This window comes from Agromyces sp. PvR057 (assembly GCF_040547485.1).
GTDB lineage: Bacteria > Actinomycetota > Actinomycetes > Actinomycetales > Microbacteriaceae > Agromyces.
The window spans coordinates 171,019-225,183 of sequence record NZ_JBEPPT010000005.1 but is presented as its reverse complement, the minus strand read 5'-3'; the positions used below and the strand labels follow the sequence as shown (position 1 = coordinate 225,183).

The following is a 54,165-nucleotide window of genomic DNA, read 5'->3' as shown; positions in this document are numbered from 1 at the left end:
CCGAGGCGGAACGCGCCGGAGAGCTCCATGCTCACGAACCCGTTGGCCCAGGCGGTGAAGGTTCGCGCGGCATCGAGGCCGTGCTCCTCGCCTGCGAGATCGGTCGCGGCGCTCACGACGGCGACGCTCGACGCGCGCAACGCGTCTGGGTCGAGGTGCAGGTCGGAGGTCGGCGCGAAGACGAGGCGGAACCCGACGGGACGATGGTGCGCGAAGGCCCGAAGCGCGTGGGCGAGCGCCCGCAGCCGGTCTCGAGGGTCGCCGCCCGCGTCGGCGACGGCGACGTCGGCGGCACCCCCGAGGTCGCGCAACGTCGCGTCGACCACGAGGGCGACGAGCGCATCGCGATTGCTCACGCGCTTGTAGAGCGACGGCGCGCGCACGCCGACCCTCGTGGCCACCGCCTGCATGGTCAGGCCGTCGAGCCCCGCGAGTTCGAGCAGGTCGCGGCCGGCGTCGACGATCTCGGCGAGCGACGTGCGGTCTGGGGTCGGCATTTTGGCTCCTCCGGGTGCGACGCGACCGGTATCCGATCGCAATGGCTATTGACGTTAGCCATCATAGCTATGTATCGTAGCCATCGCCAGCCCGAACCACGAACACGAACATCGGAGCATCCCATGCGACTCGCGTCCTCGCTGCACCGCATCGGCAACGACATCGTCGCCGTCTACCTGGTCGACGCACCTGATGGCGTCACGATCATCGACGCCGGGCTCGCCGGGCAGTACACCGAACTGCTCGCCGAGCTCGACGCCATGGGTCGAACGATCGACGACGTGCGCGGCGTCGTGCTCACCCACGGCGACAGCGACCACATCGGGTTCGCCGAACGCCTGCGCCGCGACCACGGCGTACCCGTCTTCGTGCACGAGGCGGATGCCGCGCGGGCTCGTGGCGAGGTATCCACCAAGCCCGAGTGGGGGCACATGAAGCTCGGCGCGACCGCGAGGTTCCTCTGGTACGCGCTGCGCAAGAACGGGCTGCGCACCACCCCGCTCACCGAGGTCGTCGCCGTTCACGACGGCGACGTGCTCGACCTGCCGGGCGCGCCGGTCATCATCGGCCTGCCGGGTCACTCCCCCGGCAGCGTCGCGATCCACGTGCCGTCGGTCGACGCCGTGTTCGTCGGCGACGGGCTCACCACCCGCCATGTGCTCACCGGCACGACGGGTCCGCAGCCCGCACCGTTCACCGACGACCCGGCCGAGGCGCTCGCGTCGCTGCACCGCATCGCCGGTCTCGGCGCGACCTGGGTGCTGCCCGGGCACGGTTCGCCCTGGCGGGGCGGCGTGGAGCAGGCGGTCGGCGAGGTCGAGCGCGCGGCCGCGGCATCCGGAGCCTGAATCGCCCCGAGGGTGACGCGACCGCGATGGCGATCGCCCGGTCGCCCGACTCAGAAGCTGGCGATGCCCTTTCCGAGCATCGAGACGCCGATCACGAGCAGCAGCACGGCCATGATGATCGCGTTCTCGTGGGCGAGCCACACGCGCAGCGCATCGAGCGGGCCGCGCAGCTTCGCCGACGCGATGAGGTAGGCGATCACCGGGATCGCCACGGTCGACGCGGCGATCAGCACGTAGATCGCGATGACGAGCACGATCTCGCCGGTCGCGAGCCCGGCGGAGCCGATCTCGGTGCCGGCGCCCGCCGCCATGATGAGGTTCTTCGGGTTCAGCGCCGAGAGCAGGAACCCCAGCCCGAGGGCGCCGGAGAATGTGATCTTGTCGATCGCCTGCATCCACTTGGGCAGCACCGGCTCCTCGCCCGCCTTCGGGCGCTTGCGCCACTGCCCGAGCGCGAGCAGGAGCAGGCCCGCGCCGAGCAACAGCTGGATCACGCCCTGGATGGGCTTCGACGCATCGGGATCGTTCTCGGGGAGGACCGTCGCGAGCAGCGTGAACACGGTGATCGCCACGATGATGCCGACCAGCCATCCCAGCAGGAACCCGACGCTCGTGACGCGTGCCTTCGGCGAGAGCAGCATGAGGATCGCCGCGATGATGGGGATCGGGCTGATGGCCACGCCGAGTGCGAGTGGGAGGATGCCGCCGATGGCGCCGTTCATGAGCTGCTCTTCTCTGTCGGGGTGCCTGGGTCCATGGTGTTCGCGGCGACGGGCCCGGCGGAGAGCGCCGTGATCGCGGCCCGGTTGGTGTCGAAGATGCGCTCGTCGCCGAGCAGTCCGAGCTGCACGAGTCGCCGGCGTGCGGGATTCCGCATGCGGCTGAACGACAGCGTCACGTGGTTGTCGGCGAGCCAGACCTTGAGCGCCTCGAACTCCTCGCCGCCGGTCACGTCGATGTCGGTGACGGCCTCCATGTCGATGACGACGTCGTGCACCGGCTCGCCCTCGACGGAGGTCACCGCCCGCTTGACCGCGGCGGTGAAGACGCTGCCGTTCGCGAAGAACAACGGGGCTGCGAGCCGGATGACGACGACGCCAGGCACCGTGGTCGTGCCGACGGGGGTGTCCTCGAGCAGCGACTCGCTCGGATCGCCCGACGTGCCGAGCACGTCGATCGCCGGGTTCGAGGCCCGCCTGGCGAGGTTGATGAGGGCGAGCGTGAACGCGACGACGATGCCCGCGATCGCGCCGACGAACAGCGTCACCACGAAGCAGACCGCGCCGATGACGAACTCGAAGCGGTCCTTGCGCCAGAGGTCCGCGAACTCGCGGATGCCGAGGAGCGGGATGATCGCCACGCCGACCACCGCACCGATGGCCGGCGAGGGGATGTCGGCGAGCAGCGCGGTGCCGAACAGCAGGAGCAGCAACGTGCCGAGCGCGAGCACGAGCGACGGCAGCTGCGTGCGCGAGCGCGCCTGGTCCATCGCCGCCGTGCGCGAGGTCGAGGAGCCCATCGAGAAGCTGCCCTGCGCTCCGGCCGCGATGTTCGAGAGGCCGAACGCCATCAGGTCGCGGTTGGCGTGGAACGGATACCGGTGCTTCTCGGAGTACGACCGCGAGACGAGCAGGCCCTCGGCGGTCGTCACGAGCGTGAGGGCGATGGCCGACGGGATGAGCGCGAGCCAGGTGGTCCAGTCGAGCACGGGCCAGGTGAGGGTCGGCGGCCCGGCCGGCACGGCGCCGAGCACATCGACGCCCGCGTCGTCGAGGCCCGCGAGCACCACGAGCACCGTCGAGAGCACGAGCACCACGAGCGCCCACGGCACGGCACCCAGGAACCGCTTGCCGAGCAGGAGCACGGCGACCGACACGACCGAGATGGCCAGCGACCAGGGGTTCGTCGTGCCGAGCCCGCCCAGCAGTCCGGCGACCTTGTCGACGAACTCGCCGCCGGAGTCGATCTTCACGCCGAGCATCTTCGCGATCTGGCTGACCATGATGTCGAGCGCCAGGCCGCCGACGAATCCGATGAGGATCGGCTTCGAGAGGAAGTTCGCGAGGAACCCGAGCTTGAACACCGAGAGCAGCACGAACATGACGCCGCAGATGATCGCCTGCGCGAGCGCCATGGTGGCGTAGTCATCGCTGCCCGCCGCCGCCAATCCGCCGATCGACGAGGCCACGAGCGCCGCGGCCGCGGCATCCGGCGACGCGATCAGCTGGCGCGACGACACGACGAGGGCGTACACGATCGTCGGCACGATGAGTGCGTAGAGACCGGCGGTGGCCGGCAGCCCGGCGATCTGCGCGTAGCCGATGTTCAGCGGGATCGCGATCGCGATCAGGGTCACCCCGGCCGTCAACTCGGTCGCGAGGTTCTTCCCCGTCAGCCCGGCCAATGGTCGCTGCATACCGCCCCCGATTTCCCCGTGCGCGCGCACATGCACGCACGGGATCACTCTGTCATGGCGGCGTCGCCCGATGGCGGATGCGCACCCGTCACATGCGGAAGAGCCCGAACGCGGGCTCGGGCAGCGGCGTGCGGCTCGCGAGCTCGAGCGCCATGGCGAGCACCGTTCGCGTGTCGGCCGGGTCGATGATGCCGTCGTCCCAGAGCCGCGCGGTCGAGTGGTACGGGCTGCCCTGCTGCTCGTACTGCTCGCGGATCGGGGCCTTGAACGCCTCGGCCGCGGCATCCGACCACTCCTCGCCCCGCACGGCGAGCTGGTCGCCCTTGACCGTCGAGAGCACGGAGGCCGCCTGCTCGCCGCCCATGACCGAGATGCGCGCGTTCGGCCACATCCAGAGGAACCGCGGCGAGTACGCCCGGCCGCACATGGAGTAGTTGCCGGCGCCGAACGAGCCGCCGATGACGACCGTGAGCTTCGGCACGCGGGTCGTGGCGACCGCGGTGACCATCTTCGCGCCGTGCTTGGCGATGCCGCCGGCCTCCGCGTCGCGGCCCACCATGAAGCCCGAGATGTTCTGCAGGAAGACGAGCGGGATGCCGCGCTGGTCGCAGAGCTCGATGAAGTGCGCGCCCTTCATGGCCGACTCGCTGAAGAGCACGCCGTTGTTCGCGACGATGCCGACGGGGTGACCGTCGAGGTGCGCGAAGCCGGTGACGAGCGTGTCGCCGTACTCGGGCTTGAACTCGCTGAACTCGCTCGCGTCGACGAGCCTGGCGATGACCTCGCGCACGTCGTACGGCTGCTGGACGTCGACCGGGACGGCCGCGGTCAGGCCGGCGGGGTCGACGGCCGGCGGCCTCGGCTCGCGCACGGCCCAGGCCCTGGGCGCCTGCGCGGGCAGCGTCGCCACCATGTCGCGCACGAGCTCGAGCGCGTGCTCGTCGTCGTCGGCCAGGTGGTCGGTGACGCCGGAGACCCGTGAATGCAGGTCTCCGCCGCCGAGCTCCTCTGGCGTCACGACCTCGCCGATCGCGGCCTTCACGAGAGGGGGGCCGCCGAGGAAGATCGTGCCCTGGTCGCGCACGATGACCGATTCGTCGCTCATCGCCGGCACGTAGGCCCCGCCGGCCGTGCACGATCCGAGCACCGCCGCGAGCTGCGGGATGCGCATCGACGAGAGCTGCGCCTGGTTGAAGAAGATGCGTCCGAAGTGCTCGCGGTCGGGGAAGACGTCCTCCTGCATCGGCAGGAACGCCCCGCCGGAGTCGACGAGGTAGATGCACGGCAGCCGGTGCTCGCGCGCGACCTCCTGCGCCCTGAGGTGCTTCTTCACGGTCATCGGGTAGTACGTGCCGCCCTTGACCGTCGCGTCGTTGCAGACGACCACGACGGGCCGGCCGTGCACGAGCCCGACGCCCGTGATGATGCCGGCGCCGGGCGAATCGCCGCCGTAGAGGCCGTCGGCCGCGAGCGGCGAGAGCTCGAGGAACGGGCTGCCCTCGTCGAGCAGCCGATCGACGCGGTCGCGCGGCAGCAGCTTGCCTCGGGCGACATGGCGGTCGCGGGATGCCTCGGGGCCGCCGAGCGCGGCGACCGCGAGCCGTTCGCGCAGCTCGGCGACGAGCCCGGCGTGGGCGTCGGCGTTGCGCCGTGCGCCGCCGCCGCTCCGGTTGATCGCCGTGGTGAGTGTCGTCATCGGCCCCTCCGCGTCGTCGCGTCGCCACTTGTGCGACATCGCGATTTTCGGTTAGTGTTCACTAACTCGATTCCCGAGGTTAGCGAGCACCCATCGAAATGGCAAGCACACCCGCCCAGGCCCAGACCGCGCTGCAGCCGCCGCTCACCGAGCGCGGCCGGCAGAAGGCGGACCGGCGCGAGGCGATCCTCACGGCCGCCGCGCGTCTCTTCGCCGAGCGCGGCTACGCCGGAGTGACCATCGAGGACCTCGGCACCGCGGTCGGCGTCAGCGGCCCCGCCGTCTACCGCCACTTCACCGGCAAGTCCGCCGTGCTCGCCGCGATCCTCGAGGGCGCCAGCCGCTCGCTCCTCGACGGCGCCGAGCGCGTGCTCGCCGAGGCGCCCGACGCGGCAGCCGCCCTGCGCTCGCTCATCCGGTTCCACGTGGACTTCGCCCTCGGCGAGGCCGACGTCATCGCCGTGCAGGATCGCGAACTCGAACAACTCGACCCCGGCGTGCGCCACGAGGTGCGCTCGCTGCAACGACGGTACGTCGAACGCTGGGTCGACACCCTCGCAGAGCTCAGGCCCGACCGGGCCGAGGTGGAGCTGCGGTTCCGGGCACACGCCGCCTTCGGACTGCTCAACTCCACACCCCACAGCGCCCGCACCCCTGGGCGCAGACCCGCCGACGGCACCATCCGCGGCATCCTCGAGGAGATGGCATGGGCGAGCCTCATGTCGTGAGCCTGCGCGCGACCCGCGACACGGATCTCGACACCCTGAACCAGATCACCCGGGGCACCGACGCCCCGTTCGGCACCGACGCCGACCACCGCACGATCCGCGCCGACGGCGAGATCGTGGGCGACCTCGCGCGCTGGCTCGACCGCGGCGACGCGTTCGTCGCCTGCCGCATCGACGGCGCACGCCGTGACGACGGCATCGCCGGGCGAGCCCTGCGACTGTTCCTCGAGGTGCTCGACGAACGGCCCGTGCGGGCCCGCGTCGCGGTCGACGACGACCGCTGCATCCGCGTGCTCGAGCGCCTCGGCTTCGAGCCCGAAGCCGATCGACCGGGTGCCGCGACGGCGGCCGGCTCCTCGATCGGCGAGCAGGTCTACCTGCTCGCCTGACGCACCGACGACGCGTCAGTCGCGCGGCCTCGCGCCCTGCGCGTCGGCCAGCGCCTGGATGCGGCCGGCGAGCTCGAGGTCGCGCGCGGTCACGCCGCCGGCATCGTGCGAGCTCAGCTCGAACGCGATGGCGCCCCAGCCGACGCGCACGTCGGGGTGGTGGTCGAGTTCGTCGGCCACGGTCGCCACGGCGTCGAGCAGTCGCACGGCGCTCGCGAAGTCCGCGGTGCGGTAGGCGCCCTCCAGTCGATCGCCGGCGTGGGCGAACGCGGTGCCGGAGAGGGCGTCGGCGGCCTCGGCCGGGGTGAGGATGCGCTGCGGGTCCATGCCGCCATCATCCTCCCCGGCCGACGCCGCCGACAGGGGTTGCACCTAGCCGAGCTCGGTCACACCATCGTCAGCGCGCGGGCCGGGTCGCGCAGCAGCGCGCCGACATCCGTCAGGAACGAGGCGGCCTGCTGCCCGTCGACCAGGCGGTGGTCGAACGAGAGGCTGAGCGTCATGACCTCGCGGAGCGCGATCTCGCCGCGGTGCTCCCACGGCTGACGGCGCACGGCGCCCATCGCGAGGATGACCGCCTCGCCCGGGTTCAGGATCGGCGTGCCCGCGTCGACGCCGAACACGCCGACGTTCGTGATCGACAGGGTGCCGCCCGTGAGGTCCGCAGGCCGGGTGCGACCCTCGCGTGCCGTGACCGCGAGTTCGCCGATCGCGTCGGCCAGCTCGATGAGCGTCAGCCGCTCGGCCCCCTTCACGTTCGGCACGACGAGCCCGCGTTCGGTCGCCGCGGCGATGCCGAGGTTCACCGAGGCGAGCTGCACGATCTCCTGCGACGCCTCCTCCCAGCGCGCGTTCACGTCGGGGGTCCGCCGGGCGGCGAGGCACACGGCCTTCGCAACGACCGCGAGGGGGGTGACGCGGTGCCCGGCGAACGAGGGGTCTTCGCGAAGACTGCGGACGAGGTCCATGGCGGCGGTGACGTCGACCGTGAGGAACTCGGTCACGTGCGGCGCCGTGAAGGCACTCTGCACCATCGCGGCCGCCGTGTGCTTGCGCACGCCGCGGATCGGGATGCGCACGTCGGCGGCATCCTCCCGTCGGGGTGCCGACGTCCCAAGAGCGTCGACCGGATCCGGCTCCGGCTCCGGCTCCGGCTTCGAGCGAGCGGATGCCGCGGCCTCGACGTCGGCGCGCGTGATGAGTCCGCGCTCCCCCGTGCCGTGCAGGGCTGCGAGGTCGATGCCCAGGTCGTGCGCGAGCTTGCGCACGGGCGGCGTCGAACGCGGACGCTCGGACGGCGACGTCGCGAGCGTCGACCCTCTGCTCGTGGCCGGCCCGGTCGTGGCGGGTGCCTCCTCGACTCCCGCGCTCGGCTCGGCCCCGGCGGGCGGCGCGGGCACGAGGTCGGCCGCGAGCGCGTTGCGCCGGGCTCGGCGCTTCGGGCCCGACTCGGCACCGGCGCCGTAGCCGACGAGGTTCGGGCCCGGCGCGTCATCCGTCGCCTGTCCAGCGGGCGGCGCGGGCACGGCCGAAGCGGCGGATTCGGCCGCCACGCCCTCGCCCGTGTCGCACGAGAACAGCGGCGCACCGACGTTGACGGTCTCGCCCTCGCCCGCGTGCAGCGCGGTGACGACACCCGCGAACGGCGACGGGAGCTCGACGACCGCCTTGGCGGTCTCGACGTCGGCGATGATCTGGTTGAGCTCGACGCGATCGCCGACGGCGACGCGCCACGCGACGATCTCGGACTCGGTCAGGCCCTCGCCGAGGTCGGGCAGCGGGAAGTCGCGGATCATGCTCACGCCTCCACCCCGCTCATCGAGTTGGGCCGGCCGAGCGCCCGGTCGACGCCGTCGAGCATGCGGTCGAGGTCTGGCAGGTGGTACCGCTCGAGCTTCGCGGGCGGGTACGGGATGTCGTGCCCCGTCACGCGCACGGGTGCCGCCTCGAGGAACTCGAAGCACCGCTCGGTGATGCTCGCCGCGATCTCCGCGCCGAGCCCGAGCTGCTGGCCGGCTTCGTGGGCGATCACGAGGCGACCGGTGCGCCGCACCGAGGCCGCGATCGTGGAGAGGTCGAGCGGTGAGAGCGACCGCAGGTCGATGACCTCGATCGACACGCCCTCCTCCGCGGCGGCGATGGCCGCGTCGCGCGCGACCTGCACGAGCGCGCCGTACGTCACGAGCGTCACGTCGGTTCCGGAGGTCACGACCGACGCGACGCCCATCGGCTTGGCGTCGGCGAGGCTCGCCCGATCGTCGACCTCGCCCTTGACGTGGTAGCGGCGCTTGGGCTCGAAGAAGAGCACGGGGTCGTCGCTCGCGATGGCCTGCTGGATCATGACGTAGGCGTCGGCGGCATCCGAGCACGAGACGACCCGCAGCCCCGCCGTGTGCGCGAAGTACGCCTCGGGCGACTCGGAGTGGTGCTCGGCCGCCCCGATGCCGCCGCCGAAGGGCACCCGGATCGTGATCGGCATCTTCACGGTGCCGCGGGAGCGCCGGTGCAGCTTCGCGACCTGCGCGACGATCTGGTCGAACCCGGGGTAGATGAACCCGTCGAACTGGATCTCGACGACCGGACGGTAGCCGCGATAGGCCAGGCCGACCGCGGTGCCGATGATGCCGGCCTCGGAGAGCGGGGTGTCGACGACGCGGTGCGCGCCGAACTCGGCCTTGAGGCCGTCGGTGATGCGGAAGACACCGCCGAGCGTGCCGATGTCCTCGCCCATGAGCACGACTCGGTCGTCGCCGGCGAGGGCGCGGCGGAGGCCGGCGTTGATGGCGCCGCCGAGGGTGAGGGTGGTCATCGGACGCCTCCCTCGGTGCCGGCCGACTCGCCGTCGTCGAACTGGGCGAGGTATCTGGCGTACTGCTCGCGTTGGCGGTCGAGATGGGAGTGCGGTTCGGCGTAGACGTGGTCGAACACGCTCATCGGCTCGGGGTCCGTCATGGTCGCGATCGACGCGCGGAGTGCTCCTGCCGCGCGCGACGCCTCGACCTCGACCTCGCGCTCGAGGTCCTCGAGGTCGATGCCGGATGCCGCGAGCAGCGCCCCGACCCGGGAGATGGGGTCGCGGGCGCGCCAGTCGGCGAGCTCGTCGTCGGTGCGGTACCGCTTGGGGTCGTCGGCCGTGGTGTGCGGACCCATGCGGTACGTCACGGCCTCGATGAAGGTCGGGCCGCCACCGCGCCTGGCGCGGTCGAGGGCGACGCGGGTCGCGGCGAGCACGGCGAGCACGTCGTTGCCGTCGACGCGGATGCCCGGCACCCCGAAGCCGTCGGCGCGCTGCGCGAGGGGCTGCTTCGACTGCAGGCCGACCGGCTCGGAGATCGCCCAGCCGTTGTTCTGGCAGAAGAACACGACGGGGGCCTCGAAGCTCGCGGCGAAGACGAGGGCCTCGTTCACGTCGCCCTCGCTCGTGGCGCCATCGCCGAAGTACGCGACGGCCGCGGCATCCGATCCGTCCCATCGCGCACCCATGGCCCAGCCGGTCGCGTGCAGCGACTGCGCGCCGATGATGATCTGGGGCACGGCCATGCCGTAGTCGTACGGGTTCCACCCGGATGACGCGGCGCCGCGCCAGACGCGCAGCACGTCGGCCGGATCGATGCCGCGGACCCACGCCACGCCGTGCTCGCGGTAGCTCCCGAACACGAAGTCGTCGGAACGGAGGGCGCGCGCCGACCCGACCTGCGCGGCCTCCTGGCCGAGCAGCGGCGGCCAGAGGCCGACTTCGCCCTGGCGTTGCAGCGCGATGCCCTCGGAGTCGATGCGGCGCAGCACCGACATGTCGCGATACAGGCCGCCCAGCGCCTCGGTGTCGATGTCGGCGACCCAGCGATCGAGGTCGGGGTCTGCACGGCGTTCGCCCTCGGCAGTGATGAGCTGGGCGAACCCGTCGGCCCGGGTCAGCAGCCCGGTGGCGATGCGGTCGGATGGGGTCATGGGTGGATCCTCGCTCTCGACGGCCGCCTCGTGAGCAGCCGTACCCGGCGACACTGCCGGATACCGTGAGCGTACGTCGGGATGGCACAGCGCTCAAGCATTCGATAATCGGTTGAGCATGTTGCTCAACGAGAGACCCGAGAGGGGTGCTATCGTGTGGCACTATGACCGGCTACGACGATGTCGACCGCGCGCTGCTCGGAGCACTCGCCACCGACCCCAGGGCCACCGTGGTGGCCCTCGCCGACCGGCTCGGCCTCTCGCGCAACACCGTGCAGGCGCGCATGGCGCGACTCGAGACATCCGGCGCCTTCCTCTCGTTCGAACGCAGCATCGACCCCGTGCCGATCGGCTACCCGCTCGAGGCGTTCGTGTCGGTGCACCTGCTGCAGAAGCGGCTCGACGAGGTGGTCGCCGCCGTCTCGGAGATCCCCGAGGTGATCCAGGCGCACGGGCTCTCGGGCTCGGTCGACCTGCTCGTGCGCGTGGTGTGCCGCGACGCGCACGACCTGTTCCGCATCGACGGCGAGATCCTGTCGATCGACGGCGTCGTGCGAACCGAGACCTCCCTCGCCATGGGCGAGCTCATCCCCTACCGCCTGGCGCCGCTGCTGGCGAGATCGAATTGAGGCCCCGAATGCGTGTTGCGATCCTGCGTTGCGAACGACTCCCGAGCTTCGTGACCTGGGAGATCGGCGACATCGAGGCGCTCTTCGACGACGACGACCTGCTGATCGAGGCGTTGCGCGAACGGGGCGTCGAGGCCGAGGCCGTGGTCTGGTCTCGACCGGATGTCGAGTGGGGCGCGTTCGACGGCGCGGTGGTGCGCAGCACCTGGGACTACGTCGACCGGCCCGGCCGGTTCGTCGACGTCATGACGAGCATCGACCGCTCACCGTGCACGCTGCTCAACCCGCTCGATGCCGTGCGCTGGAACCTCGACAAGCGCTACCTCGGCGAGCTCGAGCGCCTCGGGGTGCCGATCGTCCCGGTCCTGCGCGGCACCCCTGCCGATGCGGACGCCCTCGTCGCCGCGGTCGCTGCCGCCGGCTGGACCGAGCTCGTCGTCAAGCCGTCCGTCGGCGTCGGCGGCTCCGGCGTCGAGCGCACGGATGCCGCGGGGCTCGCAGACGTCCTGCGTGCCCGACAGCCCGACGTCGAGCTCATGGTGCAGCCGTTCGCCGACGCGATCCTCGACGAGGGCGAGCTCTCGTTCGTCGTGCTCGGCGGGCGGCCGAGCCACGTGCTCCGCAAGCGGCCGGCCACGGGCGACTTCCGCGCCCATGGCATCTACGGCGGCTCGGTCGAGCGCATGGATGCCGCGGCCGACGACCTCGCGCAGATCGAGGCGATGCTCGCCCGCCTGCCGTTCGACCCGCTCTACGCCAGATTCGACGTCGTGCGCGTCGGCGGTCGCCTCGCCGTGCTGGAGCTCGAACTCGTCGAGCCGCTGCTCTACCTCGACCGCGTACCCGGCGCCGCCGGGCGCCTGGCCGACGCGACGATCGCGCGACTCGGCGGGGGCTGACCGGCGGCGGTCGGACACGGGTCCACGCACCCCGTCCGCCGGCGACCGCATGCAAAGACACTGTTGCAAAGAAATCATTGCAACAATGTCTTTGCAGAGGTATCTTTGCAACATGTCCACCGACCAGCCCCGCGACCTCTCGGCCGAACCGAGCAGTTCTCGCCACCCCGGCATCGACCACGTCCTGCCCTCGTCGAGCCTCAAATCACTCGCACACCCGCTGCGCGTGCGCATCTACGACGAGCTCTCGTCGTACGGACCGATGACCGCGAGCGGACTCGGCGAACGCCTCGACGAGTCGAGCGGCTCGACGAGCTACCACCTGCGCCAGCTCGAACGCGCCGGCCTGGTGCGCGAGGACACCACGCGCGGCAAGGGCCGCGAACGCTGGTGGGGGCGCACGCCCGGCTCGATCGCGATCCCCGACGCCCGCTCGCTGCCCGCCGGCAGCGCCGAGCGCCTCGCCGTCAAGCTCGTCGAAGACGAGTGGTTCCGCTCGCGCGAGACGAACTTCCGCGAGTTCGTCCTCGAGGGCGACCAGGTCTTCGGCGACGAGTGGCTCGACATCGCGACGAGCGACACCATCAACCTGCGGCTCACCCCCGAGCAGCTCGGCGCGCTCGTCGCCGACCTCGACGTCGTGCTGAAGCGGTACATCGACGCGCACAAGCGAACGCCGACCCCCGGATCGCGGCCGGTGCAGATCCACATCAACGCCTTCCCGCTGATGCGCGGCGAACCGACCGCCGGTGCCGAGACCACCACCGGTGCCGAGACCACGACCCGATCCGACACTACGAAGGAGCCCTGACATGACCACCGCACTCCTCTCCCCCGGTTCGGGAGCCGTCGCAAGGCTCGCCGTGCGCAGCGGACTCGGCATCGCCGAATGGGGCCTGCGCCGAGCGGCCCGCCGCAACGACCCCGACCGACTGCGGTCGATACTCGAGGCGCGCGCGGTCGCGGCCGCGGCGCTGGCCGAGCGCGACGCGCTGATCCGCCGGAGCGTGCACCGGCTCTCCTGACCGGCGCCGACGGATCCGCCCATCACCGCAACGGCCGCCCTCCTCGTCGGAGGGCGGCCGCTCCCGCGGCCGAGATCGCGGCCGAGATCGTGGCCGAGCCGCGACATCCGCTCGGCAGGTCCGCTGCAGACGACGGATGCCCCGCCCGAGCGTCTCGGGCGGGACATCCTCCTGGCCGGAAGCCGGCTCAGCGCGAGAGCACGCGATCGTTCGCGAGCGCCCGCGCATAGCCGAAGGCGTTGCCGAGCGCGTTCGGGTGGAAGTTCGCCGTGGCCAGCAGGTTCGCCGGATCGAACGCGATGTAGGGCAGGCGCGAGCCGATGCCGTGCCCGGCGAACTCCTGCGTGGCATCGACGAGGACGACGCGCGGATTCCCGGTCGCCGCCACCGCGCCGGCGATCACGGCGTTCAGGCCATCGCTCGCGGTGTTGACGAGGTCGCCGAGCGGTGCGACCCCCGGGTTGAACAGGCGCGGGTAGTTCAGCACGACCACCTTCGCGTTCGGAAGCGTCGCGGCGATCGTGGCGTAGAGCCCGACGAGCTGCGGGCCGAGGGCGGCCAGCTTCGCAGCGCTCGTCGCGAGCGCGGTCTTGCATGGGTCGACGGCCGGGTCGGGATTCGCGGCGCAGCCCGCGAGCACCTCGTTGGAGCCGGCGTCGATGCCGCCGACCGTCAAGGTGACGAGCTTCGTCTCGACACTCACGCCGGCCAGCTGCGCTGCCGTGTCGGCGACGGTCGCGCCAGAGCACGCCCTGTTCTCGGAGAGGCGGTAGAGGCTGAACACGGCGGCGACGGTCGGGTAGCCCGTGTAGCGACTCTGCTTGCAGGCATCCGACGAGTAGGGCGGAGCCCCCTGGCCGGCGGTGAACGAATCGCCGAGCGCGACGTAGCCGCGTGCGGGCGGCGACCAGCCGGTCGCCACAGCGGATGCGGCCCCCGAGGCGGCCGTGGTCGGCTGGGCGGTTGCCGGCGAGGCGGCGAGGCCGGCGACCAGCGCGGTGGAGATGACCGCGAGGGCGCCGAGACGAGACGGAAGCCCTCTTTTCAAGTGAGCATTCTTCATCATGGGGCGGACCCTACTCCCCGGCCGAGCACCCGGCCATCCCCACTTCACGTGGCGATCCCGGCTCGCGCATCGCACCGCGCATCGCGGCACCTCGCATCGCACCGCGCATCGCGGCGCCTCCCCTGGCCGCGCACACGACCGCAGACGACGGATGCCCCGCCCGAACGGATCGGGCGGGGCATCGGTCTGCGATGAACGCGGTGACTACGCGTCGGCGCCCTCTGCAGGAGCCTCGGCGTGCGTGCCGGAGGTCTCGCGACCCTCGGTGTCGGCGTCCTCGGCCACGACCGGCGCGAGCGAGAGCTTGCCGCGGTCGTCGATCTTCGTGATCTCGACGAGGATCTTCTGGCCGACGCCGAGCACGTCTTCGACGTTCTCGACGCGCTTGCCGCCGGCGAGCTTGCGCACCTCGCTGATGTGCAGCAGGCCGTCCTTGCCGGGCAGCAGCGAGACGAACGCGCCGAACGCCGCGATCTTGACGACGGTTCCGAGGAACTGCTCGCCGACCTCGGGGTTGGTGGGGTTCGCGATCGCGTTGACCTGGGCACGCGCGGCCTCCGCCGACGGGCCGTCGACGGCGCCGATGTAGACGGTGCCGTCCTCCTCGATGGAGATGTCGGCGCCGGTCTCGTCCTGGATCGCGTTGATCGTCTTGCCCTTCGGGCCGATCAGCTCGCCGATCTTGTCGACGGGGATCTGCACCGAGATCACGCGGGGCGCGGTCGGGGCCATCTCGTCGGGAGCGTCGATCGCGGCGTTCAGCACGGCGAGGATCGTCGTGCGCGCCTCCTTCGCCTGCGTCAGCGCGCCGGCGAGGACCGAGGCGGGGATGCCGTCGAGCTTCGTGTCGAGCTGGATCGCGGTGACGAACTCCGACGTGCCGGCGACCTTGAAGTCCATGTCGCCGAGGGCGTCTTCGGCACCGAGGATGTCGGTGAGGGCCGCGTAGCGCGTCTCGCCGTTCACGGTGTCGGAGATGAGGCCCATGGCGATGCCCGCGACGGGCGCGCGCAGCGGCACACCGGCGTTGAGCAGCGACAGGGTCGAGGCGCAGACCGAGCCCATCGACGTGGAGCCGTTGGAGCTCAGCGCCTCGGACACCTGGCGGATCGCGTAGGGGAACTCCTCGCGCGTGGGCAGCACGGGCACGAGGGCGCGCTCGGCGAGTGCGCCGTGCCCGATCTCGCGACGCTTCGGCGACCCGACGCGACCGGTCTCACCGGTCGAGTAGGGCGGGAAGTTGTAGTTGTGCATGTAGCGCTTCTTGGTGACCGGGCTCAGCGAGTCGATCGACTGCTCGAGCTTCAGCATGTTCAGCGTGGTGACACCCAGGATCTGGGTCTCGCCGCGCTGGAAGATGGCCGAGCCGTGAACGCGGGGCACGACCTGCACCTCGGCGTCGAGCGGGCGGATGTCGGCGAGGCCGCGGCCGTCGATGCGGACGCCCTCTTCGAGCACGCGCGTGCGCATGACCTTCTTGGTGACCGACTTGTAGGCCGCGGAGACCTCGGCGTTGGCCGACTCGGGCAGCTCGCCCGCTTCGACCTTGGCCGCGACGTGCTCCTTGACGCGCGACTTGAGCGCGTCGTCGGCGTCCTGACGCTCGACCTTGCCGGCGATCTTGTAGACGTCCTTGAGCTCGGCGCTCGCGAACGCCTCGACGGCGGCCTTGACCTCGGCCTGGTAGGGCGGGAAGGTCGGGTAGTCGGCGACGGGCTTCGCGGCGGTCTTGGCGACCACCTGCTGCGCCTCGACGAGCTGCTTGATGAAGGGCTTCGATGCTTCGATGCCCTGCGCGATGACCTCTTCGCTCGGCTTGACGGCGCCGGCCTGGATGAGGTTCCACGCGTTGTCGGTGGCCTCGGCCTCGATCATCATGATCGCGACATCCTGCGAACCGTCGTTCTCGGTGATGACGCGACCCGCGACGACCATGCTGAAGACGGCGTCCTCGAGCTGGCTGAACTTGGGGAACGCGACCCACTGGCCGTCGATGAGCGCGACGCGCACGCCGGCGACGGGGCCGGAGAACGGCAGGCCCGAGAGCTGCGTCGAGAGCGACGCGGCGTTGATGGCGAGCACGTCGTAGAGCTCGTCGGGCTCGATGGCGAGCACGGTCACGACGACCTGGACCTCGTTGCGGAGGCCCTCGACGAACGAGGGGCGCAGGGGGCGGTCGATGAGACGGCAGGTGAGGATCGCCTCGGTGGAGGGGCGGCCCTCGCGACGGAAGAACGAGCCCGGGATGCGACCCGCGGCGTACATGCGCTCTTCGACGTCGATCGTGAGCGGGAAGAAGTCGAAGTGGTCCTTCGGCTGCTTCGAGACGGAGGTCGCCGAGAGCAGCATGGTCTCTTCGTCGATGTAGGCGACTGCCGAGCCCTGCGCCTGCTGCGCGAGGCGGCCGGTTTCGAACCGGATGGTGCGGGTGCCGAACTTGCCATTGTCGATGACGGCTTCGGCGAACGTGATTTCAGGACCTTCCAAGAGGTCTCTCTCCTTTGTTTTTCGTCGCACCCCGTATGGGCACGACTCGTACATCGGAGCAGGAACAGGCAATACGAATCGCATCAGACGATGCATTCACGCTGGCCACCAGTAGAAGTCCACCATTCGATCGTGTCGTCGATTGGTGATCCACCACAGGGGACCAGCTTCCTGCCGGCCTGCTCCGTCGGCGTCCGATCGGCACGTGCACCTGCACGGCAACCCATCGGCAACCTCGACCAGCCTAGCAGAGGGCGTGTTTTTCACCCGTGAACAGCGGATGTCGCGCCGTCGACGGCCACGGTCGACGCGGGCAGCAGCACCGGGCGGAGCTCCGGCCGCTTGGGTTCGCGTCCGTCGCCCGCGGTCCGTCCGCGCAGTCGGCGGGCGACCCACGGAGCTGCGTGGCGCGCGATCCACTCCGCATCACCGACCTGCCGGTCCCCCGTCGCCCCGTCACCGCCGCCGGAGTCGAGGCCGTCGTGCGCCGCCTGCTCGAGCGCGCCGAGCGCGGAGGCATCCGGGACCTCGAGCACGCGGGCGGCGGCGTACGCGAGCGCGCGGTGGCCCGCCGAGTTCAGGTGCACGCGGTCCTCGGCCCACATGCCCTTGGCCGTGAGCTGCGGGACCACGCCGATGTCGAGGAGGATCGCGCCGGTCTCCTCGGCGATGCCGCGGAGACGGTCGGCGAACGCCGCGAATCGCCGCTCGTACAGCCGCGACGCCGGACGCTGCGGCATGAACGGGGTCACGAGCAGGACGTCGGCGCCCGTCCCGCGCAGGCCGGCCACGGCCCCGCCCAGGCGGTCGGCGAGCGCGGGCACGTCGGGGCGCGGGCCCACGAGGTCGTTCGCGCCGATGAACACGCTCACGAGGTCGGCGCGCATCGCGGCGGCGAGCGGGATCTGCGTCTCGACGGCGTCGACGACCTTGCGGCTGCGCACGGCCACGTTCGCGTACGAGACCCGGTCGCCGTGCCGGCTCGCGAGCGCGAGCAGCATCGCGAGGCGGTCGGCCCAGCCGCGGTACTCCCCCGCGGCCATGCGCGACGTGTCGCAGAGTCCCTCGCTCAGCGAGTCGCCGACCGCGACGAACCGCTGCCAGGGCGGCGGCACGGGCGGAACGGATGCCGCGACGCGACGCGGCGCGCTGCGCGCCGGTGCGAACGGGCGGCCGGACGACGGCACGTCGACCGCCGAGTCGACCGCCGAGTCGGCCGCGGGCGCGGCGTCCCGGCCGACCGCGGGCCTGCTCGACGCCGCCCGGGTCCCGGCGATCGCCCGCCCGTAGTGGCCGAGCAGTTCGTCGCCGAGCACGTCCCATCCGCGGCCGCGCACCGCCTCCCGGGCGCGGACCGCGAACGCCCGCCGCTTGGCGTCGTCGCCGACGAGGTCGAGCACGCGGGCGCGGAACTCGTGCAGGTCGCCCGGCCGGTACAGCCAGCCGTCGTTGCTGTTCTCGACGAGGTCGAGCGGGCCGCCGCGGCCCACGGCCACGACCGGCACCCCGCTGGCGAGCGCCTCCTGGATCGTCTGGCAGAACGTCTCGTTCTCGCCGGGGTGCACGAACACGTCGAAGCCGGCCATGGCCTCGGCGAGCGCGTCGCCGCCGAGGAATCCGGTGAAGACGGCGTTCGGCAGCATCCGCTCGAGGGCCGCTCGCGAGGGTCCGTCCCCGACGACGACCAGCCGCGTGCGCGGCAGGTCGGCGATGGCGCGCAGGTCCTCGACCTGCTTCTCGGGGGCGAGTCGGCCGACGTAGCCGACGACGACCTCGTCGGCTCGGGCGCCGGCGACCTCGCGGCACCAGCGCTCGGAGCGTCGCGCGGGGGCGAACCGCTCGGTGTCGACGCCGCGGCGCCAGAGCACGATGCGCTCCGGGGCGACGTCGAGCGAGGTGAGCCGTTCGATCGCCGACGTCGAGGGGGCGAGCGTGACCGTGGCGCGACGGTGGAGCTTCGAGAGGTGCCTCGCGAGCGCGGGCGCGGCACCGGGGATGCCGTAGCGCTCCGCGTAGCCGGGCACGTCGGTCTGGTAGATCGCGACGGAGGGGATGCCGAGCATCTCGGCGGCCGCGATGCCGCGCCAGCCGAGCACGAACGGGCTGGCCAGGTGCACGACGTCGGTGCCGTGCCCGCGCAGCACGGTCGCGAGCCGGTGCGCGCCCGTGAGCGCGACGCGCACGTCGGGATAGCTCGGCAGCGGCATCGAGGGCACGAACACCGTTCGGGCTCCGTGCAGCGCCTCGTCGAAGTGCGGGTCGGCGAGACCGGTGCGCGGTGCGACCACGAGCGCCTCGTGGCCTCGTCGCTCGAGGTGGCGGAGCACCTGGAGCAGGGAATGGGTCACGCCGTTCATGTGCGGGAGGAACGATTCTGCGAGGAGTGCGACCTTCACCTCTCCAGCGTGACGGCTGATCGGAGATGGTTTCCGCGTTCAGGGTCCGCATCGCCGAACGTTCACCCGTTGGTCGCGGCGGGTTGGGTGCCGCGACGTCTGGACGTCGGCTATACGCATGTGTAGTATCCGATACATGCGTATTGCGGATGCTCCGACGAGCGATGCTCCGATCGACGACGCCCCGGCCGACGAGGCGCCCGACGCCTCGATTCCGCCGAGCGACCTCACGGCGCGGGCTCGCCTGCGCGACGCCGCCATCGAGTGCTTCGCCGCCGAGGGATTCACCGCGTCCGTGCGCACCATCGCGGCGAGGGCCGGCGTGAGCGCCGGACTCATCCGCCACCACTTCGGTTCGAAGGAGGCGCTGCGCGCCGAATGCGACGAGGCCGTGCTCGCGATGCACCGCACCGCCAAGGTCGAGGGTCTGACCTCCCCCCTGAGCGCGCTGGCGCAGTACGCCGAGGCCGACGAGTACGGCGCCATGCTCGTCTACATCCTCCGCAGCGTGCAGGACGGCAGCCCGGCCGGGGCCGCCTTCATCGAGCACATGATCGCCGACGCGCTCGCCTACTCCGAGACGGCGGTCGATGCCGGCATCCTCCGCCCGAGCCGCGACCCCGAGGGGCGCGCCCGACTGCTCGTGACGAACTCGATCGGCGGGCTCATCGTGCAGCTGTCGCTGCGTCCCGAGATCTCGCTCGCCGACTTCAAGGCCGTGCTCCACGAGACGTTCGAGGCGACCGCCCTGCCCTCGATCGAGCTCTACACCCACGGCGTCTTCGCCGACTCGACCTATCTCGATCAGTACCTGCTCTACATCGGCGACCCGCCCGGCTGAGCGCGACCGCGCACCCACCTGGTACCTCACCGATCACATGCAAGGAGCCATCATGAACACAGCATCAACCGCGGCGATCGAGGTCGCCGGCCTCGTCAAGCGCTTCGGCGCCGTCACCGCCCTCGACGGGCTCGACCTGCGCGTCGAGCAGGGCCAGGTCATGGGCTTCCTCGGGCCGAACGGCTCGGGCAAGTCCACCACGATCCGCATCCTCCTCGGCATCGCCAGGGCGGATGCCGGCACCGCGCGCCTGCTCGGCGGCGATCCGTGGCGCGAGGCCGTCGACCTGCACCGTCGCATCGCCTACGTCCCCGGCGACGTGAACCTCTGGCCGAACCTCACGGGCGGCCAGGCGATCGACATCCTGTCGCGCCTGCGCGGCGGCATCGACCGCGCCCGTCGCGACGCCCTCGTCGATCGCTTCGACCTCGACCCGACGAAGAAGGCGCGCACGTACTCGAAGGGCAACCGGCAGAAGATCGCCCTCATCGCCGCGCTCGCCTCCGACGCCGAGCTGCTGATCCTCGACGAGCCCACGTCGGGCCTCGACCCGCTCATGGAGGGCGTGTTCACCGACACCGTGCGCGAGCTCGCGCACCAGGGTCGCAGCGTGCTGCTCTCGAGCCACATCTTCGCCGAGGTCGAGAAGCTCTGCGACCAGGTCACGATCATCCGCGCGGGCCGAACGGTCGAGGCCGGGACCCTCGCCGACCTGCGGCACCTGCACCGCACCTCGGTCGCGGTCGTCCTGCCCGGCGGCGCGGGCACGCTCGGCGAGCGCACCGACGTGCACGACCTCGCCGTCGACGGCGACCGCGTCACGTTCACGGTCGACGACGGCGACCTGGGCGCCGTCCTCGCCGACCTCGCGGCGCGCTCGCCGCGATCGCTCGTGTCGACGCCGCCCTCCCTCGAGGAGCTCTTCCTCCGGCACTACGGCGTCGACCTGCCCGCGAGCGAGTCCGCCGACGAGGCGGTGCGCGCATCATGACCGCACTCGCGCCCACCCGGCCGACCTCGACGACCCCCGGACACGCGGCACCCGTCGCGACGTTCACGGCGTTCCCCGAGCTCGCCCGATTCATCCTGCGCCGCAACTGGCTGCGGCTCGCGATCTGGGTCGTCGTGCTGGTCGGCATGGTCGCCATGGTCTTCGAGTCCCAGCGCGTCGCCTTCCCGACGCAGGAGTCGCGCGACGCGTACGCCGCCGTCGCCAACACCCCGGCGGTCGCCGCGCTCACCGGCCTGCCGTACGGCGCCGGCACGCTCGGCGGCATCCTGAACATCAAGATCTGGATGACCCTCGCCGTCTCGATCGGCTTCGCGTCGATCTTCCTGCTGACCCGCAACGGGCGGGCCGAGGAGGAGAACGGGCGCACCGAGCTCATCCGCGCCGGCGCCGTCGGACACCACGCCTACAGCCTCGCGAACCAGCTCGTCGTCGGCGGGCTCAGCGTCGCGATCGGCCTGCTCATCGGCATCACGTGCATCGGCCTCGGACTGCCGGCCGAGGGGTCGCTCGCGATGGGAGCGTCGATCGCGGGGGTCGGCATCGCGTTCCTCGGCATCGCGGCGCTCGCCGGCCAGCTCACCTCGACGAGCCGGGCGGCCAACTCGCTCGCCTCGATCGTGCTCGGCGTCTCGTACCTCGTGCGGGCGATCGCCGACGTGCAGGCCGAGGGCGACACCCCGAGCCCGCTCAGCTGGGCGTCGCCCATCGGGTGGGCGCAGAACATGCGCTCGTTCGGCGAGAACGTCTGGTGGCCGCTGCTGCTGCTCGTCGGCCTCGGCATCGGCGGATGCCTCGTGGCCGGCGTCATCGAGTCCCGCCGCGACGTCGGCGCCGGCGTGCTGCCCGACCGCCCAGGGCCCGCGCGTGCGAGCCGTTCGCTCGGCACGACGCTCGGCCTCGCCGTGCGACTCGAGCGCGGACCCATGATCGGATGGCTCGTCGGCGGCATGGTCGGCGGCGCCTTCTACGGCGGCGTCGCCTCGGCGATGAGCGACCTGCTCGACTCCGGAAACGCGTACGCGCAGGCGTTCATGGGGCAGGCCGACTCGGTGCTCGACGGCATCGTCGGCCTCTTCGTCATGGCCACGGCCATGGTCGCGGCCGCGTTCGCCGTGCAGTCGGCGACGTCGGTGCGCCTCGAAGAGGCCTCAGGACGCCTCGAACCCCAGTTGGCCGGTGCGGTCTCGCGCACGAGGTGGGCGCTCACGCACTACCTCGTGGCGGCCGTGTGGGGCACCGTGATCCTCGTCGCCTCCGGGCTCGTGTTCGGTCTCGCGTTCGCGGCCACGCAGTCGGACCCCGACCAGGTGCTGCGCATCCTCGGCGCCTCGATCGCGTACGTGCCGAGCCTGCTCGTGCTCATGGGCGTCGCGGTCCTGCTCACCGGCTGGCTGCCACGCCAGGCGATCCTCATCACGTGGATCGTCTACGGCGCGAGCGTCATCATCGCGATGTTCGGCCCGCTGTTCTCGCTCTCCGACGAGGTCATCGAGGCGACCCCGCTCGCGGCGACACCCCGCGTTCCCGGCGTGGAGTTCGACGTCCTGCCCCTCGTCGTGCTGTCGCTCGTGGCGCTCGCGCTCTGGACGCTCGGGCTCGCGAGGTTCCGCGCTCGGGACCTCACGCAGGCGTGAGCGCCGGCAGCCGAGACGGCACGCGCCTAGACTCGACCCATGAGTTCTGACGACGACAAGACCACGACTGGCCCCTCCGACGACGTCAAGCGCAAGTTCCGCGAGGCCCTCGAGCGCAAGAACAAGCAGCAGCACCGCGGCGAGGCGCACCTCGACGGCCGCGGGGCCGTCGACCACGCCCAGGGCAACGCCGCGACGAAGCAGGAGTTCCGGCGCAAGAGCGGCGGCTGAACCGCGCCCGCTGACTCGGTGCGCGCCCTGACGCCGTCGGGGCCCGCCAGTCGCTAGCATGTGGCCGACCGATACGGGTCTTCCGCAGGGAGCGACCGATGCCAGAGCCGGTGCCGCACGACTACGTCACGCTGCGATTGGATGCCGCCGCCACGGCGCAGCCGTTCGAGCGCACCTTCGGCACGTTCCCCGTTCCCGCGGGCGTCGATCTGGCGCCAGCCGAGGCCGTCGACCGCGAGGCGCAGACGTCGAAGGGCGCCGTCGCCGACCTCAACCCGCGGATCTTCCTGCCCGACGGGGCGGCACCGTTCCACGCTCGCGGACTCCGCGTCGCGCTCGCGATGAAGGGCGGAGTCAGCCTCGCGGTCTGGATCGGCGGTGCGATCGCCGAACTCGACATCCTGCGGCGCATCCGCATCTATCGCGTGGGTGATGAGCAGCAGCCGAGGGCCCTGCTGATCCACCCGACCGCGATCGACTCCGCGGCGTGGGCGAAGGCCGACCACACGGCCCGAACCGCCGCGGTCACGGCGTCGATGCCCGACGAGAACCTGCTGGCCCGTGCCGAGCGGTACGCGCAACTGCTGTTCGAACGCGGCTACGACCGCGTCGAGTTCGACGTGCTCGCCGGAGCGAGCGCCGGCGGGCTGAACGCCGTCATGTACGCCGTCGCGCAGCGCGCCGGCGTCGGGCTCGAGGGCATCCTCGGCACGTGGCTCGAGACCGGCGCCGCGTGGGGCCTGCTGCAGACCGGCAGGCCGGCGAAGTTCGACTCCGTGCTCCGCGGCGACGAGTTCTTCTGGGTCGAACTCGTCGACGCGCTCGGCCGCATCGCCGACGGCGACGTGCGCGGCGCGGGAAGGGCCGACCTCGCGCGCGGAGCCGAGATGTCGGCGAAGGCCGTCCGATCCGCGCCACCGACGACCGATCCGAAGCGCCGCTCCGAGGCGAAGGGCGGCCGCGAGGCGAAGGCGGAGCCGCCGATCGTCACCGTGCCGCCGCATGCCGCCCTCGAGGCGCCGCACGTCGTCGTCGACCTCTCGGCGACGCTCATCGACGCGAAGGACACGACGGAGCGCAGCGCCGCCGAGGGGCACGCCCACTTCCGGTTCGTGGGCACCGAGACCGACGAGGTGCCGCATCGCGACATCCCCGGAAAGGACGCGGAGGACGACGATCGGCGCCTCGCCTACGCGCGACTCGCCTACGCGGCGCGATCGACCTCGTCGTTCCCCGGCGCGTTCGAACCGGCCCTCATCTACTCCGGCGACCAGCCGTTCGACGCGGCCCGCACCTCGAGCCCGCCCGACATGCGCAACGTGTTCAGCGCGCACCGCAAGGAGGGGAGGTCGCATCCGTTCCGCGTCGTCGACGGCGGGGTGCTCGACAACATCCCCATCGATCGCGCGCTCCGCGCGGTGCGCAACATCCCCGCGAACGAGCACGTGAATCGCGCCCTCGTCTACCTCGACCCGTCGCCGAAGGAGAGCTCGCGCTGGCTGCTGCGGGCCACGGCGTACACGGGTCCGGCGCCGGAGCTGCCGCCGGACCCGCGGACCGCCCGAAACGACCCGCTCTCGCGCTTCCTGTTCTCGGTGATGGCCGGCGTGCGCAAGCGCGCGGGCGGCGAATCGGGCGAGGACGAGATCGACGCCGTCTTCGACGAGCGGACCCAGGCGCTCGTGCGCAAGGGACGCGACGAGATGCTCGCCGTGCGCATGAACGCGAACACGACCGCCGGCGAGGATCCGACGTCGGAGCGCAGCTCGGTCGCCGCCTTCGCACGGCTGCGGTCGACGACGGACGCCGAGTTCCTGCGCATGGTCTTCAGCCGGCCAGGCGAGTGGACCCTCGGCACCAACCTGAAGCGCCGACCGGACCGTCGGGCCCTCGACCGCACGAGCATCGGCCGGTTCGAGAAGGCGCTCCGCGACGCCCTCGACCGGGTCAGCCGCAACGAGCCCGTCGAGGACGTGCCGTCCGATGCCGTCCCGCTCGGCGCGCAGACTCTCGTCGACGCGGCGTTCTGCGCGCTCACCTGGGTGCGCGCGATCGAGGACCAGTGCTTCCGCGCGACGTCGCTGCACGCGCTCGACGAGGCGCTCACCCGCATCCCGCAGACCTCCGGCACGACGCGGGCCGTGCTGCGCGAGCGGCTCTACGCCGTCATGTCGCAGGCGCGCGACCTGCGCGACCGTGCCGTCGGCCGCGCACTCGACGCCATCGACGACGTCGCGCCCTCCGAATCGCCACTGACCGAGGCGAGCGTCGCCGCGCTGGTCACGACCTGGCTCGACGCGAACGCCGACCGCCCGCGTCTTCGCGCAGAGCTCTGGGGCGAACTCGACGCGCTCGTGGAGTGGCTCCAGCACGCGAGCACCATCGCCGCCGCCGACGACCGGAAGCGGCGCTGGCTCGAGACCCCGTGGCACCGGATGCCCGGCGTCGGAACCCGCCTGCCCGCGAGCGACCTGCCGCTGATCTTCGCGGGCAGCGGCATTCCGACCGCATCGTCGACCGTGCGATTCCACCGCATCGGCTCCGACACGCAGCCCGCCGCCGTCACGACGTATCGCACCCTCCTCGACGCGCAGGTCCTCGAGGGATACCGCGCCGCGCTCGCGAAGCCCGTCGAGGAGCTCGACAGCGAGACGGTCTCGCGGCTGCTCGACGACCGGGAGCTGCGCTCGTCGTCGAAGCTCGCGGGCCTGCGCATCGCGAACTTCGCCGGATTCCTCAGCAAGGAGTGGCGCCGCAACGACTGGTGGTGGGGTCGCCTCGACGCCGCCGCCGGCATGGTCGAACTCCTCGAGAGCATGGAGCCGGCGCCCCGCGTCGTGCCCACGCCGGCGCCGAACCTCGACCTCGTGCACGCGGCGCTCCTCCGCGAGATGGACGAGAGCCCCGACCGGCCGTACGACGATCCGGTCGTCGGGCCGAACACCGATCCGGCCGGCGACGCCCTCGCTCCCGACCGCATCCGCGCGCAGATGGTGCGCGGCTCGCAGGACCTCGAGTCGCTCGGGTCCGGCTACCGGGTCGCGCTGGCCTCGCGCGTCGTGCGCGTCGCGTCCTCGGCGATCGTGCGCGGAAGCGGCCAGCTCTCCCCCGTCGGCGTCGTGCAGTGGCTCCTGCGCCCCGTGCTGGTGCTCGCGCCCGCGCTGCTCTCGCCGCCCCGGCTCATGCTCGCGGCGATCATCCTCGCCTGCGGGCTGATGCTCGCGCTCCGGGAGATGACCGGCGACCTGAGCGCGGCGTCCGCGCTCGATCGGAGTTGGCCGGGAGCGCTCGCCGCGACGGCGGTCGCCGCCGTCGTCGCGGGCATCCGCCTGCTCGGCGCCAGGTCGGCGCGACGCGAGCGACGCGATGCCGTGAACAGCGCGACCGTCGAGGGGTCGCGGCCTCGCAGGATCATCGCGGCCGCGGAACGACGGGCACGGATGCCGCGGGCGATCCTCGTGACCCTGACGGCGCTGCTCGTGGTGTCGTTCGGGCTCGTCGCGCTCGCGTTCGGGCTCTGGACGCTGCCGTTCTGGGTGGTGCTCGCCGCCCTCGTCGTCGTCACCGAGGTGACGCACAGCCGGTTGCAGACCGTGTCGTCCGCGCGTCGGTCGCGCCCGGGCCGGTGGATCCTGCTCGGCGTGCTCGGGGCGCTCGCCCTCGCGGTCACCGCGTACCTGCCCATGCTCCTGCTCGACCCGCTGGCCGAGCGGCTGACGGCGCCGTGGGGCTCGATCCTCTGGCGGGCGATCGCCTCGGCGCTCGTCGTCGGCGCGCTCTCGTTCATGCTGCTCTCGCAGGCCCTGAAGCGGTGGCGCCTCGCGATCGTGACCCTCGTGACCGTGCTCGCGGCCGTCATCGCCGTCTCGCTCACGACGTGGCTCGCCTCGCTCGACGACGTGGCCGCGCCGGCCTCGGACACGACCGCGGTCGCCATCGAATCGGGCATCACCACGATCCAGGCGTGGGCGGCGTTCGCCGTGACCGCGTGGGTGGCGGGCACGGTGCTCTGGTGGGCGCCGTGGTTCCGCGGCGCCGCGACCGATGAGGCGTCCAAGCCGAAGGACTCCGTGTACGACCTCGAGCCGGGTTCGCTCGTCGACGAGGAGCGCACCGGGCGCTGACGGATGTCGCGGGCGCCCGCCCGCGGCATCCGCCCCCTGCCGTTCACCTCGGCGGGGTAGAACCGGCCTGTGCCTGTCGACGCGCTGGACCTCGATGCGATCGCCGCGTCGCCGTGGGTGCTGCCCGTGCTGTTCGCGTTCGTGGTCGGCGACGCGTTCCTCGTGGTGCTGCCGAGCGAGACGCTCGTCGTGGCCCTCGGCGCCCTCTCCGCCTCGACGGGTTCACCGTCGCCGTGGCTCGTCGTGCCGGTCGCCGCAGCCGGTGCCGTCATCGGCGACCTGCTCTGCTACCTGATCGGTCGACGCGTGGGCCTCGACCGTTGGGCATGGCAGCGTCGCGGTCGCGTGCAGCGGGCGCTCGCGCGCGCCCGCGACACCGTGCACCGGCGCACGGCCGTGCTCGTGTTCACGGCGAGGTACGTGCCGTTCGCACGCATCGCGGTGAACCTCGCCGCGGGTGCCGGCGGAGTGCCGCTGCGCCGCTACCTGCCGCTCTCGCTCGCCGCCGGCTTCGCCTGGGCCTGCTACAACGTGGGCGTCGGTGCGCTCATCGGCGCGGCCTTCGCCGACCAGCCGCTCGTCGCGATGCTCGTGTCGGTGCCGGTCGCGATCGCGCTCGGGCTGGGCGTCGACCGGCTCGTCGCACGGCTCGACGCGAGGCACGAGGCGAGGGACGCGAGGCACGGGTCGAGCCACGACGCGAGCCACGCGGCATCCGCCGAGACGACGCCGGGCGCCGCGGACACGACGAGGGCCCCGCCGCCGGGATCGACGTCGGGGCCTTCGGCCGGGTTCACTCCCCCGCGAGACCGCCGATGAGGTGGCCGGTGGGGCGATCCAGCGCGAACGGGTCGTTCACGAGGTTCGACCGGTCGGTGCGCTCGACGAGGTCGGCGAACTCCTTGGCACCGCGGAAGATGCGGTCGGGCAGTGAACGCACGCCGTCGCCGCCGTCGCCCCAGTCGCTCGTGGCCGCGTAGACGCCCGTCGTCACCGGCACCGCATGCAGGTACGTGAACAGCGGGCGCATCGCGTAGTCGATCGCGAGCGAGTGCCGCGGCGTGCCGCCGGTCGCCCCGAGCAGCACCGGCAGGTCGGTGAGCGCCTGCGTGTCGATCACGTCGATGAACGACTTGAACAGGCCCGCGTAGCTCGTCGTGAAGATCGGCGAGACGGCGATGAGGCCGTCGGCCGAGGCGACCGCCTCGAGGGCTTCCTCGAGCTTCGGCGGGGCGAACCCGAGCAGCAGGTTGTTCGTGATGTCGTGGGCGAGGTCGCGCAATTCGAACGTCTGCACCTCGACCTCGATGCCGCGCTCCTGCAGGATGCTCGCGGCATCCGCCGAGAGGCGGTCGGCGAGCTGCCGGGTCGAGCTCGGCGTCGACAGGCCCGACGAGATGACGACGATGCGCTTGGTGGTCATCGTGAACTCCTATCGCGTTGCGGCGGGGCCGAAGGCCGAGCCGGTCTTGACGGCTGCAGATGCGGCAGGCACGGCCTGCGCGTCCTGGTAGGGCGAGGGGCCGGCGAGGTTGTCGCCGCGGTTCGCCTTCGGCGTCGCCTGGCGCGGCGCCTGGTCGCCGTACTTCCCGGCGACGAGCGAGGCGTGCGTCGGGGCATCCGGGACCTCGGCGGGACGGTCCTTCGCGAACTCGCGACGCAGTACGGGCACGACCTCTTCACCGAGCAGGTCGAGCTGCTCGAGCACGGTCTTCAGCGGCAGTCCGGCGTGGTCGAGCAGCCAGAGCTGGCGCTGGTAGTCGCCGACGTAGTCGCGGAACCCGAGCGTGCGGTCGATGACCTCCTGCGGGCTGCCCACCGTGAGCGGGGTCTGCTGGGTGAAGTCCTCGAGGCTCGGGCCGTGGCCGTAGACGGGCGCGTTGTCGAAGTACGGACGGAAGTCGCGCACGGCGTCCTGCGAGTTCTTGCGCATGAACACCTGGCCGCCGAGGCCGACGATCGCCTGCGCGGCGGTGCCGTGCCCGTGGTGCTCGAAGCGCTGACGGTAGAGGGCGATCATGCGCTGCGTGTGCGAGGCCGGCCAGAAGATGTGGTTCGCGAAGAAGCCGTCGCCGTACGAGGCGGCCTGCTCGGCGACCTCGGGCGTGCGGATCGAGCCGTGCCAGACGAACGGGGGCACGTCGTCGAGCGGGCGCGGCGTCGAGGTGAAGCCCTGCAGCGGGGTGCGGAACCGGCCCTGCCAGTCAACGACGTCTTCACGCCAGAGGCGGTGCAGCAGCTCGTAGTTCTCCTGCGCGAGCGGGAGGCCCTGACGGATGTCCTTGCCGAACCAGGGGTAGACCGGCCCGGTGTTGCCGCGGCCGAGCATGAGGTCGACGCGACCGCCCGACACGTGCTGCAGCATCGCGAAGTCCTCGGCGATCTTCACCGGGTCGTTCGTCGTGATGAGCGTGGTCGAGGTGGTCAGCTGCAGGGTCGAGGTCTGCCCGGCGATGTACGCGAGCGTCGTGGTGGGCGAGCTCGACCAGAACGGCGGGTTGTGGTGCTCGCCGAGTGCGAACACGTCGAGTCCGACCTCCTCAGCGTGCTTGGCGATCGTGAGCGTCGCCTGGATGCGCTCGGCTTCGGTCGGGGTGCGGCCGGTCGTCGGATCTTGGGTGATGTCGCTGACGGTGAAGATTCCGAATTGCATGGCGCCCCTCCTGGGTGTTCCGTCTGATTCTGCAAGTATATGCATTTGCATACATCGGGTCCAACGGATGCCACGGCAACACTATTCCCGCTTCGGGCAGCCGATCTCGACGGGCCGCTTCATGCCCGTCTCGACGACGAAGCGGGGGCACCCGAAGGCGCCCCCGCTCGCGTTCTGCGGTTGCGGCTACGACGCCTCGAGGGGGCCGTGGTCGTGGCCGCGGTCGGGCGCGAGCCCGCCGCCGCCGCCGACCGTGCCCTCCGGGCCGGCCGGTGCGGGCAGCAGGTTGAACGGCAGCTTCTTGCCCTTCACCCCGTTCACGTCCTCGGTCGAGTACGCGTAGGTGAGCACCGCCGTGGCGATCGCCCCCATGTTCACGTACAGCGCCTGCTCGTCGATGTTGTCGATCGTGTCGCAGACGAGGTGGTAGCACTGGTCGAACTGCTCGCCGGCCGTTCCACCCCAGATCGCCGCCTGCTGCTCGGTCTTGACGACCTCGGCGCCCGTGAACAGGCCTCCCGCCGGAATCCCGTTCAGGATGAACGCCTCGTAGTCGCTGCGACCCGAGAACTCCGCGTCGTCGTACGGCTTGTTGATGAGCGTGAAGTAGCTCTCGAAGAGGTCCTCGATCGCGATCGAGCCCTCGGGCACCACCACGGGGGCCTCGTACCCGGACTCGTCGCTGTCGTAGACCATGTAGATCGAGTTCGGCGACGCGATCATGTCGAAGTTGAGGTACAGGGCGATCTCGTCCTTCTCGGGCTGCGAGAGCCCGTCGACGTAGGCCGCCGACCCGAGCAGTCCGCTCTCCTCTGCGCCCCACCACGCGAAGCGCAGGGTGTTCTCGGGCTTCAGCTTGCCGAGGGCCTGGGCGATCTCGATGAGGGCAGCGGAGCCGCTGCCGTTGTCGTTGATGCCCGGACCGGCCTGCACCGAGTCGAGGTGCGCGCCCGCCATGACGACGTTGCCGTCGTTCTTGCCCGGGAGCTCGGCGATCACGTTCACCTGCGGCCGCTCCTCTGGCGCCGGGACGAAGATCGACGCGGTCGACCCGGCCTGGGCCAGGGCCACGCCCTGCTCGAAGCTCGCGCCCACGACGGGGATGTCGAGCGGTTCGGTGTTCTCGCCGAACAGCGTGCCCGTGATGAGGCCCGAACGCTCGGGGGTGTTGCCCTGGTTGAAGATGATCACGGCTTCGGCGCCCGCGGCCTGCGCGTTCGCCGCCTTGACGCCGAACTCGCACGTTCCGCGCTGGATCAGCGCGATGTCGCTCGGGCCGGTGAAGTCGAGGCCTGTGAAGTCCTCGACCTCGCAGCCGCTGTCGACCGGCTCGTAGGGCGCCGTGAGCACGACGTCGACGGGCACGATGGTGCCCTCGATCGGGCCGTAGCCGGTTCCCGTGAACGAGCCCGTCTCGTACTCGGCCTCGATCGGCGCGGTCTGCGTGAGCGTGGACGGCCCGATGAACGTGAACGGGAACTCGTCGAGCGTGACGTTCCACCCCGCGCTCTCGAGCGTGTCGACGACGTACTCGACGCTCGCGTCGTAGCCCGGCAGGCCCGCTGCTCGATTGCCGCCGTTCTCGTCGGCGATCTGCTGGAACTCGTTCAGGTGCTCGATCACGCCGTTGGCCGAAGCGCACTCGAGCAGCTTGGGCAGCGTGTTGTTGTTGCGGTTGTCGCACTTCGCCGACGCGCCCTTCGGCCCGCCTGCCGCGCTGGCGCTCCCGCCGGCGAACGCGGCACTCGTCGGAACGAGCACGAGTGCGACCGCGGCGGTGGCCGCGATCGCGATGGTTCGGATGTCTCTGGATCGTGGTGCTGTTCGTCGCATCATCTTCCTCTCCGCTCGGATGTCACCCGTTGACACCCGTTTGGGGGGAAATCCTAGGTTGAGGCACCGAGGGCGGGAAGGCCTTGCGCGACCTCGCGCGTGCAGACGCACGAATCGTGCGTCTGGGGCGCCCGCAGCGACCATCGGGCGACTCCCATGCACGAGACCGTACGCTTGAGGCATGGCTACCGTTCCCCTGACGCTTGAGAACTTCGAGAAGACGATCCTCGAGGGCGGCACCGTCTTCGTCGACTTCTGGGCCGGCTGGTGCGGCCCGTGCCTGCAGTTCGCGCCGAACTACGAGGCCGCCTCCGAGGCGAACCCCGACCTCGTCTTCGCGAAGGTCGACACCGAGGACCAGCAGCAGCTCGCCGCCGCGATGAACATCACGTCGATCCCGACCATCATGGCCTTCAAGGACGGCATCGGCGTCTTCGCCCAGGCCGGCGCGCTCCCCCGCCCCGTGTTCGACGACCTCGTGTCGCAGGTGCGCGAGCTCGACATGGACAAGGTCCGCGAGCAGATCGCGGCCGAGCAGTCCACCGAGGGCGCCGAGACCCAGGTCTCCTGATCGAGCGGATGCCGCCGGCGGCCGCCTAGTCGTTCGCGAGCGCCAGTGCGTCAGCGAGCCCGCTGGCGTCGAGGTCGACCGCGAACGGACGGCTCTCGCCCGTGATGCGGGCGGGCACGCGCACGAACGCGCCCCGGAGCCGCAGCGCGTCGAGCCGGTCGAGCCACGGCTCGGCGGCGGCATCCGACAGGAACCCGGCGTGACGCGGCCGGTCGCCGTCGACGAGCTGCACGCCGACGCGATAGCGCTTCGACAGCCAGCGGCTCGCGCGCGGCACGAGCACGGCGTGCTGGTCGGCGCCGCCGTGGATGTGGGCGAGGTCGATCGCGGCCTGGTGACGGTGCACGTCGGTCACGGGCACGACCGTGCGCACCTCGCGCTCACGCCCGGGCGCGTCGACGACGTCGAGCCCGTCGAGCGTCGCGAGATTGCCCCACTGGTCGGGATTCGTGCGCGTGCGCCCGGCGCGCACGATCACCACGAGCAGCCACGCGAGCGATGCGATGAGCGCGACGAGGAACGGCCAGAAGAGCCATGCGGGCGAGTTCGGGCGCACGATGCCGGTGAGGATGAGCAGTATGAGCACGAGCACGTACGGGGTCGGCTCCCACGCGAGCAGGGACTTCGAGCGTGGCGCGGCGGGCATGCCTGCCAGCGTAGCGAAGCATTCCTGTGGCGCCGCCCTCAGCGCAGGGCGGGCAATCGCGACGCGACCTCGTCGAGCACCGCACGGCTGCCCGCGTAGATGCCGTCCTCGCGCGGCCAGTGCGCGACGACGTCGGTGAAGCCGAGCTCGGCGGCACGGCCGACCGCGTCTTCGAAGGCGTCGACGCTCTCGAGCGAGTAGCGGGCCGACGAGTCGAGCAACAGGGTGCGCGGCATGCTCGACGCGTCACGACCGACGGCCGCGCACGCCTCGTCGAGGCGTCGCGAGAGCTTGGCCGCGTAGGCCCACCACTCCTCGGTGTCGTCGATCGAGCCTGCGGTCGTCACCCAGCCGTCGCCGAGGCGCACGGCGAGCGCCATGGCCTTCGGCCCGTCGGCGGCGATGTGCAGGGGCGTGCGCGGCTGCTGCGGGGGCGCACCGACCATCCGCGCATTCACGGCGCGGTACCACTCCCCCTCGTACGAGATGCCGGGCGAATCGGATGCCGCAGCCGCCGGGTCCTCGAACCGGAGCAGCACGTCGAGCGCCTCGGTGAACTCGGCGAAGCGCTCGAACCGCTCGAGGGGCGTCAGCAGTCGTTCGCCGAGCACGGTGGCATCGAACCCCGTGCCGCCGGACCCGACGCCGAGCAGCACACGACCGCTCGAGATCTGGTCGACGGTCGCGATGTCCTTCGCGAAGGGCACCGGATGCCGGTAGTTCGGCGAGGCGACGAAGGTGCCGAGCTCGATGCGCTCGGTGACCATCGCGGCGGCCGTGAGCGTCGGGACGGTCGCGTGCCAGCGCTCGCCGGCGAGGCCCCGCCACGAGAGGTGGTCGTAGGTCCAGGCGTGGTCGAAGCCGTATTCCTCGGCGCCGCGCCAGAGTTCGGCGGCCTCTGGCCAGTCGGATTGGGGAAGGATGCAGATGCCGAAGCGCATGTTCGAAGCCTACGTGCGTGAGGCCGGCTCGACCGTGCCGACCGGAACCGGCATCGGTTCGGGCCCGGCCGCGAGCGCCGGGCGTTCGAAGCGCACGAGCACGATGCCGCCGAGGATGAGCAGGCCGCCGAGCAGCTGCACCGGGCCGATCGCCTCGCCGAGCAGGATCCAGGCGACGATGCCGGCGAACACGACCTCGGAGAGTCCGAGGAACGACGCGAGGCGCGTGCCGAGGATCTGGATCGCCATGATGCCCGAGACGTAGGCGAACGCCGTCGAGAGGGCGCCGACCGTGAGCACGGGCACCCACCAGGGTGCCGTCGTGCCGAAGAACGGCACGGTCGTGAAGTTCGCCTCGAACGGCACGAGGCCGACAGCCAGCGAGAGGCCGAGTACGAGGCATCCGATGAAGAGCCCGACCGCGGCGAGCGCGATCGGCGGGATGCCGGTGTCGCTCTTCTCGCCGAGCACGTAGTAGACGGCGACGCCGATCATCGCGACGGCCGCGAAGGCGATGCCGACGGGGTCGAGCGCACCGCCGGCCGGCCCGATGACGAGCACGAGCCCGATGATCGCCACGACGGATCCGGCGAGCACGACGAACTGCGGCACATGGCGCGTGCGCACCCACGCGAGGGCGACGAGCGCGACCGGCGCGAGGTACTCGATGAGCAGCGCGGTGCTCACGGGGATGCGCGAGATCGACATGTAGAACGCCAGTTGCACGCCGGCGACGGCGATCACCGAGTAGGTCAGCACGGTCCACTTCGCGCGCCAGAGCGGCCGCAGGTCGAACTTCAGCGCGATGAGGCCGGGCACGAGCAGCAGCACGGCACCGACGAGCACGCGGAAGAACACGGCCGCGCCAGGCGACCATCCCGACTCGAGCAGCGGCTTGACGATCGCGCCGCCCGCACCGAACGCGAGGCCCGACCCGAGGCCGAGCATGATGCCGAGGATGCCGCGTGAAGCCCGCATTCCGTTCCCGTTCCGTTGGTTCGTGTGGTTCGTCCGTCGCCTGCGAGCCTTGGCGCTGTCATGCCCGAAACTCGTTATGCTCGTGACAGTACTCGTGCAACAAGTCAGGAGTCAAATGTTTTTCACCCATGACACGGAGTCGGCGCTCGCCTTCGTCTCCGCCCTCACCGACACGGTGCCCGCGTCATCCGATTCGGGCGACGACGAACTGCGCACCGTCGCGCAGTTGAGCGAGCTCATCGCCGTCTGGCGCTACTCGGGCCGGCACGACCGCGACGCCCGCGAACTCGCCGAGGTGCGCGACGCCCGCGAGCAGCTGCGTCGCCTCTGGCTGCTCGACCGCGACGCCGCCGCCGAAGCCGTGAACGACCTGCTCGCCGAGGCGCGCGCACTCCCCCGGCTCGTGCGCCACGACGACCTCGACTGGCACATCCACGCGACCGCGCTCGACGAGCCGCTCGCCACGCGCATCCTCGTCGAGGCGGCGATGGCGTTCGTCGACGTCATCCGCGCCGACCAGATGGACCGCCTGCGCGTCTGCGACGCCGACGACTGCGAGAGCCTCTACGTCGACCTCTCGAAGAACGGTTCCCGCCGCTTCTGCACCACGCGCTGCGGCAACCGCATGGCCGTGCGCGCCTACCGCGCGCGGGCCGACGCGGTCTAGGGCCGGCGACGTCACTCTCCCAGGAGGGCCCGGTTCGAGGGTCAACGCTTCGGACTCGTCGTGGGCGACCTGCCTCGATCACCGCTGCTACGGACTCGTGCGAGCAACGTCGCCTTCGAATGGCAGCGCCTTCAGCGTCGGCACCGGTGAGCCCGACCCGTCTTGCGTTGCAGTAGACGTGCCCGTGCGGGCGTTCTGATCGGGCGGGGTATCCGGACGCCCGCATTCCAGGATCGCCGCAGAATCACCTCGGCCGGGCCGGCGAACGGCTCGCGACCGGCTTGCGGGCGCGTTTCCAGGTGTATGGCGCGAACACGTCGATCGGCCGATCGCCGGGGTGCGACCTCGCCTGTCGCGGAGTGGTCCTGAGGGAACCGCGGCGCACACTGCTGTGGGGTGATCGCGTGCCTGTCCGTTGATAGCGCCTATTCTGCTCGTATCCGGATTCGAGGAGGACCCAAGGTGCGCTCAAGTTCCGTAGCTTCCGCTGCAGTCATCGTTGCTGTGATGGCGGTGTGCGTCTCAGGATGTGTCGCGACCGGTGCGGTCGCCGGAGCTGCTTCGACGGCCGACCCGGTAGTGCCCTCGACTGCATCTGGCGAGAGCGTGGTTGCGGGGGCGTGCGCGCAGCTCAGCGCTCCGATTTCACTCGTGCAGAACGCGGCGCTCGCTCCGGATGAAGCGTTGAGCGTGGATTCCGAGCGCGGCCTCTACTTCACGGCGAACTGGGAGTTCGATCGGATCGGGGCGATCATCGCGGGCTCCGAGCTCGAGGCGCCGGTGGCGGCGCTCAAGCAAGCGTCTGGTGCCATGAATACGGTCCTCCAGACGACCGACGACTCCGCGAAGTGGGCCGACGACCTCGCCAAGATCTCTGCCGCGACCCAAGCGGTGAACACCGCATGCACGGCGATTGATCCCAATTGGGGAACGCTCGGCTGGTACGGGGGCTGACCGTCCTCCTACGGCATTGTTCCGGCGCCGGCGGTGCCCGGCATGCCGTATGGATGTCGCCGCGATACGCCGTGAATCGCTACCGGCTCTGTATTCTTCGCTGCGCTTCAGGGGGATGAACGCAGCGATAGTCTCACTCAAATGGGACCTGATGACGCCGGACCGCTCGGAAGTGTGGGAGCAACAGAGCCGGGGTTAGATGTCCGCCGGAGCGAGCAAGATGCAGCGCGAAAGATGGCGGGTGTGGTCGTAGCGGGTGCTGTCACGATTACGGCCGTGCCGCTCCTCCTGTTTGGGGCGGCATACGCAGGAATGGCGTCTCAGCCCTCGCCCGACCGCGAGGACCTCTACGGTTCAGCGCTTGGCGTCGCAATGGTGCTAGTTGGCCTTGGACTACTCGGCTGCGCATCCTGGATACTCGTCAGGCACAACGTGGTCGGGCCGGCGTGGGCCCTTGTTCTGCCACTAGCCGTCTGTGCGGCTTGGCTTGCTTTCACGTGGTGGGTGATCTTCAGCGATGTGATGGACCTCTTCCTACACATCCCCGCGTTCTACTACTTCGCGCTCACGGGATTCGCTATACCGATTGCACCGACGCTTGCGATTGCCTACTGCGTCATGAGATCTAGGTCGCGACGATCTCTCATCGCGCCACAGGAGACAACCGATGTGCGCGTTGAATCGGTGACCGAATAGCCGGTAGCCGATCGGCTAGTGCGGCCGCTATCGGGAGCCGTCATCGAGATCTGCAAAGGCCCATTCGCGCACCTACGCGACGTGATTTCATCTCTCGAAGAGGCGTGCAACCTCGGCCCGCGCGGCAGAAAGGTCCTCGCCGGCACCGATGCTCAGTTCGACCTGAACCTTCCAGGCCAAGGTTGATTCGACGCTCACGGAGAAGTCCACGTGAGACCCAGAGTGAGTGGCCGTGAATGCGAGATCTCCCTCGAGGGAGATCCACGTCTTCGTTCCCGACCAGCCCCGCCACCGTCGTTCCAAGTCAGTGAAGTACTTCACCAGGCCGCGGAAGTCGGGGTACTCAACAACCCACCGAGTAGCCCTCAGGCCATTTGCGCTCACTTGCACAAGCGCTCGGTCTGGTGCGCTGCCGTGCAGTCCGCCGACATCGACGACGGACACCCCTTCGCTTTCAGTGCCCAAGATGATGACCGGTTCCACGAGTACAGTCTCGCTCCTCGACGATCCGGTTGCGGCCGTCCGATCACCGATGGCATGAGCGACGGGTATCAGGGCCGGCGCGGTCTTCCGCCGCTCGGTTGATGACAGAGTTCACCGGTTTCCGACAGAATGCGTCAGTGACCCGATCCGCGCGACGCCGCGCCCCAGCGCCTCTGACCGCCGTCCCAGCGCTCCTCATGCTCCTGCTCGCCGGCTGCGCCGCGTCCCCAGCGGGCGCCGACGAGCCATCGGCCCCGGCATCCGATCCGGTGGACGCGATCGTGAGCATCCCTGTCCCTGAGTTCGCGCCGATCCCTGCCCCAGATCCGCCGTTGACCGAGGCCGAGTCCGAAGCTGAGCGGCTCGGCCAGGTCGAACTGAAGTGGCAAGGCGTGCTCGCCCAATACCCGGACGCCGTCCGCCCAGACATCGCTTTCGAGGGCTACCTCACCGACGAGAATCAAAACGAAGTCCTCGGCGCCTGCTACGAGGCGGCCGGCCTTCCGGTCGCCCAGAGCACACCCGCCGACACGGACCGCTCTTCCGGGCTCAACTACTCCGCGTCGACCGAGGCAGAGCTCATCGCGGGCTGGGCATGCAACGCCGCTCACACGACGAAAACCACCACGCCGCCGCCGAACGACGCCGAGCTCGGCTGGGTGTACGACTACCTCACGACGTTCTATGCGCCCTGTCTCGAAGCCAACGGGATCACCGTCGAACCGGCGCCCGAACGTGATACGTGGATCGAACGCTGGCCCGGATCCGGCTGGTTCCCCAGCCCCGCCGCCGACCAGCGCTTCCTCGACCGGGAGATGGACGCCGCGCTCCACAAGGCATGCCCCGATCCCGACACCTACCAACTGAACCATCGGGATCAAAGCTGAATCGCTTGTTGTCGGCCGGTCCATCGAGTCATCGGGCGGCTCGCAGCGCCCGCGTTCCAAACGATCGACGTCGATCTCCGTCGGCCGAATAGATCGCCGAGCGGCTAGCTAGCCTTCCGGTCTATTCAAGGTGCATCAGCCCGCAAACGGATCCTCTGTGCGCGTTGCCGCCTATGTGTAGGCGAGCGAGGCGGCACCCAGTCCAATGAAGGCCGCGCCGGAGATGGTGCCGGCGATACCGGCGAAGACCATGACCTGGCTTCCGCGTACGTGGAACCATGCGATGTCCAGAGCCGGAACGTTGCTCGTCAGCGAGTCTGCGATTGCTTGCCGACCGAGGATGAGTGCCGGTGCGATGCAGATCTGGATGATCCCGGCGATGATGAGCGCGACTGACGACACGAGATGGAGTCTAGGTCTGAGATCGAGGCGAGCTGGATGCCCTGCTGTCCCTGGCTCACCAGCCGCACTGACGGATCCGCGACTGGTCAAGGGCTATCGTCGGAGCAGTGACCAGAGTCGTTCTGATGTGCGGGCCAGCGGGTTCCGGAAAGTCGACCGTCGCTAGGCGGCTCGAAGCGCAGGGCATGGTCCGCCTTTCATTCGACCAGGAAGCCTGGCGACGAGGGATCCAGACGATGCCCCTGCCGGGCGACGTGCACGAAGAGATCGAACAGGAACTCCGCGCTCGCCTCGTCGCGCTCGTCGCGGACGGCGCAGACGTGGTGCTCGACTTCTCGTTTTGGTCCAAGCGCGCCCGCCTCGCGTATCGGGACTTGCTGCGCCCGCTCGGAGTGGTGCCCGAGACGATCTATCTTGCGACGCCACGAGCAGTCGCACTGGAACGATTGGACGGGCGCAGCCACGCGCACCCGGACGACTACGCGCTTCCCGACGATGTCGCGGCGGACTACTTCGACCACTTCGAGCCCCCGACCGCCGCCGAAGGTCCCCTGACGGTACTCGGTGCAGCCCCGACGCAATAAGCGATCCACTTACGGTCGTCCGCTCGACGATCCCTGCGAAACACGGGTGGTCAGCCGCGTTCTGGATTGCATAGTCTCGGCGAGTGACTTCTCCGACACGGGCTGATGCGCGACTATTCGAAGTGCTTTGGCGCGCCGACCAGTACCGGGGCGAGTCGGACGCGTACGTGGCGGCGACGCAGCTCGACCACAAAGAGCGGAGCGCGGCGCAGCGGCGTCGGATCTTCGCAGGATGGATCGAGTCCTTCTCAACGGCGACTACAGCGCTTGCCCGCCTGCATCTCGTGTCGCGTGTCCCGCAGGAGCCGCTTGACTCGCTTACCGGCCAACCGCAGCTCAGCCATCTGCAGGTGAAATGGGGCCCCTACCGCGATGTCACTGCCCTCATCGAGTTGAATCAACTGCAATCGCTTCGGCTCGGCGGCGCGACCAACCTGCACAGCCTGGAGCCACTTGCCCGGCTGCCAAAGCTGACGGAACTCAGCATCGATCGGGCGCATCGTCTCGATGATCCACTGTCTCTTGGTTCGTTCACACGGTTGACGTCGCTTTCGTTCGGCAACGGTTACGCCGGGTCCGACAAGAGTGTCGTCCTGCCCGACCTCGAATGGGTCCGCCCTCTCCAGGAACTTCGAACGCTGGCGTTGCCTGGCATTCGCCTCCTCAACAGCGATCTCTCGCCGATCCTCGAGCTCCCGAGACTTGAACAACTCCGCCTCCCGTTGCGCCGCCAATTTCGTAGGCAGGTGCTTGAATTCGCCGAAACGAGCAGCGTGTTCGCCGAGGTCGCCACCGAGTACGAGGCGCTCGACAGCTGGCGCGATTGACAGACAACCGGGCGACTCCCTAAAGCCCGCAGGCGGATCTGCATGCGATCACCCGGACACCGACCCCGTTCTGCATCTTCGCGGGTCCGCCTAAGGGTCGATGTGAGTCCGAGGTGTGGTGTCTCCGTGAGGGCGTGCTCCAAACGTAAGTCGTGGCCTGACGAGCTCAATCACATGTCGGTGAAGATGATGAGCGCGACGAAGGCGGTAGCGACCCCTGCCACAACCAGTACCGGCTCCCACCACCGGATACGCCGAGGAGCTGAGGCGGGCCCATCGCGGAAGGATGGGTTGAGCGGCGCATCGTTCATGCCGGGCATCTGTCCGAAGTCTTGATGGACCTGGCCGCCCATCTCGTCACGCTCCATGTTCATGTCACCTTTACTTCGGAACCGCCCGGACTCCATCCTGCACGTACGCCGATCCCGAACGAACACCTCGTCGCTGCCTGATGGCTGGTGCCGTCACACCTACTCGCGGCCCAGCTCAACGGTCTTTGTGACTCCGAGGGCCGTGACTTCGTAGCTGAGCACGTCAGCGTCGTACGTGAATGTCTTCGTCGGGTCTCCCGAGGCAAGCATCGACGCGCCGGTCTTTTCGATGTCGTTCAGCGAGTCCCAGCTGTACGGGCCGGCCTCGGTCGGTGCTTCGAACGTACCTGCCCAGTACAAGGCCGTCGTGCTCCCACCGTCACTGACCCAGTACACCTCGATCGTGTCGGCGGTAATCGTCGCCGACTGGTAGCTGTCTTCCGACTCGGAGTTGGTCTGCACCCACTCGCCGGTCAGGTCTGCTGGTGCCTCGACCATTTCCGTCTCGGCCGCGGGTTGAGTGGACCCGGTCGAATTGCTCGACCCGCCCGCGCCGCATGCCGAAAGACCGGCGCAAAGTAGTACGGCAGCGACCAGTGCGAAAGGATTGTGCACGCGTGATCTGTTCATGAGATCCCCCCAGATTGATGAACGGTTCCGACCCTACGCCCTCTGTCGATCGTCGTCGTGTTCGCGGAGCACCTCGGCTCCAGGGGCGTGTGGACTCGCCGCCCGGAGCGACTCCCACCCCTCATTCGTGACGAGCGACGCGACCAGCTCGGTGTCACTCGGGGCGCGCAGTCAACGGCATGCGCAATCGGACCTTCGTCCGCGAGCACCGCCTGGAACGAATCGATCACCAGACGATGCAAACAGCTCATCTCAGCAGCGATCGCAGCCCGTTAGGGATCCCTCAGCGCGAAGCGCTGCGGCAGGTTCACGCTCTTAAGAAGCGCGAGGACGTCGACCCAGGTATGAGTCTTTCGCCACTCCCGCTGGAGGTGACAGCGATGGCCGGGGAGCTGATGCTCGCCCGGCCCTCGAAGGCTGTCGTCGCTTACTGGATGGCGACGAAGACCTTGTCGGCGATCATGCCCGGGCGTACGGCGATGACGCCGTCGGCGGGACTCGGGACCTGGACGGCTGCGTTGCCGGCTGCCGAGGCGCCGGTGTAGAGGGTGCTCATAGAGTCGATCGCGTCCGGCGCGACGACCATCTTGTCAAGGCCATCAACGGTCACTCCATCGGCGGTGACGTATTCGATGCCGACGAACGCGGGCATCTGGCCGTCGGCATCCTCGCCGGTGTAGGTGGCGGTGTAGTTGATGACGATGTACTCGGTGCCTGCGTCGGGGGCCTCGTTGAACTGGTTGGCCGCGAGGACGGCGTCGGTTGCGCCGAGCGTGACCGAGTTGATGACGACCGCCCAGTCTTCACCTTCGATGGTCGAGCCGATCGCTGCGGGGTTCTCGCGGGTGCCTACCTCGGCAGCAGGCTCCTCGTCAGCCACGGGCGCCTCATCTGCTTCGGCGACCGAGGCCTTGTCACCGGAGCTGATTTCGACATCGGTGCCACCGAATGCCTCGTTGAACGAGGTCGCGACCACTGTGAAGAACACGATGATTCCGACGATGGTGCCGACGACCGACACGATGATGGCAGTCAGGCCCTGCCACTTCCCTTTGCCCTTGAGGCAGACGGAGATGATGGCGAGCGTGAATGCGATAGGTAGAAGGATCCATCCGAGGATGAGCGCGCCGGGCATGCACGCGAAGATGAAGCCGACGCCCGCGAGAGCCAAGGCTACGAGGCCCAGCACGTTGCGCGTCTTCTTCTCCTCGACCGGCGTCTGGCCGGGCTGCGGCGGCTGATCTGCCGTAGGCGGGGCCGGTTGCGGGTGGGTGGGCTGCTGCGTGTCGGTCATTGTTGCTCTTTTCGGTGATGCGCGGATGACGGCCGGCCGCGGTGGTCGATGAAACGAGCTGACAGATCAATACAAAGGCCGCGAGAATTCACGCGCGATGCCGTGTGGCCAGGCGACGACGCCTATCGGTCTGCATGTTCGTTGAATGAGATTCTATCATGTTGCTATATACGTGCTAAGGAATCCCTATTGCGTCCTTATGAAACCACTCTGATATTGTCGGTCCATGCCACGTCCATATGGAGACCCGGTCGAGATCGTCACCGAGCCGATCCCCGCCCAGTCCCCCTTCATCCCCGAGAATGCCAAGATCGTCGTCGGCGAGGTCGCTCCGGCCTCGCCCGATCCAATCCCGATCGTGCTGCTCCCTGGCTATGAGTACCGGATGCGGGAGTGGCGCCATCCGAGCACTCATGAGATCCACTGGCAGCTTGAGCGGCGAAAGGCCAGCCAGCTCGGCGAGGCCGACGAATAGCACGGACCGCAAGTCGGGCGGTCATCTGGCGTCCGTAATCCGCTTGCGCGACGTCCGAAGAAAGCCGGTCCCCATCCAGTTCGATCAGCATGTTGAGCGATTCCTCGGGATCGTCGATAGCCTGCGACCATGCCCAACCAGGAACGTGACCTACGCACCTTGGAGTGGTGGCCGGACTACGGCGGCGATCTGTTCTTCCTGCGGGAAGGTGCGGGTGGCTCGCGAGTCACCCTCGACGAGATGGGGCTCTCAGTTGAGCTCAGGGAGGGCATCCGGCGCTGGCTCTTGAGCTACGACGACAGTCGCCTTCCGATCGATGGTCCAGGTGACCCCGTATGGATCGAGGAGGGTGTCCGCTTGCTCGCGGCCGCGCGCGCTGAGCTGGCCGATCGATGCACAGTGGTCGTCACCGAAGACTGGTGGCGCGAGCCAGCGAGCGATCGTTGACTGCCGCAATCGAGGATCCTTCAACGCGTGACGACTGTGTAGCTTCGGCGCCGCCGGATCTTGCTTTCATGTGAGATGTCGGAGTCGGCGAGCAAGCTCACTTGGCCGACCACCCGGATTTCCGGCAGCGCCCTAACTGAACTGCTTCGCCTTATATGCGATTCGGTCCTGCTTCACGTCGCGAAAGAACGTGTTCGATTGACGCTGCCAAATCAGAACGATTCCCGCAGCTGTCAGAACAATGACGAATACGGTGAAGGCGATGTCCGTGATGGTGCTTGCGGTGTATGGAGGTAGCAGAACTGCTCCGAACAGAACGGTCAGGACGATTCGAATCCAGTTGTAGCCCCGCCTGAGAGCGAAGGCGAGCCCGGCACGTAGACCGATGACGAGAGCTGCAAGCCCGAAGCCGACGAACCAAGTTGCAAGTGCGAACTCCGTGGTGATCTGAAGCTCGCGCCCATTTCGCTCGAACGCGTGCACCGACTCTTCCAAGTACGCATCGAAATCGAATGCCACGAGGCCCCAAACCAGGTCCACAGCTTGCAGCACCGAGACGCTCATGAGCGCCCAGAACCCCAGCTGAAGCGGCCGCGGAACGGGCTGCGTGACCCGAAACGGACTCGACCCAGGACGAAGAGCACGGGACGACTTGAGGTCACTAGATCGCGGCACACTCGAATGGTAGACCCGCAGAACAACCACCTTCGGCGGCTCCTCGTGATCGACAGGGCGCAGGAGCGGACCTGTCTGCGGCCAGTGCTTGAGTGCTCGCACGCACCCGTAGCATCGTGACTATGGGCGATCGAAGCAAGTCCGACTCCGCGGCCGTCTGGTACTTCGTCGCAGCGACCTTCCTGTCCACCGCGGGCGTTTTCGTGATCGTCCTAGGTGATGGTCTTATGCTGCTGGCCGCGCTTGCCTTCTTCGCCAGTGCTGGATCTGCCGCTGCGGGAGTCGTGGTGCTCATACGCGACCAAGCGCGGCGGCGCAGCTAAAGAACATTTCCCTAGCAGGAGTTGGGGCGAGTATTCGATGAAGGATCGGCTATCGGGCTCAAGAACCGAACTGACGGAGTGCCGCACTGAAGGTCTCCGCGTCGGCGCGGGTCTCGTCGGTCATGAGCAGGGCATGCGGGCCGATGACTCTCGTGAACGAACCGCGGCACGGGATCGTCACGATCCTCGTGAGTCCGTGCCGCCATGCGTTGATGAGCGCATCAAGGGAACGGTGCTCGGGTTGCTCCTCGGTCGAGGTAGGGAGACTGGCCGTCCGCCTGCGGAATTGCGAAGCCTGCCAAGGCTGAAACCACACCAAGCCCGTGTCACCGAACCGATCCCGCCAGGAAGGTCCGGTGATTCGAGCGAGCAACTCCATGCGCTCAGGGGAGTTGTTCGCCGTGCCTCGAATCGCGTCGAAGAGCGCGGGGTCGAGGACTTCGCCGGCGTGCCGGAGCGTGGCATCCCAGATCTCCGGCCAAGCAGCCTGCCAGGCTTGGATGTCGACCTCATCCTCTCCGTTCACCCCAGGGTCGGGTGGGTCGGCAAGTGGCGGCGGAACATCGTCGTGGTCAGGTCGCAGGTCCCAGGCATCCCGGATCCACAGCAGCTCGACAAGCGACACTGGGTCGTCATCGACGGTGATCACCATGTCGTGCGGCCATGGATTCCCGGGAATCGGTACAGATGAGCGCACGGATACCTCCTCGGTTTCTAACACGCCTGTCAGACCGTCTCACACCGCGACCCGACTGCGCCATCGCGCGATGGCACGACCCCGTTCCAACGCGTCCGGGTGGGGATCGCAAGCTGGTCGGGCCTACTTCACCAGGCGGTTCGATTCCCGCACCGTCGCGCGAAGGCTGGTGGCCATGTACCGACGCCACATTGGGGCCACGATTCGTCGGATCACGAACCTCCGACCAGGGAGAGGGCTGAACTCGTACGTCCATCTGATGACCGTCCCGAGGCCGTCGGGGGTGAATGTCCACTCACCGCGGATGCCGCGTACGAGGTGTCGCATGGGCCCGGTGAACGCCGACAGTTCATACGCGAACGAGTGGCCCTCGGTGTACTGGGTGAGTTGCTCGAAGGCGGTCGATCCGTCCGAGAGTTGCGGGTTTCGGCTCTGCCCGACGCGGTCCCACGCGCCGGTCTGGTTCTCGACCCCGAGCACCCCGGGGAACGGGCCCCACTTTCGAAACACCAGGGTCAGATCGATCGGGACGATGACCGCGAACAGGACCTCGGGCGCGAGCGCCGACCTGGTCTGCACGATGACCGGCACGGTGGCGTCTTGGGCGGCGATCAGCATGTGATCAGCCCTGCCCGCCCGATGACGCATGGCCTACCCGCACGACATGGCCTCGGTGGTTCGCGTCGCGACGGCGAAATCGAGCGCTGAGCGCTTCGCCGGCGGCCTGTTGTTCGTCACGCTCAGGACCGTACTTGCTCATCGGCGCGGAGCCAAGCCGCCCGGAGGCCGGTCGGCGATCGGACGCCGTATGCGGCTCCGGTGTTGGGCCAGACATGGTCGTCCCAGACCGCGGGATAGAGTGCCGCTCAGGAGGATGTCCGTGGTCGCTGGAGGTATGGCCTGTTGAGCGTTGCTGCCATCGCTGCCGTGACGGCGCTCGTCGGCGGCGCGATCACGGCAGGGCTGATCGCGATCCTCCACGTTCTCAAGCCCGAGTACGACCCGTCCTGGCGGATGATCAGCGAGTACTCCCTGGGGAGTTACGGGTGGGTGATGCGCCTCGCCTTCGTCACGATGGCCATCGGCCTTGCGGCGACGAGTGTCGCCTTGTGGCCGTTCGGCGGCGCGTGGACCATCCCCCTGGCCGCGGTCGCATTGGGCGCGCTCGGTGCCGCGTTCATCGACGCCGATCCGATCATGACTCCCCGCGCTCAGGCCACCCCCGTGGGCAGGGCGCACACGATGCTTGGCGGGGTGTTGCTCGCCGGCTTCCCCCCTGCCGCGCTGATCGCGGGGGTCGGGGTGGCGACCGCGCTCGGCTGGACGTTGGCGATCGCATCCGTCGTTCCGTTCGCCGGCTTGGTGTGGTTCCTCATCGCCGCGGCCCCAGCCCACGGGCAAGGCGGCTCGCCTGAGATCCGAATCGGGTGGCCGGACAGGTTCTGCCTCCTCGCCTACCTGGCATGGGTGGTGCTGGCCGCTGTCGGCGTGCTGTCCGCCGTGTGACACCAGAGCGGCGCACACGAGGCGCCAGCCGGTCCGTCTTCGGATGTCGCGCACGAGCGCATGCTGACAGCTGGGCGGGCATTGCGGGCCTCAGGAGCCGCTGCCATCGATGGCCAGCGAAAGCCCGTTCAGCCGAAGGGTCGTCCCGGTACGCAGGTGAGGCAGGTCGGCGCTGCCGTCACCGGTGCGGGTCAGGAACGCGACTTGCTCCGTCCAGATCAGCGTGGTTCCCCCACCATCCGCATCCTCGAAGGTGACGGTCACGAGCGATACCCACCGGGTCACGGCATTGACGATCGCCTCGTACACGAACACGATCCGGCGGTCGGAAACGATATCGAGATAGCGGGACCTGTTGCGCAACCGCTCTTCCGACCCGTCGGGCAGGACGAAGGTGCTGGTCGCCTCCTCGCCCCCGCCGACCCGAAAGACGTGATCGTAGGTCGCTCCCGATCCCGGGAGACGGACCCACCGCCGCCGGATCAGGTCGTCCGCAAACGCTCCGAAGACCGTTGCCCGATCCGCCTGGAGAACTCTGGTGACGCTGAAGATCTCGTGTCGGACATCCGGAATCAGTTCATCCGTCGACTGGTCGGATTCGTCCGATCCGTGCACTTCGGTCATTGCAACCAACTCCCTGTTCGAATCGCGCCCATTCGTTGCTCTCCGTAGGCAGCGGCAGAGGCCGCCAATCGCTTCCCTCGTTTCCTGCTCAAGGTACTCAGAGGATGGCGGCATCCGACCGCCGCTTCACGACGCCGATGGGCAAGTCAGTCGATGACTGCTGCAACCGCCTCGATCTCGACGAGCTGATCGTCATATCCGAGGACCGTGACCCCGAAGAGGGTGCTCGGTACGTCATGATCGCCGAACGCGCCATGAACCACCTCCCAAGCTGCAACGAGATCGGACCGGTTCGACGAAGCGACCAAGACGCGCGTGCTGATCACGTCCTCGATTCCTGCCCCGGCGGCCTCGAGCGCCCCCTTCATCGTCTCGATGCACCGAGCGGCTTGGGCCGCGTAGTCGCCAACCGCGGCAATGGTTCCATCGTCTTCGAGCGGGCAAGCACCGGCAAGAAAGATGTAGCGCGCGTCCTTCGGTGCTGTCGCTGCGTACGCATACTGGGCGACGTCGCTGAGCGTGCTGGATCGAATGAGACGTACGGCGCTGTGCACAGGCTCATCCTGACACGACACGGCAGACAGCTGACGGATCGTCCAGCGGCCGCTCGCCGACTGGAACGAGCGTCACTCGGCGCTGTTCAGACCATCGTCGAGGTAGACCGTCGCGTAGACGTCGACACCGAGCGCGGCGATCCCAGCAGCGAGCTCGATGGGAATCACGAAGCCGCCTTGCGTTGAATCTGAGTCCGCGGACCACCAGATCCTCGCGGAGCAATCAGCCGGGAGGAGTGGAAATCGACCGATTCCGGCGCTTGCGGCTGCGACGAGCTCACCCAGCGCTCGAGTGCCCGTCGCGTCCTCTTCCGTGTTGGCGCTGCGCTCGACGTCGATCGTCCACACGTTGTGGTCCAGCTGCAGACCAGAGCGGTTCACGGAACCTCGGAGCCTCGTTGTCGTCGGGACCAGTCCGAGGATCTCGGAGATCAGCGAAGGGTCGGTCTCAGTCGAGACGACCGTGAGCGAGGCGCGCCCGGACTGAATCATGACGCGAGCAGAGATGCAAACCGTCGCGCGTGGCCGGCCCTCCAAACCCCACGAGAATCGTGCATACGGCCGCAAGTCGAATCACTCGCCGAGCGCCTACGGGGCTGCTTCGAGGCTGCACCCATCAGAGACTGAACCCACTGAGCGACCAGAGAAGCTCGTTCGTCGCACGCCGACTCCCCCTGTTCCCAATCCGCGCGCCACGTGCTTGGCTTCGTGGCATGACGTACGCCGTGGTCTCCGTGCACTCGCCGAAACCCGAGCACCGGGAAGCGGTGCTCGACTCGATGCAGCGATACAGCCGGGTCGCCCGCGAACAGCCGGGGTTGCACTGGACCGGCGTCGTGGACGATGGGAGCGGCCGTCTTGTGGGCATTGCGCTCTGGGACTCCGAAGACGCCGCGACGGCCGCACGACCCGCGCTGATGGCGGAAGTCGGCAACGACCCGTTCGCGACCTGGGACGAGCACCCGATCGACGGGCTGCGCGGCGACGTTCGCTGACAGCCGGGAACGCGACTCGATCCGTTCCACGATGCGGGCGAGCCCCATCGGGGTCAGGGGCAGCCGGAGTCGACGGATGCGATCGCGTCGAAGTCCTCCGGCGAGACGGTGAGTCCGTACGAGAGCAGCACGTCGGCGAACCGGTCGACGTAGGTGCAGGCGTAGCCGCTCGCCGGCGGCATCCATTCGGCCGGGCCGGAGTCGGACTTCGCCTGGTTGGCGGGCCCGTCGACGGCCGACAGGTTCGCCGGGTCGTTGGCGAACGCCGCGCGCTGCGCATCGGTCCACTCGGATGCACCGTGCTGCCACGCGTACGAGAGCGGCACGACGTGGTCGATCTGCACGGCCTCCGAGGTGTCGGGGCCGCGCACGAACGAGATCACCGTGTTCGTGTACGGATCGGTCAGCGTGCCCGTGCGCACGATGCAGTCGGCACTGTCGGCGCGGAATCGCACGTCGGCGAGATCGCGGATGAGCACGTCGTTGCGGGTGTCGCAGCCGTTGCCGTCGACGTCGAGCCAGGCCTCGCCGAACAGGTCGCGATCGTACCGCGACGACGAGCCGGGCGCGGCGACCACGAGGTCCGCGAGCTCGGGGTCGAGCGTCGCCGGGTCGATCGGCGCACGACCGTTCGGGTCTTCGGATGCCGGTGCGAACGTCGGCAGTCCGAAGCCGCCGCCCGCCTGCGAGCTCGTGCCCTCGGGTCCGTAGAGGTACACCCAGACGGCGACCGCGAGCAGCACCACGAGCAGGGCGGGCAGGGAGATTCGGCGGGAGCGTCGGCGACGGGGCATCCGATCATTCTCCCGTGAGCCGGCCAGGGCGGATGACCGTCGGCTCCCCCGCATTCAGGGGCGTCGCAGCGCATCGGCGACGCGACGCCGCAGTTCGGGCACCAGCTCCTCCTCGAACCAGGGGTTGCGTTGATGCCACCCGACGTTGAGCGGCGACGGGTGCACGATCGGAACCGTGTCGGGGCCGTACTCGCGCCAGGCTCGAACCGTCTCGGTGAGCGTCGGTGCGCGGCGATCACCGAGGTGGAACCGCTGCGCATGCGCACCCACGAGGATCGTGAGCCGGGGTCTCATGAGCGAGAGGATGCGCGGATGCCACGTCTCGGCGACGCCCCGCCGAGGCGGGAGGTCGCCCGACTTCCCCTTGCCCGGATAGTAGAAGTCCATCGGGACGATCGCGAAGCCGAACGTGTCGTCGAACTCCTCCCTCGTGACGCCCAGCCACCGCAGCAGGCGGACACCGCTCGCGTCGTTGAAGGGGATGCCGCTCTCCTGCGCACGGCGCCCGGGCGCCTGGCTGACGATGAGGACCCTCGACGAGGGCGAACCGAAGATCAACGGCCGCCAGCCCATCGCGGTGAACGCGGCATTCGCCGGGTCCGCGGCGATCGCCTCGCGCAGCTCCGCGAAGGGGTCGGATGCATCGCCGCGTCCGCGGCCCGGGGAGTCGTCCACGGGAACATCATGCCCCGTGGCATCCGGGCGCGGGCTCGCTCGCCGCCGCGGCCGGCCCGCGGCATCCGTCATCGTCGCCCGGGAATGACGAAAGCCCCCGGCCACTGGGTGGCGGGGGGCTTTCGCAAGAAGCTCGCGGTATCAACGAGAGCCGCAGCGCCGCACGGATGCGGCATGGTGCTGCTTAGCGGCGCAGGCCGAGACGCTCGATGAGCTTGCGGTAGCGGTTGATCTCGACATCGGCGAGGTAGCCGAGGAGACGACGGCGCTGACCGACGAGGAGGAGCAGGCCACGACGCGAGTGGTGGTCGTGCTTGTGCTCCTTCAGGTGCTCGGTGAGGTCCTTGATTCGCTTCGTGAGGAGCGCGATCTGGACCTCGGGGGATCCAGTGTCACCGGGGTGGGTCGCGTACTCTTCGATGATCGCCTTCTTGACGTCTGCTTCGAGTGCCATAGATGGGATCCCCTTTCTCTTCGTTGCGCGCTGCCCGGGGCAGAATGCCTGGGCTCTCTTGATGCGCGGCCGTTTCACGGCAACCTGAAGAGTCTACCAGAGCGGATGCCTCGCGGCCGCCGGTGCTGCCGTGCAGGCTCCCGCGGTACATGTCCTCTTCCCACTCGACCTGTCATCGATGTTTCCAAATGGGCAGATGATCGGAATTCGATCTGTGTTGCAGTAGGCGTACCCGTGCGGGCGGCTTCATAGGGCAGGGTAAACGGGCACCTCGCCCGCCGAGCGCATCACGTTCGCCCAGGCGATCGGCTCACGCCCGCTGCCCGACCGGCTTGCGGGCGAGCCGCGCTGGGTCCTGGAGAACTTTGTTGTACCCCACCCCTGGACTTCCGTCGACTCTCCTAGCCAGGAAATCCACCGGCGACGATTAGGGGCACCGCGAAAAGCTGTTAGCGTCAGCGCGACGCTGTTGCTGAGGGAGGTCGGGCTGAGGTGCTGCTCCATTTTCGCGGGATTTCGCATATCGATGTCCCGGACCTGTTCCTGCTCGCAAGCGGGGCTGGGATCGCCACAGCGGTTATCGCTTGCGTCACCCAGCTCTTCATCGGGACCCCCAACCCGCTGCTTGCGCTGGGCTTCCTTCCGTATGCGCTGTTGATCGCACTGCCCATCTGCGTGATCGCGAGCATCCTCGCACTCAGTGCAGGACTGGGGTCGCGAGCGCTCACTGCACGGCTCGCTCGTTCGGGACGCGCGGGAGGAGCCATCACCGGCGGGCTTGGCGTGGCGGCGACGGGCGTGGCGGTCGCCCTCGTCGTGGCCGGCCCCCTGGGCGGGTTCGGTCCTGCATTCTGGACAGGAATAGCGGCATCCTCAATCGGAGGAGTTGCATGGGTCGCCTGGGCCCTCCGCTGCTCGCACGTGGAATAGCTCCGCCCCAACCCTGTCAGCTTTCGTTAGGCATCGCGGTAAGGGATCCTCCTGCGGTCCAAATCGAGAGTCAGCTCGCGCAAGCCGCTGAGTACGTGAGAACTCGGGCAGGAACTGGGCCGGACATGAACCACTGAACGCGCTACGGTCCATTGATATGCGAAGGATTACTTGGTCCCTGTACGGACTCGCGACGGTGCTGAGCGTGTTTCTAGTTCTCATGAACGCCGCAGTGGGTGCGTTGGACAAGAGCTATCTGATAATCGGGCTCCTTCTCATCGGATCAGGACTCACCGCTGTGTTTCACGTGGCTGACACCATCAGGGGTTCGGTGGTAACGCGGATGTCTGACCAGCGGGTCGACGCCGACCGCTGACTCGCACCAAAGACTCCGAAGGTCTCGGCACCGGCTGAGGAAAGTGCGGTCAAAAAGGGATCCTTGAGCGACAGCGGAATTGGGGATCTCCCGAGATGAACTGCTGAGGCGATTCCCTACTGCAGCGTGGGCTCGTCGGCGACTTCCGGCACACTGAGCGCGCGTATCGCCAATCCGTCGAACCGGCGGAGCATCGACCACTCGAGCTCCGCGGTGTCCGTTCGAACGGTGACGATGACGGTGTCGCCACCGCCGACGATCTCCCCGAGGGTCGCATGCCTACGCGATCCCGCAACTATCGCGGAGATGGGAACGTCAACTCCGTCGAGGCTGAGGCGGCCCGGGCGGATGCGCCACTCGCCGGCAAGCCACTCCCTGCTCAGGCCAGCCTGCCGCCCGGAGAGGACCCGGAGACCGCACAAAAACAGTCGCCGCTTGGCAGCGTTCGCTCGACTGCGACCGATGAATCCGTCTGCGATCCAGCCGCCCAAAAGTGCAGCGGCCAGCTGACCGAACAAGTCCCCGATCACCGGATCACCCCGACCACGTCAATACTGTGTTCACGATGGGCAGCGTAGACGATCCCCGAAGTGTTCGGCCCAGACGGGTGTCGATCAGGGATCCGCTTGCGGGCCGCGGCGGGCTACTCGCCTATGCCGGCGCCAGGTGTAGGAATATGCCATCTCCCGTCGGTTCAGCCCGCTCCACCCCGGACAAATGCCGAGGATTCGACTCCCAGGGTGCCATCTCCGCACGGAACCTACCTGCCGAGCGGGCCGCCGGTGCCGCCGACGCCGCTCGACCGGGGCACCGCGTACGATACGTTTCAGCATCCGCCGCGCACCGTGACCTCGCGCACGGGCACCGCGACATCCGCCATCACATTCGCACCGGGCCATGCGCCGCGCCCGGGAGGGGAGCACCGACGTGCCAGAGTCGCCGACCGATCCCGACCGCGGTCAGGCTTCACCGCCGGACGTCCCGCCCATCCCGACGCCGGAAGAGCTCGGCATGGTCGAACCCGAGACGGCTCCGGCGCCGCCGGTGGCGCCGGCACCTGCACCTGCACCTGAGTCTGAACGGGCTGCCTCGCCGTATGGAGTGCCGCTCGCCCCGCCGCCCGCGAGCGCCCCCGTCTCTCCCTCGCCGTACACGGCACGGTCGTCGTACGGTGCACCGTCATACGGCGCACCGTCATACGGCGCACCGTCATACGGCGCACCGGCGGGAGGCTCGCCCTACGGGCCCGCGCCCACTGCCCCGACACCCGGAGCAGCCCAAGTCCCCTCACAGGCGCCGACGCCCGCGCCGTACGGGCGGGCTCCCTCCCCCGCGCCCTACCCCGCACTGGACTCCGGAGCGATCGGGCCGCGCAACGCCCTCGGGCTGGCCGCGCTCATCGTCGGCCTCGTCTCGCTCGTGCTGGCGGCGATCCCGTTCGCGGCGTTCGTCGCGTGGTTGCCCGCGCTCGGCGCCGTCGGCCTCGGCATCGCCGCCCTCGTCTCGAAGCGCTCGACCCGCAAGGGCCAGGGCATCGCCGGACTCGTGCTCGGCGTCGTGGCGTTCTTGCTGGCCCTCATCATGAGCATCGTCTCGGCGATCTGGTGGGCCACCGCCTCGATCGAGGCAGCGGTCGAGGGCGCCGGCTTCGACGCCTCCGGGGAGCCGTACGACGAGGGCACCGCGCAGGATGTGCAGGTCGTGCCCGGCACGACCGAGGGGCACCGTGCCGACCCGTTCCCGATCGGCGAGACCGTCGAGGTGACGAACCTCGGCGAGCCGTACCTCTCCATCACCATCGACGATCCGAACCTGGACGCCGACGCGATCGTCGCGGCCGAGAACGAGTTCAACGAGACCGCACCGGAGGGCTCCTCGTACGTGCTGGTTCCGGTGACGGTCGCCTACCACGATGACGCGAGCAGCCCCGGCACCACCGCATCCCCGTGGAGCGACGTCGTCGTGTCGTTCGAGACGGCCGACGGACTGCTGATCGACGAGGACTTCTCGGTCATTCCCCAGCCGTTCTTCGACCTCCCCGACCTGCAGCCGGGCGAGACGGGAACGGGCAACATGGCGTTCGTCGTACCCGATGCCGCCGTCGACGACGGAACCTGGCTCGTCAACGTCGGCTGGCAGGCCGAGTTCCACTACGCCGCGAAGTAGGTCCACGACGATCCGTCGCCCGTCCCTGGCGACGGCGACGGCGCCCCTCGACCGGCGGGAATCTCACGAAGGCCTCTCGACCGGCCGCACCCGCGACTCCGCAAGAGTGAGGCCCGGCTCTGGCTGCTTCCACAGCTGCCGGGTGATGACGAGCACGAGGATCGCCACGACCAGCAGGATCCAGCCCGGCCATCCGAGCACGCTCCCCCAGATGCCGGCGCCGTCGGCGAGCGAGTCGGCATCCGCGAAG

The 54,165-nt window shown here is 69.4% G+C and carries 59 protein-coding genes (2 of these 59 cut by a window edge); 26 read left to right on the top strand and 33 right to left on the bottom strand.

Annotation, left to right across the window (positions count from 1 at the left end; translation table 11 throughout):
- A protein-coding gene (locus tag ABIC29_RS17125) for a TetR/AcrR family transcriptional regulator (protein WP_116082775.1) crosses the window boundary here: on the bottom strand, window positions 1-497 show its 5' portion. It extends 85 nt beyond the left edge of the window; the window shows 497 of its 582 coding nt (coding positions 1-497); it begins with the start codon at window positions 495-497; the stop codon falls past the left edge of the window.
- Between the two features lie 123 nt (window positions 498-620).
- Between ABIC29_RS17125 and ABIC29_RS17120 the strand changes: the two genes are divergently transcribed.
- A complete protein-coding gene (locus tag ABIC29_RS17120) occupies window positions 621-1,346 on the top strand; it encodes an MBL fold metallo-hydrolase (protein ID WP_116082777.1) in 726 nt (241 codons plus the stop codon).
- Between the two features lie 50 nt (window positions 1,347-1,396).
- On the opposite strand, the gene ABIC29_RS17115 is transcribed toward ABIC29_RS17120, so the two are convergent.
- From ABIC29_RS17115 to ABIC29_RS17105, 3 genes are all read right to left on the bottom strand, one after another.
- Window positions 1,397-2,068, bottom strand: a complete 672-nt coding sequence (locus ABIC29_RS17115; protein ID WP_116082779.1) for a GAP family protein — start codon at window positions 2,066-2,068, stop codon at window positions 1,397-1,399.
- Complete coding sequence (locus tag ABIC29_RS17110; protein WP_354247374.1) at window positions 2,065-3,750, bottom strand: SulP family inorganic anion transporter; 1,686 nt, start codon at window positions 3,748-3,750, stop codon at window positions 2,065-2,067. Before ABIC29_RS17110 ends, ABIC29_RS17115 begins: the two co-directional genes overlap by 4 nt.
- Window positions 3,751-3,850: 100 nt before the next feature.
- On the bottom strand, window positions 3,851-5,458 hold the full coding sequence (locus tag ABIC29_RS17105) for a carboxyl transferase domain-containing protein (protein ID WP_354247371.1): 1,608 nt from the start codon (window positions 5,456-5,458) through the stop codon (window positions 3,851-3,853).
- Between the two features lie 98 nt (window positions 5,459-5,556).
- On the opposite strand from ABIC29_RS17105, the gene ABIC29_RS17100 reads away from it, so the two are divergent.
- Both ABIC29_RS17100 and ABIC29_RS17095 read left to right on the top strand, forming a co-directional pair.
- Window positions 5,557-6,186, top strand: a complete 630-nt coding sequence (locus ABIC29_RS17100; RefSeq protein ID WP_116082784.1) for a TetR/AcrR family transcriptional regulator — start codon at window positions 5,557-5,559, stop codon at window positions 6,184-6,186.
- A complete protein-coding gene (locus ABIC29_RS17095) occupies window positions 6,165-6,575 on the top strand; it encodes a GNAT family N-acetyltransferase (protein ID WP_354247368.1) in 411 nt (136 codons plus the stop codon). Before ABIC29_RS17100 ends, ABIC29_RS17095 begins: the two co-directional genes overlap by 22 nt.
- Before the next feature lie 15 nt (window positions 6,576-6,590).
- Here the strand turns inward: ABIC29_RS17095 and ABIC29_RS17090 are convergent, their stop codons facing one another.
- The 4 genes from ABIC29_RS17090 to pdhA are packed head-to-tail and all read right to left on the bottom strand — an operon-like array spanning window position 6,591 to window position 10,523.
- The gene (locus ABIC29_RS17090; RefSeq protein WP_116082790.1) at window positions 6,591-6,902 is read right to left on the bottom strand and encodes a 4a-hydroxytetrahydrobiopterin dehydratase; all 312 of its coding nucleotides are present in this window, start codon (window positions 6,900-6,902) and stop codon (window positions 6,591-6,593) included.
- A 59-nt stretch (window positions 6,903-6,961) separates the two neighbouring features.
- Window positions 6,962-8,371 (bottom strand): dihydrolipoamide acetyltransferase family protein, encoded by a 1,410-nt coding sequence (locus ABIC29_RS17085; RefSeq protein WP_354247365.1) that lies wholly within the window; start codon window positions 8,369-8,371, stop codon window positions 6,962-6,964.
- Window positions 8,372-8,373: 2 nt separating this feature from the next.
- Complete coding sequence (locus tag ABIC29_RS17080; RefSeq protein WP_116082795.1) at window positions 8,374-9,384, bottom strand: alpha-ketoacid dehydrogenase subunit beta; 1,011 nt, start codon at window positions 9,382-9,384, stop codon at window positions 8,374-8,376.
- Window positions 9,381-10,523 carry a pyruvate dehydrogenase (acetyl-transferring) E1 component subunit alpha gene (gene pdhA / locus ABIC29_RS17075; protein WP_354247362.1) on the bottom strand — a complete coding sequence of 381 codons (1,143 nt, stop codon included), beginning with the start codon at window positions 10,521-10,523 and terminating at the stop codon, window positions 9,381-9,383. The genes ABIC29_RS17080 and pdhA overlap by 4 nt, the downstream gene beginning before the upstream one ends.
- A gap of 164 nt (window positions 10,524-10,687) precedes the next feature.
- On the opposite strand from pdhA, the gene ABIC29_RS17070 reads away from it, so the two are divergent.
- The 4 genes from ABIC29_RS17070 to ABIC29_RS17055 all read left to right on the top strand — a co-directional run bounded on the left by ABIC29_RS17070 (window position 10,688) and on the right by ABIC29_RS17055 (window position 13,076).
- Window positions 10,688-11,152, top strand: a complete 465-nt coding sequence (locus ABIC29_RS17070) for an Lrp/AsnC family transcriptional regulator (protein WP_116082799.1) — start codon at window positions 10,688-10,690, stop codon at window positions 11,150-11,152.
- 8 nt (window positions 11,153-11,160) lie between these two features.
- Window positions 11,161-12,051 (top strand): DcsG N-terminal domain-containing protein, encoded by an 891-nt coding sequence (locus ABIC29_RS17065; RefSeq protein ID WP_116082802.1) that lies wholly within the window; start codon window positions 11,161-11,163, stop codon window positions 12,049-12,051.
- A gap of 112 nt (window positions 12,052-12,163) precedes the next feature.
- A complete protein-coding gene (locus ABIC29_RS17060; protein ID WP_354247358.1) occupies window positions 12,164-12,862 on the top strand; it encodes an ArsR/SmtB family transcription factor in 699 nt (232 codons plus the stop codon).
- Between the two features lies 1 nt (window position 12,863).
- A complete protein-coding gene (locus ABIC29_RS17055; protein WP_116082807.1) occupies window positions 12,864-13,076 on the top strand; it encodes a hypothetical protein in 213 nt (70 codons plus the stop codon).
- A 187-nt stretch (window positions 13,077-13,263) separates the two neighbouring features.
- Here ABIC29_RS17055 and ABIC29_RS17050 read toward each other — a convergent pair whose 3' ends face one another.
- From ABIC29_RS17050 to ABIC29_RS17040, 3 genes are all read right to left on the bottom strand, one after another.
- Entirely contained in the window at window positions 13,264-14,142 is an 879-nt protein-coding gene (locus ABIC29_RS17050) for an SGNH/GDSL hydrolase family protein (protein ID WP_354247355.1), read from the bottom strand.
- Window positions 14,143-14,346: 204 nt separating this feature from the next.
- On the bottom strand, window positions 14,347-16,629 hold the full coding sequence (locus ABIC29_RS17045; protein WP_116082813.1) for a polyribonucleotide nucleotidyltransferase: 2,283 nt from the start codon (window positions 16,627-16,629) through the stop codon (window positions 14,347-14,349).
- A gap of 263 nt (window positions 16,630-16,892) precedes the next feature.
- The gene (locus ABIC29_RS17040) at window positions 16,893-19,025 is read right to left on the bottom strand and encodes a glycosyltransferase (RefSeq protein ID WP_354247352.1); all 2,133 of its coding nucleotides are present in this window, start codon (window positions 19,023-19,025) and stop codon (window positions 16,893-16,895) included.
- A gap of 136 nt (window positions 19,026-19,161) precedes the next feature.
- Between ABIC29_RS17040 and ABIC29_RS17035 the strand changes: the two genes are divergently transcribed.
- The 6 genes from ABIC29_RS17035 (at window position 19,162) to ABIC29_RS17010 (ending at window position 27,686) form a co-directional block, all read left to right on the top strand.
- Complete coding sequence (locus ABIC29_RS17035) at window positions 19,162-19,866, top strand: TetR/AcrR family transcriptional regulator (RefSeq protein ID WP_116082818.1); 705 nt, start codon at window positions 19,162-19,164, stop codon at window positions 19,864-19,866.
- 52 nt (window positions 19,867-19,918) lie between these two features.
- Entirely contained in the window at window positions 19,919-20,857 is a 939-nt protein-coding gene (locus tag ABIC29_RS17030; protein WP_354247349.1) for an ABC transporter ATP-binding protein, read from the top strand.
- Window positions 20,854-22,512: an ABC transporter permease gene (locus ABIC29_RS17025; protein ID WP_354247347.1), complete on the top strand. Its 1,659-nt coding sequence runs from the start codon at window positions 20,854-20,856 to the stop codon at window positions 22,510-22,512. The genes ABIC29_RS17030 and ABIC29_RS17025 overlap by 4 nt, the downstream gene beginning before the upstream one ends.
- A gap of 39 nt (window positions 22,513-22,551) precedes the next feature.
- Window positions 22,552-22,743 carry a DUF5302 domain-containing protein gene (locus ABIC29_RS17020; RefSeq protein ID WP_116082826.1) on the top strand — a complete coding sequence of 64 codons (192 nt, stop codon included), beginning with the start codon at window positions 22,552-22,554 and terminating at the stop codon, window positions 22,741-22,743.
- Window positions 22,744-22,841: 98 nt separating this feature from the next.
- Window positions 22,842-26,867: a DUF3376 domain-containing protein gene (locus ABIC29_RS17015; RefSeq protein WP_354247345.1), complete on the top strand. Its 4,026-nt coding sequence runs from the start codon at window positions 22,842-22,844 to the stop codon at window positions 26,865-26,867.
- A 69-nt stretch (window positions 26,868-26,936) separates the two neighbouring features.
- Entirely contained in the window at window positions 26,937-27,686 is a 750-nt protein-coding gene (locus tag ABIC29_RS17010) for a DedA family protein (protein ID WP_354247342.1), read from the top strand.
- Here the strand turns inward: ABIC29_RS17010 and ABIC29_RS17005 are convergent.
- The 3 genes from ABIC29_RS17005 to ABIC29_RS16995 all read right to left on the bottom strand — a co-directional run bounded on the left by ABIC29_RS17005 (window position 27,661) and on the right by ABIC29_RS16995 (window position 31,356).
- Window positions 27,661-28,290 carry an FMN reductase gene (locus ABIC29_RS17005; RefSeq protein WP_354247339.1) on the bottom strand — a complete coding sequence of 210 codons (630 nt, stop codon included), beginning with the start codon at window positions 28,288-28,290 and terminating at the stop codon, window positions 27,661-27,663. The two genes, ABIC29_RS17010 and ABIC29_RS17005, sit on opposite strands and share 26 nt — an antisense overlap.
- 9 nt (window positions 28,291-28,299) lie before the next feature.
- Complete coding sequence (locus ABIC29_RS17000) at window positions 28,300-29,520, bottom strand: LLM class flavin-dependent oxidoreductase (RefSeq protein ID WP_116082837.1); 1,221 nt, start codon at window positions 29,518-29,520, stop codon at window positions 28,300-28,302.
- Between the two features lie 186 nt (window positions 29,521-29,706).
- Window positions 29,707-31,356, bottom strand: coding sequence for a M28 family metallopeptidase (locus ABIC29_RS16995; protein ID WP_354247336.1), 1,650 nt, complete (start codon window positions 31,354-31,356; stop codon window positions 29,707-29,709).
- A 178-nt stretch (window positions 31,357-31,534) separates the two neighbouring features.
- Here ABIC29_RS16995 and ABIC29_RS16990 point away from each other — a divergent pair, with 178 nt between their 5' ends.
- The gene (locus ABIC29_RS16990; protein ID WP_116082840.1) at window positions 31,535-31,924 is read left to right on the top strand and encodes a thioredoxin family protein; all 390 of its coding nucleotides are present in this window, start codon (window positions 31,535-31,537) and stop codon (window positions 31,922-31,924) included.
- Window positions 31,925-31,949: 25 nt separating this feature from the next.
- On the opposite strand, the gene ABIC29_RS16985 is transcribed toward ABIC29_RS16990, so the two are convergent.
- From ABIC29_RS16985 to ABIC29_RS16975, 3 genes are read right to left on the bottom strand one after another with little or no spacing between them, the layout of a single operon-like run.
- Window positions 31,950-32,570 (bottom strand): hypothetical protein, encoded by a 621-nt coding sequence (locus ABIC29_RS16985; protein ID WP_354247333.1) that lies wholly within the window; start codon window positions 32,568-32,570, stop codon window positions 31,950-31,952.
- Window positions 32,571-32,608: 38 nt separating this feature from the next.
- Window positions 32,609-33,511 (bottom strand): LLM class flavin-dependent oxidoreductase, encoded by a 903-nt coding sequence (locus ABIC29_RS16980; protein ID WP_116082845.1) that lies wholly within the window; start codon window positions 33,509-33,511, stop codon window positions 32,609-32,611.
- Window positions 33,512-33,520: 9 nt separating this feature from the next.
- Window positions 33,521-34,489, bottom strand: coding sequence for an EamA family transporter (locus tag ABIC29_RS16975; RefSeq protein ID WP_116082847.1), 969 nt, complete (start codon window positions 34,487-34,489; stop codon window positions 33,521-33,523).
- Window positions 34,490-34,604: 115 nt separating this feature from the next.
- On the opposite strand from ABIC29_RS16975, the gene ABIC29_RS16970 reads away from it, so the two are divergent.
- The 3 genes from ABIC29_RS16970 to ABIC29_RS16960 all read left to right on the top strand — a co-directional run bounded on the left by ABIC29_RS16970 (window position 34,605) and on the right by ABIC29_RS16960 (window position 36,806).
- The gene (locus tag ABIC29_RS16970; RefSeq protein ID WP_055859054.1) at window positions 34,605-35,156 is read left to right on the top strand and encodes a CGNR zinc finger domain-containing protein; all 552 of its coding nucleotides are present in this window, start codon (window positions 34,605-34,607) and stop codon (window positions 35,154-35,156) included.
- A gap of 651 nt (window positions 35,157-35,807) precedes the next feature.
- Complete coding sequence (locus tag ABIC29_RS16965; protein ID WP_354247329.1) at window positions 35,808-36,110, top strand: hypothetical protein; 303 nt, start codon at window positions 35,808-35,810, stop codon at window positions 36,108-36,110.
- Between the two features lie 276 nt (window positions 36,111-36,386).
- The gene (locus ABIC29_RS16960; protein WP_354247326.1) at window positions 36,387-36,806 is read left to right on the top strand and encodes a hypothetical protein; all 420 of its coding nucleotides are present in this window, start codon (window positions 36,387-36,389) and stop codon (window positions 36,804-36,806) included.
- An 87-nt stretch (window positions 36,807-36,893) separates the two neighbouring features.
- On the opposite strand, the gene ABIC29_RS16955 is transcribed toward ABIC29_RS16960, so the two are convergent.
- Window positions 36,894-37,289 carry a DUF6228 family protein gene (locus tag ABIC29_RS16955; protein WP_354247323.1) on the bottom strand — a complete coding sequence of 132 codons (396 nt, stop codon included), beginning with the start codon at window positions 37,287-37,289 and terminating at the stop codon, window positions 36,894-36,896.
- Window positions 37,290-37,486: 197 nt separating this feature from the next.
- Between ABIC29_RS16955 and ABIC29_RS16950 the strand changes: the two genes are divergently transcribed.
- Window positions 37,487-38,176, top strand: coding sequence for a hypothetical protein (locus tag ABIC29_RS16950; RefSeq protein ID WP_354247320.1), 690 nt, complete (start codon window positions 37,487-37,489; stop codon window positions 38,174-38,176).
- 171 nt (window positions 38,177-38,347) lie between these two features.
- On the opposite strand, the gene ABIC29_RS16945 is transcribed toward ABIC29_RS16950, so the two are convergent.
- Window positions 38,348-38,578, bottom strand: a complete 231-nt coding sequence (locus ABIC29_RS16945; protein ID WP_354247317.1) for a hypothetical protein — start codon at window positions 38,576-38,578, stop codon at window positions 38,348-38,350.
- A gap of 107 nt (window positions 38,579-38,685) precedes the next feature.
- On the opposite strand from ABIC29_RS16945, the gene ABIC29_RS16940 reads away from it, so the two are divergent.
- Both ABIC29_RS16940 and ABIC29_RS16935 read left to right on the top strand, forming a co-directional pair.
- The gene (locus ABIC29_RS16940) at window positions 38,686-39,162 is read left to right on the top strand and encodes a P-loop nucleotide/nucleoside kinase family protein (protein ID WP_354247314.1); all 477 of its coding nucleotides are present in this window, start codon (window positions 38,686-38,688) and stop codon (window positions 39,160-39,162) included.
- 83 nt (window positions 39,163-39,245) lie between these two features.
- Window positions 39,246-39,989 (top strand): leucine-rich repeat domain-containing protein, encoded by a 744-nt coding sequence (locus ABIC29_RS16935; RefSeq protein ID WP_354247311.1) that lies wholly within the window; start codon window positions 39,246-39,248, stop codon window positions 39,987-39,989.
- Between the two features lie 170 nt (window positions 39,990-40,159).
- Here the strand turns inward: ABIC29_RS16935 and ABIC29_RS16930 are convergent, their stop codons facing one another.
- From ABIC29_RS16930 to ABIC29_RS16920, 3 genes are all read right to left on the bottom strand, one after another.
- Entirely contained in the window at window positions 40,160-40,357 is a 198-nt protein-coding gene (locus ABIC29_RS16930; protein ID WP_354247308.1) for a hypothetical protein, read from the bottom strand.
- A gap of 102 nt (window positions 40,358-40,459) precedes the next feature.
- Window positions 40,460-40,930 carry a hypothetical protein gene (locus ABIC29_RS16925; RefSeq protein WP_354247305.1) on the bottom strand — a complete coding sequence of 157 codons (471 nt, stop codon included), beginning with the start codon at window positions 40,928-40,930 and terminating at the stop codon, window positions 40,460-40,462.
- 427 nt (window positions 40,931-41,357) lie between these two features.
- The gene (locus ABIC29_RS16920) at window positions 41,358-42,224 is read right to left on the bottom strand and encodes a DUF308 domain-containing protein (RefSeq protein WP_354247302.1); all 867 of its coding nucleotides are present in this window, start codon (window positions 42,222-42,224) and stop codon (window positions 41,358-41,360) included.
- Between the two features lie 226 nt (window positions 42,225-42,450).
- On the opposite strand from ABIC29_RS16920, the gene ABIC29_RS16915 reads away from it, so the two are divergent.
- Entirely contained in the window at window positions 42,451-42,699 is a 249-nt protein-coding gene (locus ABIC29_RS16915) for a hypothetical protein (RefSeq protein ID WP_354247299.1), read from the top strand.
- A gap of 129 nt (window positions 42,700-42,828) precedes the next feature.
- Window positions 42,829-43,146 (top strand): hypothetical protein, encoded by a 318-nt coding sequence (locus tag ABIC29_RS16910; protein ID WP_354247297.1) that lies wholly within the window; start codon window positions 42,829-42,831, stop codon window positions 43,144-43,146.
- Between the two features lie 132 nt (window positions 43,147-43,278).
- Here ABIC29_RS16910 and ABIC29_RS16905 read toward each other — a convergent pair whose 3' ends face one another.
- The gene (locus ABIC29_RS16905) at window positions 43,279-43,710 is read right to left on the bottom strand and encodes a hypothetical protein (protein ID WP_354247294.1); all 432 of its coding nucleotides are present in this window, start codon (window positions 43,708-43,710) and stop codon (window positions 43,279-43,281) included.
- A gap of 233 nt (window positions 43,711-43,943) precedes the next feature.
- Here ABIC29_RS16905 and ABIC29_RS16900 point away from each other — a divergent pair, with 233 nt between their 5' ends.
- Window positions 43,944-44,144 carry a hypothetical protein gene (locus tag ABIC29_RS16900; RefSeq protein ID WP_354247291.1) on the top strand — a complete coding sequence of 67 codons (201 nt, stop codon included), beginning with the start codon at window positions 43,944-43,946 and terminating at the stop codon, window positions 44,142-44,144.
- 58 nt (window positions 44,145-44,202) lie between these two features.
- Here the strand turns inward: ABIC29_RS16900 and ABIC29_RS16895 are convergent, their stop codons facing one another.
- Both ABIC29_RS16895 and ABIC29_RS16890 read right to left on the bottom strand, forming a co-directional pair.
- Window positions 44,203-44,796 carry a hypothetical protein gene (locus ABIC29_RS16895; protein WP_354247289.1) on the bottom strand — a complete coding sequence of 198 codons (594 nt, stop codon included), beginning with the start codon at window positions 44,794-44,796 and terminating at the stop codon, window positions 44,203-44,205.
- Window positions 44,797-44,964: 168 nt separating this feature from the next.
- On the bottom strand, window positions 44,965-45,459 hold the full coding sequence (locus ABIC29_RS16890; protein WP_354247286.1) for an SRPBCC family protein: 495 nt from the start codon (window positions 45,457-45,459) through the stop codon (window positions 44,965-44,967).
- A gap of 309 nt (window positions 45,460-45,768) precedes the next feature.
- Between ABIC29_RS16890 and ABIC29_RS16885 the strand changes: the two genes are divergently transcribed.
- Window positions 45,769-46,347 (top strand): DUF998 domain-containing protein, encoded by a 579-nt coding sequence (locus ABIC29_RS16885; RefSeq protein ID WP_354247284.1) that lies wholly within the window; start codon window positions 45,769-45,771, stop codon window positions 46,345-46,347.
- A gap of 90 nt (window positions 46,348-46,437) precedes the next feature.
- Here the strand turns inward: ABIC29_RS16885 and ABIC29_RS16880 are convergent, their stop codons facing one another.
- The 3 genes from ABIC29_RS16880 to ABIC29_RS16870 all read right to left on the bottom strand — a co-directional run bounded on the left by ABIC29_RS16880 (window position 46,438) and on the right by ABIC29_RS16870 (window position 48,017).
- On the bottom strand, window positions 46,438-46,971 hold the full coding sequence (locus tag ABIC29_RS16880; RefSeq protein ID WP_354247281.1) for an SRPBCC domain-containing protein: 534 nt from the start codon (window positions 46,969-46,971) through the stop codon (window positions 46,438-46,440).
- Window positions 46,972-47,117: 146 nt separating this feature from the next.
- The gene (locus ABIC29_RS16875; RefSeq protein WP_354247278.1) at window positions 47,118-47,525 is read right to left on the bottom strand and encodes a RidA family protein; all 408 of its coding nucleotides are present in this window, start codon (window positions 47,523-47,525) and stop codon (window positions 47,118-47,120) included.
- A 72-nt stretch (window positions 47,526-47,597) separates the two neighbouring features.
- Window positions 47,598-48,017: a DUF4279 domain-containing protein gene (locus ABIC29_RS16870; RefSeq protein WP_354247274.1), complete on the bottom strand. Its 420-nt coding sequence runs from the start codon at window positions 48,015-48,017 to the stop codon at window positions 47,598-47,600.
- Window positions 48,018-48,238: 221 nt separating this feature from the next.
- Between ABIC29_RS16870 and ABIC29_RS16865 the strand changes: the two genes are divergently transcribed.
- Window positions 48,239-48,520, top strand: coding sequence for an antibiotic biosynthesis monooxygenase (locus tag ABIC29_RS16865; RefSeq protein WP_055859111.1), 282 nt, complete (start codon window positions 48,239-48,241; stop codon window positions 48,518-48,520).
- A 53-nt stretch (window positions 48,521-48,573) separates the two neighbouring features.
- Here ABIC29_RS16865 and ABIC29_RS16860 read toward each other — a convergent pair whose 3' ends face one another.
- The 4 genes from ABIC29_RS16860 to ABIC29_RS16845 all read right to left on the bottom strand — a co-directional run bounded on the left by ABIC29_RS16860 (window position 48,574) and on the right by ABIC29_RS16845 (window position 52,279).
- A complete protein-coding gene (locus ABIC29_RS16860) occupies window positions 48,574-49,314 on the bottom strand; it encodes an HNH endonuclease family protein (RefSeq protein WP_354247271.1) in 741 nt (246 codons plus the stop codon).
- A gap of 54 nt (window positions 49,315-49,368) precedes the next feature.
- Window positions 49,369-49,989 (bottom strand): uracil-DNA glycosylase family protein, encoded by a 621-nt coding sequence (locus tag ABIC29_RS16855; RefSeq protein ID WP_354247268.1) that lies wholly within the window; start codon window positions 49,987-49,989, stop codon window positions 49,369-49,371.
- Window positions 49,990-50,173: 184 nt separating this feature from the next.
- Window positions 50,174-50,443 carry a 30S ribosomal protein S15 gene (gene rpsO / locus ABIC29_RS16850; protein ID WP_022893496.1) on the bottom strand — a complete coding sequence of 90 codons (270 nt, stop codon included), beginning with the start codon at window positions 50,441-50,443 and terminating at the stop codon, window positions 50,174-50,176.
- 1,422 nt (window positions 50,444-51,865) lie between these two features.
- Entirely contained in the window at window positions 51,866-52,279 is a 414-nt protein-coding gene (locus ABIC29_RS16845; protein ID WP_354247265.1) for a hypothetical protein, read from the bottom strand.
- 571 nt (window positions 52,280-52,850) lie between these two features.
- Between ABIC29_RS16845 and ABIC29_RS16840 the strand changes: the two genes are divergently transcribed.
- Complete coding sequence (locus tag ABIC29_RS16840; protein ID WP_354247262.1) at window positions 52,851-53,915, top strand: DUF4190 domain-containing protein; 1,065 nt, start codon at window positions 52,851-52,853, stop codon at window positions 53,913-53,915.
- A 63-nt stretch (window positions 53,916-53,978) separates the two neighbouring features.
- Here the strand turns inward: ABIC29_RS16840 and ABIC29_RS16835 are convergent, their stop codons facing one another.
- On the bottom strand, window positions 53,979-54,165 hold the 3' portion of the coding sequence (locus tag ABIC29_RS16835; RefSeq protein ID WP_354247259.1) for a CPBP family intramembrane glutamic endopeptidase. The gene runs 902 nt beyond the window's last position; only the last 187 of its 1,089 coding nucleotides appear in the window; the start codon falls outside the window, past its right edge — the gene reads right to left on this strand; its stop codon occupies window positions 53,979-53,981.

Excerpts from the sequence above, each read along its gene's own strand:
- ABIC29_RS16985 (WP_354247333.1), bottom strand. The coding sequence starts at position 32,570 with ATGCCCGCCGCGCCACGCTCGAAGTCCCTGCTCGCGTGGGAGCCGACC.
- ABIC29_RS17005 (WP_354247339.1), bottom strand. The coding sequence starts at position 28,290 with ATGACCACCAAGCGCATCGTCGTCATCTCGTCGGGCCTGTCGACGCCG.
- ABIC29_RS16900 (WP_354247291.1), top strand. The coding sequence starts at position 43,944 with ATGGGCGATCGAAGCAAGTCCGACTCCGCGGCCGTCTGGTACTTCGTC.
- ABIC29_RS17055 (WP_116082807.1), top strand. The coding sequence starts at position 12,864 with ATGACCACCGCACTCCTCTCCCCCGGTTCGGGAGCCGTCGCAAGGCTC.
- ABIC29_RS17085 (WP_354247365.1), bottom strand. The coding sequence starts at position 8,371 with ATGATCCGCGACTTCCCGCTGCCCGACCTCGGCGAGGGCCTGACCGAG.
- ABIC29_RS16970 (WP_055859054.1), top strand. The coding sequence starts at position 34,605 with ATGTTTTTCACCCATGACACGGAGTCGGCGCTCGCCTTCGTCTCCGCC.
- ABIC29_RS17030 (WP_354247349.1), top strand. The coding sequence starts at position 19,919 with ATGAACACAGCATCAACCGCGGCGATCGAGGTCGCCGGCCTCGTCAAG.
- ABIC29_RS17100 (WP_116082784.1), top strand. The coding sequence starts at position 5,557 with ATGGCAAGCACACCCGCCCAGGCCCAGACCGCGCTGCAGCCGCCGCTC.
- ABIC29_RS17095 (WP_354247368.1), top strand. The coding sequence starts at position 6,165 with ATGGGCGAGCCTCATGTCGTGAGCCTGCGCGCGACCCGCGACACGGAT.
- ABIC29_RS16870 (WP_354247274.1), bottom strand. The coding sequence starts at position 48,017 with ATGATTCAGTCCGGGCGCGCCTCGCTCACGGTCGTCTCGACTGAGACC.
- ABIC29_RS17000 (WP_116082837.1), bottom strand. The coding sequence starts at position 29,520 with ATGCAATTCGGAATCTTCACCGTCAGCGACATCACCCAAGATCCGACG.
- ABIC29_RS17015 (WP_354247345.1), top strand. The coding sequence starts at position 22,842 with ATGCCAGAGCCGGTGCCGCACGACTACGTCACGCTGCGATTGGATGCC.
- ABIC29_RS17090 (WP_116082790.1), bottom strand. The coding sequence starts at position 6,902 with ATGGACCCGCAGCGCATCCTCACCCCGGCCGAGGCCGCCGACGCCCTC.
- ABIC29_RS16950 (WP_354247320.1), top strand. The coding sequence starts at position 37,487 with ATGCTCCTGCTCGCCGGCTGCGCCGCGTCCCCAGCGGGCGCCGACGAG.
- ABIC29_RS17050 (WP_354247355.1), bottom strand. The coding sequence starts at position 14,142 with ATGATGAAGAATGCTCACTTGAAAAGAGGGCTTCCGTCTCGTCTCGGC.
- ABIC29_RS16910 (WP_354247297.1), top strand. The coding sequence starts at position 42,829 with ATGCCCAACCAGGAACGTGACCTACGCACCTTGGAGTGGTGGCCGGAC.
- pdhA (WP_354247362.1), bottom strand. The coding sequence starts at position 10,523 with ATGACCCCATCCGACCGCATCGCCACCGGGCTGCTGACCCGGGCCGAC.
- ABIC29_RS16920 (WP_354247302.1), bottom strand. The coding sequence starts at position 42,224 with ATGACCGACACGCAGCAGCCCACCCACCCGCAACCGGCCCCGCCTACG.
- ABIC29_RS16890 (WP_354247286.1), bottom strand. The coding sequence starts at position 45,459 with ATGCTGATCGCCGCCCAAGACGCCACCGTGCCGGTCATCGTGCAGACC.
- ABIC29_RS16915 (WP_354247299.1), top strand. The coding sequence starts at position 42,451 with ATGCCACGTCCATATGGAGACCCGGTCGAGATCGTCACCGAGCCGATC.
- ABIC29_RS16930 (WP_354247308.1), bottom strand. The coding sequence starts at position 40,357 with ATGGAGCGTGACGAGATGGGCGGCCAGGTCCATCAAGACTTCGGACAG.
- ABIC29_RS16995 (WP_354247336.1), bottom strand. The coding sequence starts at position 31,356 with ATGATGCGACGAACAGCACCACGATCCAGAGACATCCGAACCATCGCG.
- ABIC29_RS17105 (WP_354247371.1), bottom strand. The coding sequence starts at position 5,458 with ATGACGACACTCACCACGGCGATCAACCGGAGCGGCGGCGGCGCACGG.
- ABIC29_RS16865 (WP_055859111.1), top strand. The coding sequence starts at position 48,239 with ATGACGTACGCCGTGGTCTCCGTGCACTCGCCGAAACCCGAGCACCGG.
- ABIC29_RS17070 (WP_116082799.1), top strand. The coding sequence starts at position 10,688 with ATGACCGGCTACGACGATGTCGACCGCGCGCTGCTCGGAGCACTCGCC.
- ABIC29_RS17120 (WP_116082777.1), top strand. The coding sequence starts at position 621 with ATGCGACTCGCGTCCTCGCTGCACCGCATCGGCAACGACATCGTCGCC.
- ABIC29_RS16925 (WP_354247305.1), bottom strand. The coding sequence starts at position 40,930 with ATGAACAGATCACGCGTGCACAATCCTTTCGCACTGGTCGCTGCCGTA.
- ABIC29_RS17080 (WP_116082795.1), bottom strand. The coding sequence starts at position 9,384 with ATGACCACCCTCACCCTCGGCGGCGCCATCAACGCCGGCCTCCGCCGC.
- ABIC29_RS17025 (WP_354247347.1), top strand. The coding sequence starts at position 20,854 with ATGACCGCACTCGCGCCCACCCGGCCGACCTCGACGACCCCCGGACAC.
- ABIC29_RS17065 (WP_116082802.1), top strand. The coding sequence starts at position 11,161 with ATGCGTGTTGCGATCCTGCGTTGCGAACGACTCCCGAGCTTCGTGACC.
- rpsO (WP_022893496.1), bottom strand. The coding sequence starts at position 50,443 with ATGGCACTCGAAGCAGACGTCAAGAAGGCGATCATCGAAGAGTACGCG.
- ABIC29_RS17060 (WP_354247358.1), top strand. The coding sequence starts at position 12,164 with ATGTCCACCGACCAGCCCCGCGACCTCTCGGCCGAACCGAGCAGTTCT.
- ABIC29_RS17035 (WP_116082818.1), top strand. The coding sequence starts at position 19,162 with ATGCGTATTGCGGATGCTCCGACGAGCGATGCTCCGATCGACGACGCC.
- ABIC29_RS16980 (WP_116082845.1), bottom strand. The coding sequence starts at position 33,511 with ATGCGCTTCGGCATCTGCATCCTTCCCCAATCCGACTGGCCAGAGGCC.
- ABIC29_RS16895 (WP_354247289.1), bottom strand. The coding sequence starts at position 44,796 with ATGGTGATCACCGTCGATGACGACCCAGTGTCGCTTGTCGAGCTGCTG.
- ABIC29_RS16860 (WP_354247271.1), bottom strand. The coding sequence starts at position 49,314 with ATGCCCCGTCGCCGACGCTCCCGCCGAATCTCCCTGCCCGCCCTGCTC.
- ABIC29_RS16880 (WP_354247281.1), bottom strand. The coding sequence starts at position 46,971 with ATGACCGAAGTGCACGGATCGGACGAATCCGACCAGTCGACGGATGAA.
- ABIC29_RS16990 (WP_116082840.1), top strand. The coding sequence starts at position 31,535 with ATGGCTACCGTTCCCCTGACGCTTGAGAACTTCGAGAAGACGATCCTC.
- ABIC29_RS16975 (WP_116082847.1), bottom strand. The coding sequence starts at position 34,489 with ATGCGGGCTTCACGCGGCATCCTCGGCATCATGCTCGGCCTCGGGTCG.
- ABIC29_RS17020 (WP_116082826.1), top strand. The coding sequence starts at position 22,552 with ATGAGTTCTGACGACGACAAGACCACGACTGGCCCCTCCGACGACGTC.
- ABIC29_RS17115 (WP_116082779.1), bottom strand. The coding sequence starts at position 2,068 with ATGAACGGCGCCATCGGCGGCATCCTCCCACTCGCACTCGGCGTGGCC.
- ABIC29_RS16905 (WP_354247294.1), bottom strand. The coding sequence starts at position 43,710 with ATGAGCGTCTCGGTGCTGCAAGCTGTGGACCTGGTTTGGGGCCTCGTG.